The 47,297-nt window shown below is 45.7% G+C and carries 39 protein-coding genes and 1 rRNA gene; 19 read left to right on the top strand and 21 right to left on the bottom strand.

The window, feature by feature from the left end; genetic code table 11:
- Positions 1–192: 192 nt before the first annotated feature.
- Positions 193–609 carry a type II toxin-antitoxin system HicB family antitoxin gene (locus B9A32_RS18680; RefSeq protein WP_084071481.1) on the bottom strand — a complete coding sequence of 139 codons (417 nt, stop codon included), beginning with the start codon at positions 607–609 and terminating at the stop codon, positions 193–195.
- A gap of 9 nt (positions 610–618) precedes the next feature.
- Complete coding sequence (locus B9A32_RS18675) at positions 619–807, bottom strand: type II toxin-antitoxin system HicA family toxin (protein WP_084071480.1); 189 nt, start codon at positions 805–807, stop codon at positions 619–621.
- A gap of 344 nt (positions 808–1,151) precedes the next feature.
- Here B9A32_RS18675 and B9A32_RS18665 point away from each other — a divergent pair, with 344 nt between their 5' ends.
- The 4 genes from B9A32_RS18665 (at position 1,152) to B9A32_RS18650 (ending at position 3,059) form a co-directional block, all read left to right on the top strand.
- Entirely contained in the window at positions 1,152–1,895 is a 744-nt protein-coding gene (locus B9A32_RS18665; RefSeq protein ID WP_084071478.1) for a glycosyl hydrolase 108 family protein, read from the top strand.
- A gap of 117 nt (positions 1,896–2,012) precedes the next feature.
- Complete coding sequence (locus tag B9A32_RS21965) at positions 2,013–2,240, top strand: hypothetical protein (protein WP_139795890.1); 228 nt, start codon at positions 2,013–2,015, stop codon at positions 2,238–2,240.
- Positions 2,241–2,481: 241 nt separating this feature from the next.
- Positions 2,482–2,736: an AbrB/MazE/SpoVT family DNA-binding domain-containing protein gene (locus tag B9A32_RS18655; RefSeq protein WP_084071476.1), complete on the top strand. Its 255-nt coding sequence runs from the start codon at positions 2,482–2,484 to the stop codon at positions 2,734–2,736.
- The gene (locus B9A32_RS18650; protein ID WP_170923903.1) at positions 2,730–3,059 is read left to right on the top strand and encodes a type II toxin-antitoxin system PemK/MazF family toxin; all 330 of its coding nucleotides are present in this window, start codon (positions 2,730–2,732) and stop codon (positions 3,057–3,059) included. The genes B9A32_RS18655 and B9A32_RS18650 overlap by 7 nt, the downstream gene beginning before the upstream one ends.
- A gap of 185 nt (positions 3,060–3,244) precedes the next feature.
- On the opposite strand, the gene B9A32_RS18645 is transcribed toward B9A32_RS18650, so the two are convergent.
- The 8 genes from B9A32_RS18645 to B9A32_RS18610 form a co-directional block, all read right to left on the bottom strand.
- On the bottom strand, positions 3,245–4,012 hold the full coding sequence (locus tag B9A32_RS18645) for a 3-hydroxyacyl-CoA dehydrogenase (RefSeq protein WP_084071474.1): 768 nt from the start codon (positions 4,010–4,012) through the stop codon (positions 3,245–3,247).
- A gap of 344 nt (positions 4,013–4,356) precedes the next feature.
- A complete protein-coding gene (locus B9A32_RS18640; protein ID WP_084071473.1) occupies positions 4,357–5,544 on the bottom strand; it encodes a CaiB/BaiF CoA transferase family protein in 1,188 nt (395 codons plus the stop codon).
- Between the two features lie 163 nt (positions 5,545–5,707).
- Positions 5,708–6,847 carry an acyl-CoA dehydrogenase family protein gene (locus tag B9A32_RS18635; RefSeq protein WP_084071472.1) on the bottom strand — a complete coding sequence of 380 codons (1,140 nt, stop codon included), beginning with the start codon at positions 6,845–6,847 and terminating at the stop codon, positions 5,708–5,710.
- A gap of 68 nt (positions 6,848–6,915) precedes the next feature.
- On the bottom strand, positions 6,916–7,326 hold the full coding sequence (locus tag B9A32_RS18630) for a Zn-ribbon domain-containing OB-fold protein (protein ID WP_084071471.1): 411 nt from the start codon (positions 7,324–7,326) through the stop codon (positions 6,916–6,918).
- Positions 7,326–8,507, bottom strand: a complete 1,182-nt coding sequence (locus tag B9A32_RS18625) for a thiolase domain-containing protein (RefSeq protein ID WP_084071470.1) — start codon at positions 8,505–8,507, stop codon at positions 7,326–7,328. The genes B9A32_RS18630 and B9A32_RS18625 overlap by 1 nt, the downstream gene beginning before the upstream one ends.
- 39 nt (positions 8,508–8,546) lie before the next feature.
- Positions 8,547–8,828 carry an AMP-binding enzyme gene (locus B9A32_RS18620; RefSeq protein WP_269749045.1) on the bottom strand — a complete coding sequence of 94 codons (282 nt, stop codon included), beginning with the start codon at positions 8,826–8,828 and terminating at the stop codon, positions 8,547–8,549.
- 229 nt (positions 8,829–9,057) lie between these two features.
- The gene (locus B9A32_RS18615) at positions 9,058–11,178 is read right to left on the bottom strand and encodes a sigma-54-dependent Fis family transcriptional regulator (protein ID WP_084071469.1); all 2,121 of its coding nucleotides are present in this window, start codon (positions 11,176–11,178) and stop codon (positions 9,058–9,060) included.
- Between the two features lie 199 nt (positions 11,179–11,377).
- Positions 11,378–13,729 (bottom strand): peptidase U32 family protein, encoded by a 2,352-nt coding sequence (locus tag B9A32_RS18610; RefSeq protein ID WP_084071468.1) that lies wholly within the window; start codon positions 13,727–13,729, stop codon positions 11,378–11,380.
- A 539-nt stretch (positions 13,730–14,268) separates the two neighbouring features.
- On the opposite strand from B9A32_RS18610, the gene B9A32_RS21960 reads away from it, so the two are divergent.
- The 6 genes from B9A32_RS21960 (at position 14,269) to B9A32_RS21185 (ending at position 22,797) form a co-directional block, all read left to right on the top strand.
- A complete protein-coding gene (locus B9A32_RS21960; protein WP_212638014.1) occupies positions 14,269–14,475 on the top strand; it encodes a hypothetical protein in 207 nt (68 codons plus the stop codon).
- Positions 14,476–14,597: 122 nt separating this feature from the next.
- Positions 14,598–15,695 (top strand): TRAP transporter substrate-binding protein, encoded by a 1,098-nt coding sequence (locus tag B9A32_RS18605; protein ID WP_084071467.1) that lies wholly within the window; start codon positions 14,598–14,600, stop codon positions 15,693–15,695.
- Positions 15,692–18,214 carry a hybrid sensor histidine kinase/response regulator gene (locus tag B9A32_RS18600; RefSeq protein WP_084071466.1) on the top strand — a complete coding sequence of 841 codons (2,523 nt, stop codon included), beginning with the start codon at positions 15,692–15,694 and terminating at the stop codon, positions 18,212–18,214. Before B9A32_RS18605 ends, B9A32_RS18600 begins: the two co-directional genes overlap by 4 nt.
- 357 nt (positions 18,215–18,571) lie before the next feature.
- Positions 18,572–21,058, top strand: a complete 2,487-nt coding sequence (locus B9A32_RS18595) for a cation:proton antiporter domain-containing protein (protein ID WP_084071465.1) — start codon at positions 18,572–18,574, stop codon at positions 21,056–21,058.
- Between the two features lie 118 nt (positions 21,059–21,176).
- The gene (locus B9A32_RS18590; protein WP_084071464.1) at positions 21,177–22,679 is read left to right on the top strand and encodes a sodium-dependent transporter; all 1,503 of its coding nucleotides are present in this window, start codon (positions 21,177–21,179) and stop codon (positions 22,677–22,679) included.
- A gap of 16 nt (positions 22,680–22,695) precedes the next feature.
- Positions 22,696–22,797: a methionine/alanine import family NSS transporter small subunit gene (locus B9A32_RS21185; RefSeq protein WP_139795889.1), complete on the top strand. Its 102-nt coding sequence runs from the start codon at positions 22,696–22,698 to the stop codon at positions 22,795–22,797.
- Between the two features lie 70 nt (positions 22,798–22,867).
- Here the strand turns inward: B9A32_RS21185 and B9A32_RS18585 are convergent, their stop codons facing one another.
- From B9A32_RS18585 to B9A32_RS21955, 4 genes are all read right to left on the bottom strand, one after another.
- Positions 22,868–23,824, bottom strand: coding sequence for a helix-turn-helix transcriptional regulator (locus tag B9A32_RS18585; RefSeq protein ID WP_084071463.1), 957 nt, complete (start codon positions 23,822–23,824; stop codon positions 22,868–22,870).
- 274 nt (positions 23,825–24,098) lie between these two features.
- Positions 24,099–25,448 (bottom strand): NADP-specific glutamate dehydrogenase, encoded by a 1,350-nt coding sequence (gdhA, locus tag B9A32_RS18580; RefSeq protein WP_084071462.1) that lies wholly within the window; start codon positions 25,446–25,448, stop codon positions 24,099–24,101.
- A gap of 338 nt (positions 25,449–25,786) precedes the next feature.
- Positions 25,787–28,774, bottom strand: coding sequence for a PEP/pyruvate-binding domain-containing protein (locus B9A32_RS18575; RefSeq protein ID WP_232367233.1), 2,988 nt, complete (start codon positions 28,772–28,774; stop codon positions 25,787–25,789).
- 240 nt (positions 28,775–29,014) lie between these two features.
- Positions 29,015–29,197: a hypothetical protein gene (locus B9A32_RS21955; RefSeq protein ID WP_212638013.1), complete on the bottom strand. Its 183-nt coding sequence runs from the start codon at positions 29,195–29,197 to the stop codon at positions 29,015–29,017.
- Between the two features lie 299 nt (positions 29,198–29,496).
- Between B9A32_RS21955 and B9A32_RS18570 the strand changes: the two genes are divergently transcribed.
- From B9A32_RS18570 to B9A32_RS18560, 3 genes are all read left to right on the top strand, one after another.
- Entirely contained in the window at positions 29,497–32,628 is a 3,132-nt protein-coding gene (locus B9A32_RS18570; RefSeq protein ID WP_084071460.1) for an NAD-glutamate dehydrogenase domain-containing protein, read from the top strand.
- Between the two features lie 328 nt (positions 32,629–32,956).
- A complete protein-coding gene (locus B9A32_RS18565; protein ID WP_084071459.1) occupies positions 32,957–33,424 on the top strand; it encodes a tautomerase family protein in 468 nt (155 codons plus the stop codon).
- 191 nt (positions 33,425–33,615) lie between these two features.
- On the top strand, positions 33,616–34,053 hold the full coding sequence (locus B9A32_RS18560; RefSeq protein ID WP_232367232.1) for a cupin domain-containing protein: 438 nt from the start codon (positions 33,616–33,618) through the stop codon (positions 34,051–34,053).
- 14 nt (positions 34,054–34,067) lie between these two features.
- Here B9A32_RS18560 and B9A32_RS18555 read toward each other — a convergent pair whose 3' ends face one another.
- Positions 34,068–34,802, bottom strand: coding sequence for a metallophosphoesterase family protein (locus B9A32_RS18555; protein WP_084071458.1), 735 nt, complete (start codon positions 34,800–34,802; stop codon positions 34,068–34,070).
- Positions 34,803–35,139: 337 nt separating this feature from the next.
- On the opposite strand from B9A32_RS18555, the gene B9A32_RS18550 reads away from it, so the two are divergent.
- A complete protein-coding gene (locus B9A32_RS18550) occupies positions 35,140–36,057 on the top strand; it encodes a hypothetical protein (protein ID WP_139795888.1) in 918 nt (305 codons plus the stop codon).
- Between the two features lie 19 nt (positions 36,058–36,076).
- Positions 36,077–36,979: a sensor domain-containing diguanylate cyclase gene (locus tag B9A32_RS18545; protein WP_084071456.1), complete on the top strand. Its 903-nt coding sequence runs from the start codon at positions 36,077–36,079 to the stop codon at positions 36,977–36,979.
- A 216-nt stretch (positions 36,980–37,195) separates the two neighbouring features.
- On the opposite strand, the gene B9A32_RS18540 is transcribed toward B9A32_RS18545, so the two are convergent.
- The 5 genes from B9A32_RS18540 to B9A32_RS18525 all read right to left on the bottom strand — a co-directional run bounded on the left by B9A32_RS18540 (position 37,196) and on the right by B9A32_RS18525 (position 42,112).
- Positions 37,196–39,889, bottom strand: coding sequence for an ABC transporter permease (locus B9A32_RS18540; RefSeq protein ID WP_084071455.1), 2,694 nt, complete (start codon positions 39,887–39,889; stop codon positions 37,196–37,198).
- Positions 39,886–40,566 carry an ABC transporter ATP-binding protein gene (locus B9A32_RS18535; RefSeq protein WP_084071482.1) on the bottom strand — a complete coding sequence of 227 codons (681 nt, stop codon included), beginning with the start codon at positions 40,564–40,566 and terminating at the stop codon, positions 39,886–39,888. Before B9A32_RS18535 ends, B9A32_RS18540 begins: the two co-directional genes overlap by 4 nt.
- Before the next feature lie 10 nt (positions 40,567–40,576).
- Positions 40,577–41,248: an arylesterase gene (locus B9A32_RS18530; protein WP_084071454.1), complete on the bottom strand. Its 672-nt coding sequence runs from the start codon at positions 41,246–41,248 to the stop codon at positions 40,577–40,579.
- Positions 41,239–41,376 (bottom strand): hypothetical protein, encoded by a 138-nt coding sequence (locus B9A32_RS21950; protein WP_212638012.1) that lies wholly within the window; start codon positions 41,374–41,376, stop codon positions 41,239–41,241. The genes B9A32_RS18530 and B9A32_RS21950 overlap by 10 nt, the downstream gene beginning before the upstream one ends.
- Before the next feature lie 73 nt (positions 41,377–41,449).
- Positions 41,450–42,112 (bottom strand): DUF2959 domain-containing protein, encoded by a 663-nt coding sequence (locus B9A32_RS18525; protein ID WP_084071453.1) that lies wholly within the window; start codon positions 42,110–42,112, stop codon positions 41,450–41,452.
- A 638-nt stretch (positions 42,113–42,750) separates the two neighbouring features.
- Here B9A32_RS18525 and B9A32_RS18520 point away from each other — a divergent pair.
- Together B9A32_RS18520 and B9A32_RS18515 are read left to right on the top strand one after the other, a co-directional pair.
- Entirely contained in the window at positions 42,751–43,149 is a 399-nt protein-coding gene (locus B9A32_RS18520; RefSeq protein ID WP_084071452.1) for an acyl-CoA thioesterase, read from the top strand.
- A 23-nt stretch (positions 43,150–43,172) separates the two neighbouring features.
- Positions 43,173–43,460, top strand: coding sequence for a DUF503 domain-containing protein (locus B9A32_RS18515; RefSeq protein WP_084071451.1), 288 nt, complete (start codon positions 43,173–43,175; stop codon positions 43,458–43,460).
- A 120-nt stretch (positions 43,461–43,580) separates the two neighbouring features.
- Here the strand turns inward: B9A32_RS18515 and B9A32_RS18510 are convergent, their stop codons facing one another.
- A complete protein-coding gene (locus B9A32_RS18510) occupies positions 43,581–45,671 on the bottom strand; it encodes an acetate--CoA ligase family protein (RefSeq protein ID WP_084071450.1) in 2,091 nt (696 codons plus the stop codon).
- 170 nt (positions 45,672–45,841) lie between these two features.
- On the opposite strand from B9A32_RS18510, the gene B9A32_RS18505 reads away from it, so the two are divergent.
- Together B9A32_RS18505 and B9A32_RS18500 are read left to right on the top strand one after the other, a co-directional pair.
- Complete coding sequence (locus tag B9A32_RS18505) at positions 45,842–46,951, top strand: class I SAM-dependent methyltransferase (protein WP_084071449.1); 1,110 nt, start codon at positions 45,842–45,844, stop codon at positions 46,949–46,951.
- A 283-nt stretch (positions 46,952–47,234) separates the two neighbouring features.
- A 16S ribosomal RNA gene (locus B9A32_RS18500) occupies positions 47,235–47,297 on the top strand; the annotation flags it as partial.

The raw sequence follows: 47,297 nt of genomic DNA, 5'->3' as shown, positions 1-47,297 counted from the left end.
CTCCTGAAAAAAGGGTTGTGAGGTGGTTCTGTATGAACACTCCACATAGTATACATGACTTCAGCTTTTTCTGCCGCGTAGCGGCTTGGTTCAACAAATCGCTCAAGCCGACCGCCAGAACGTGAGCGGTTCTTTGCAAACATTTTTCGGCGGCGGCTTAGTTTTGCGTTATCCGATCCCTGCGATTAGGTTTTAAATGGAGGCTTGAGAGTGGTTCGATTGAATTGCATTTTGTGCCACATGAACAAGAAATGATGATCTGGACATTCCTCGTTTTTTTGCTGCAGCATCAATTTGTTGAAGAGTCATTTCAGGCACAGTAATATTAACTCTAACTGTTCGTGGCTTTACATCGGGAACGGTTACAACAAGAAAGGCAACAGCATCGGCGTAGTCGTTATTTGCCATTATATTTTCAAGTTTCGAGGGCGCTGGTAATTTGTCTCCGTCTTCAATCATGCCCTGTATATGGAGGGCTAATACCTCCTGGGCAAGATCTTTGGATTCGTCAATGTTTTGTCCTGCGGTTACGCAACCTGGAAAATCGGGAAAAGAAACACCGAAATCCGTATTGGTTTCTTTATGGACAATAGCAATATAATTAGCCATGGTATCACCTCAATTAAATATGATTCCCGACTGGCGTTCGATACTTTTTAAAGTGCCCTTCGGTAGGTCTTTTTTCGGGTGTGGAACTGTTACACGCCCTTTAATTTCTGGATGGCGGAACTGTGTATGAGACCCAACCTTGGCAACCTCGTACCAGCCATTTTGTTTAAGAATTTTTATGATTTTTCGGCTATCCATAATGTGTATAAATACACACTTTCTGAAATTTAGTCAATAACAATGAAATTTCGGAACCTTTAGAATTGTGTCGACCTGTAAGGTCGATCTCAATCCTTTGTTCAAGAAGCCCGGTACCGAAGCCAAATCCAATTTTTTGCCATAAGGGTTTTGCTTTGGATAGTTCAGGAAGGAGATTCCACCGAAGTGGGGCAACCTCCGGTGGGAAGGGGGATGGTAAGTTCTCAATAAGTCCGGGCATTCAGAGAATTCTTTTGAATGGCACCCGGCGTTTAAAGGCTCAACAATTTAACCAATAACTAAACCTACCAAAGAGGTTATTGTGCGACAAAAGGGGGCAAAAAATGAAGAAAAACTTCAAAAAGTCACTCGCCCATGTTTTGGTCCACGAAGGCGGATGGGCGGATCATCCCAAGGACCCAGGCGGTGCAACCATGAAAGGGGTCACCCTGGCCACCTATCAACGTTACTTTGGCAAAGATAAGAATAAGGACGATCTGCGAAACATCACAGACGAGGAGCTGGAACACATTTACCATTCCGGTTACTGGAGCAAGTGTTGTTGTGATGAGGTTCCCCCAGGTGTTGATTACGCTCTCTTTGACTCTGCCGTGAATTCCGGACCGGGGCGAGGTGCTAAATGGTTGCAGGCAGCAGTCGGTGCCAAGCAGGATGGTGGTATCGGTCCTAAAACCCTTGCCAGGGTCAAAGAACACGATCCCCTCCAGGTCATCGACCTCATGTGCGACCGCCGCCTGAGCTTTCTGCGTAATCTTTCCACCTGGTCCACATTTGGAAAGGGGTGGGAACGCCGTGTTCATGGTGTTCGCGCCACAGCCATCGCCATGGCCGGAGGAAGCAGTCAGGTCATTGGGGCCATTGCGCCATCGGTTGATTACACAATTGTCAAAAAAGGTTCCCGTGGGTCTTGGGTACGCAAACTTCAAGAGGCTCTGAAAATCCAGGTGGATGGAAAGTTCGGCAGTGACACCGAGGCCGTGTTGAAAGCCTGGCAACAGGCAAACGGGCTGGAACCTGACGGAATAGCCGGCCGCAACACCTACCGGGCGCTGGGCCTGCTGGCCTGACCCATGGGTTTCAGGAAAGTTCATTGGGTCAACGCTGCCAGCACGCAAGCTTCTGATGAAATTATTTTTGCAACCAGTCTGGAAGATTTTCAGGTATACCCCGATGTACAGGATAGCTTGTCTAAAATACGCACAGACCTGGATGCATTCACCGAAGTGGAAGCATATTTCCTGATGCTGGATGCGTATCGCATGAGCCGGGATGACTTGCAGAAATTGAAGAACAAAACCGCCTGCAACGCGTCAGACAGACACAAGACAAACAGAAATCTGTCGTTTCATGGAAGTTCATGGCAATCGCCCCCTGGATGGAGAAGCCGACAAAGGCCTATCTTGACCAGTTAGAAGTCGCCCAGTCTACCTTTGCAAGCCCTTAAAGTGAATGCCCTTATTATGGATGCCGTTCTCCTGGTCATCGGTATGGTTCTCTATTTTTTAAAATGAATTGGTGTGGCTCATTTTTGATGACTATAAATGGCTCAATTTTTCGTGACCATTGACAAGAATAAAACCACAATTTTGATTTGACAAGAAAACCCTTGCGTGATTATATTGTAATTACAATGATCAAAACAAGGGGATTATTATGACAACATTAATTAGAATTGGAAACTCGCAAGGAGTACGAATTCCGAAAGCGATCATCGAACAAGCGCAACTTGACGAAAAAGAACTGGAATTTAAGGTGCTTGATGAAGGCCTGTTAATAAAGCCCGTCAGAAAACATAGACAGGGTTGGCAAAAACAATTTGAAAAATTTCTTAAAACCGAAAAAGAAGAGGAACTGGATCAAGAGTGGCTGGATGCTTATCTGGTTGAAGATGAGGATTGGGAATGGTGAATCAGTCAATCAGCAGATTCGACATATGGTTGGTTCAATTGAATCCGACAAAAGGTCACGAAATAAAGAAAAAAAGACCCTGTATTGTAATTTCACCGAATGAAATGTCTTCATTAAAAACAGCTATTGTTGCTCCAATGACTTCAAGAGGCTTCAATTTCCCCACAAGAATTCAGTGTACGTTCCAAGGTAAAAAAGGATTGATATTGTTGGATCAGATAAGAGCTGTAGATAAATCAAGATTAGTAAAAAAGTTGGGAGTTATTTCAAAGACGGCCCAAATTAAAGTTTGTGATTGTTTACAAGAGCTTTTTGCATACTGATGAAGCTAATCGGGTAGCCGGGGGTTTTAATCCCCCAGCCCCCACCCCGAATTTTTGACCACTGTTCTTTGACAGATATTATAGTTGAATGCTCCTTGCTCAGACAGCCATTCCGCTTATTGGAATAAATGGGGTTGTGACGAGATTCCCCCAGGCGTTGGGTAATCTATTGTCCCCCCTTGCAATTACTTAATGGCCAGTCGAATACATGAATCCAACCGGATGGTTTCACCGTTTAGAATGGGATTTTCAATAATATGTTTCACCATAAGGGCAAATTCCGATGGCCTGGCCAGGCGCTTGGGAAAAGGAATGTTGGCAATGATTGACTTTTTTGCCTCTTGGGGAAGTCCTGCCAGCATGGGTGTTTCAAATAATCCCGGTGCAATGGTCATAACCCGGATTCCATAAGAAGCAAACTCCCGGGCAATGGGAAGCGTCATTCCCACAATGCCGCCTTTGGAAGCACTGTAAGCTGCCTGTCCGATCTGTCCTTCAAAGGCGGCAATGGATGCGGTATTAATAATCACCCCTTTTTCACCGTCTTCATTGGGGGCATTGTCCATCATTTTTTCCGCTGTAAGACGAAGCACATTCATTGTGCCCACAAGATTTACCTGGAGAACTTTATTAAACAGCTCCAGGGGCATGGGGCCTTTTCTGGAAAGTACTTTGCCAGGGGTGCCGATGCCGGCGCAGTTAATGGCGAAATGGATGTTTCCAAAAGCTTGAATGGTCTTTTCAATGGCCATTTTAACACTGTTTTCATCGGAAACATCGGTCTTGCAGAAAATAACCGAATCCCCCGATTCCCCGATTGCTTTTTGCCCCATTGTTTCATCAAAATCAAAAATGGCAACCTTTGCCCCTTTGGCTGATAAGTCACGAACACACGCTTCTCCAAGACCGGAAGCTCCTCCGGTGACAACTGCTGTACATCCTTTAATATCCATTTATATATTTCCTTTTACCCATGAATTATGGGTAATGTTTTTATATGAAATACTCCGCAAATCAGGGATGTATTTCAATCTTCGTTGTGGCCAGACCGAGTTCAGAACAAGGTCTGCCCATGGCAGTTATATACAATGCAGCCTCCAAGGCAAGCTAAGGCAGAGCGCCCCCCCGACGGGCAATAGGAACCGGACAATTGAGCTGTCTACAGTTCCGGTCCGGGCCCATTGCCCGTCGGGGGGGCGGCGGTATAATACCATTTTCAATATTCGTTGTGGGCAGGTCAAATCCCAATATGATCTGACCATGGCCAGTTATAACGATCTTCTCTTTAACTCATTTTTTAGTTAAAAATTCCTGAATCCTTAAAGTTTTCAATGGCCTCTTTTGTATAGCCCAATTCCAGAAGGACGTTTTTGTTGTCCGTACCTGCGGGCTGCCCGGCTTTGGCATAGTGTATGGGGGTTCCGGAAAACAGCATGGGGGTTCCTAACTGACGAACGGTTCCCCCCTCCGGCAGTGCCACATCAACCACCACCCCTCTTTTTAAGATATCTGGAGAATTCAAGGTTTCGCTAAGTGTCAACACCGGTTCCACACAGGCATCCACCTGTTTAAACACATCTTCCCATTCTTTCCTGGTTTTTGTTTTTATCTTTTTTTTAATTCGTAATTTCACCTGTTCAATATCATCGGGTATCACCCCGCCTTTAATAAATTCGGGATATCCGATGGCGTTGCAAAAGGCTTTAAAAAACTGCGGTTCAAGTCCTCCAAAACTTAAGTATTCATTATCCTTTGTTTCGTAAAAATCATACAGACTGCCACCGTTTAAAACGTCTTCTTCCCTTACAGGATGAAGGCCGTCATCCACCAGGGCCGCAGCTGCTGCCATACCGTTGAACGGCACAACCCCATCCCTCATGGATATATCAATGTATTGCCCCTTGCCTGTATAATTTCGATGGAGCACTGCGGCAAGTATGGCGATGATTGTATTGTTTGAACCTGCTGCCATGTCGGCAATTTGCATGCCGGTGAGCACAGGCCCATGGCTCTTTGTCCCGGAGTAGGACATCAGCCCCGAGCGGGCAAGATAATTAATGTCATGCCCGGCTTTTTGGGCATAGGGGCCATCCTGGCCGTAACCGGTGAGGGAACAATAAATAAGCCCGGGATTGATTGTTTTAAGATCTTCATATCCCAGCCCCAATCGTTGCATCACACCCGGTCTGAACTGTTCCAAAAGAATATCGTACTCGGCAATGAGCTTCTTTATAATCGTCACAGCCTTTTTTTTCTTAAGATTAAGAGTAATGGATCGTTTTCCCCGTCCCAGCCAGGCGGCATTTGCCGAAATATCGGTGCCGTTAAGAAATGGGGGCATCATTGTCGCGATATCCGGCCGTGATCCAGATACGATTCTCAAGGTATCTGCCCCAAGGTCGGTGAGGACCAGACTTGCGTATGGTCCCGGTAAAAGTGTGGAAAAATCGAGAATTTTCAAATGTGTCAAGGGTCCTGATTTCATTGGAATTCTCTTCTTATTAACGTAAATATTCGGTCAGAGCCCATCTACCTGTTTGGGTTAGCTCACCTGACATTAGCATGCTACGCAGCCCCAAACAGGCGAATCTGGGGCATTGTCCAAATATTTACTTATTAATGAATGATCTGATTTTTGATATGGATAGTTAACTTTTCCCTGCAAGATGTCTGCTTAAGATAAGTCTCTGTACCTCGGAGGTGCCTTCAACGATTTGAAGCAGTTTAACGCTTTTGTAAATTCGCGACACCGGTGATTCTTCCATATAACCATACCCCCCATGGATCTGAACAGCATCACTTGCTACTTTTTCCGCCATCTCAGTTGCATAAAGTTTGGCACAGGTGGCCTCAAAAGTATGTTTTTCTCCATGATCCTTGAGCCAGGCCGCTTTAAGATATTCATTCCGGGCAAGCTCTATGGCCAATGCCATATTTGCCAATTTAAACTGGATGCTCTGGAATTCAAAAATCGGTTTTCCAAATTGTTTTCTGCCCATGGCATAACGCAGGGATTCATCAAGACATGCCTGGGCGGCCCCCACGGCCACGGCGGCAATGCTTATTCTGCCGGTCTCCAATACTGCCAGATGCTGTGAAAAACCGTGTTTGGGATCGCCCAGAAGATTTTCTTTGGGGATGGTGCACTCTTTTAGAATGACCTCATGGGTTGCCGAGCCCCGCCATGCCATTTTCTCATATTTTGTTCCCAGCTTAAAACCCGGGGTGTCCTTTGGAACAATAAATGTGGCGATGTCACCGTCTTCCATCTTGGCTGCCACCAGGAGAACCGATGCGTTTTTCAGGCCGATGTTTGTAATGAACTGCTTTGTTCCGTTAAGCACCCAGTTATCCCCTTTGCGCACAGCCTCGGTAATCAAAGCACCGGCATCGGAACCGGCATCAGGCTCGGTTAAACCAAAGGCACCGATTGCATGACCTTGGGCAATGGGTACCAGGTATTTTTGCTTTTGTTCTTCTGTACCGAATTCAAGCAACTCCTGGCCCACAACGCTTGTGGTGACATCAAGCAAAGCGCCCAGGGTAATATCTGTCCTGGAGATCTCTTCAATACAAAGATGCATACTGACCCAGTCACTGCCCATGCCACCGTATTCTTCGGGAAATGGAATTCCCATTAATCCAAGGTCTGCCATTTTTGTCATGATATCATAGGGATATTTGCCGTTTCTTTCCAGCTCCTCCGCCCGGGGTGCAATCTCTTTTTTGGCAAAATGCTGCACCTCTTTTTGAATCATCTTATGTTCTTTGGTAAGATTGAAATACATCTTTTTTCTCCATGTGAAATAGCCAAAATTATTATGTGCCACAGGGTCAATTTTCGTTCATTCAGCAATTAATCCCCAAGATAAAAAGCCGGTCGGGCCGCCTCACCATTGGAATATTTGTCCCCGGGAAATACGCGATTTCCCATTTTAACGGATTTACCAATAATATCCGCTCCTACCTCGTCAGGGTTTATGGCGCACAGTTCACCCATGATCCAGGGCCCTTCCTCCAATTCTACGAGCACAATCACATAGGGGACTTCATTTTCCCTGTTTTCTGCTGCCACATAAATAATTGTATATGTTTGAATGGTCCCGGTGCCGCCAAGTTCGGTTATTTCAAGATCAAAGGAAGCACATTCCCGGCAGGCCATCTGGGGGGGACAGGTTATTTTACGGCATTGTCTGCACGTCAGTCCCAGAAGGGTATTGTTTTTCAATGCATTGTTATATTTTTCAAACGGTAAGGGATATTCCATTATTTTTCTTCCTTTTTTAAAATAAGATTGCAGATGATGCCGTCTCCGCCCAGTGTATCAACCAGCCCCACTTTTGCCCCTTCCACCTGCCTTTTCTGGCTTGTAAGCTCCCCCCGGAGCTGCTTTACGATTTCCACTGTCTGGGATGCCCCTGTGGCCCCGATGGGATGTCCCTTGGACTTGAGTCCCCCTGAAATATTAATGGGAATTTTTCCTCCAATGCGGGTTTCTTCGTTTTCCCACAATTGACCGCCTTTTCCAAATTCGGCAAATCCCAGACTTTCGGCGGCAATGATGCTTGCAATGCTGAAACAGTCGTGGAGTTCACATACATCAATGTCTTGGGGTCCCACCCCGGCCATGTCATAGGCCTGTTTTACGGAAATATCCCGGGCTTTTAATCTTGGAATATCCTTATACTGGCTGCTTAACATACCCGAAGATGCCTGCCCCACCCCGGCAATATAAATGGGGGTATCGCAAAGTTCTTTGGCCTTTTCCTCCGATGCAATGACAAGGGCTGCCGCACCATCGGAAAATGGACAACAATCAAGCAGGGTCAGGGGAGATGCCACCATAAAGGCCTTTTCCACCTTATCCACGGTGATCTCTTTTTTGAATTGAGCATGGGGATTATTCACCCCATAACTGTGGGACTGCACAGAAACCAGCGACATCTGACGTCGAAGCCTTTCAAAGGGGACATTGTATTTTGATGCATATAGATTTGCCAGAAGTCCGAAAAAACCGGGAAAAGTAAGCCCTGCAGGAAATTCATACCGGGCATCGGTTCCCATGGCAAAGGTCCGGGTGGCAAGGGCCGTTCCCATGGCTGTGGCTTTTTCTGTTCCCCCCACAAGGACAATATCGTAAAAACCGGATGCCACCCACATATACGCATCACGGATGGCCACGGTGGCAGAAGAGCAGGCAGCCTCAAACCGGGTGGCTGGAATGTTACGACATCCCAGGGAATCTGCGATATATGATTGAATCATAATCTGTCCCTCGGAAAAATCACTGAGCCCGTTACCGCAATATAGCGCCTGAATATCCTTTGACTGCACATTTGCTTCGGCCATGGCTTCTGTTGCGGCATCACAAAAAAGCTCCAGCCCTGTTTTGGGGGAATTAAATCCGAAATCGGTGTGTCCTGTGCCTATAATGGCTACTTTTCTCATGTTTTTTTCTCCATATTAACACCATAAAAACACTGCTGTTTATTGCTGGCTATAAAAATTTCCATATTCCTTTCGAATGTCTTTTTTGGAAAATTTTCCCACACTGGTTTTAGGAATAGAGTCAACAAAAAGAATTCGGTCCGGAAGCTGCCATTTGGCAAATTTAGGCATTATAAAATCCAACATATCGTTTTCTGAGACGTTCTCTGTCCCATTGTTAAGGACCACCAGGGCCAGGGGACGTTCTTCCCATTTGGGATGAGGAATCCCCGCCACAGAGGCTTCCACAACATTTGGATGGGCCATGATGGCATTTTCCAAATCTTAGGCCCAATAGTAGCAAGGCCAGCATTGACAATCTTAAGTCTGGACTTTGATCTTGAAATAATTGCAATGCCTGTGCCACATGTTAACAAGCTTTAAAATCAATAAATTAAATGATTTTAAGAAAAAAATGTGTCCTCTTTCGTGAAAAAAATGTAATCTATACAGGACGAACGTCATCTATAGAGGACATGTAGAGGACAATAAAAAAAAATTGGGGGGAGATTTAAAGACCGACCCTGGACATTTTAGTGTAAAGCCATGACCTGCTGATACCCAGTAGTTTTGCGGCCTTGGCCTTGTTCCCACCCGCTTCCATCAAAGCGGCTTGAATAGTAAGTTTATCATGATCTTCACGGCTCTTTTGTAAGCGTTGTCCGGCGGCAGGGAGGCTGCCGGCCATGCTGGGAGAGACCTGTTTCTCTTCCATATTCTTTTCTTTTAAATTGGGCGGCAGATCCTCTATTTCTATGATATTGCCTTTGACAAAATTGGCAACACGCTCCACCACATTTTCAAGCTCACGGACATTCCCCGGCCAAGTATGATGTTGCAGAAGATTCATGGCATCGTCTGAAATATCCTGGATGGCAGACCCAAGGATATGGTTATATTTTTCAATGAAAAAGTGAACCAGCAGGATGATGTCCTGGGGCCGTTGCCGCAGCGGGGGAATATGGAAATGAATCACATTAAGGCGATAATAAAGATCTCCCCGGAAACGTTTTTCCTGAACCATCTGGTAGAGATCCTGATTTGTGGCGGCAATCACACGAAAGTTTGCCTGAATTGTTTTGTTGGAGCCGATGGGCTCAAAGGATTTATCCTGGAGAACACGCAACAGCTTGCTTTGCAAATTGGCACTCATGTCTCCAATCTCATCCAAAAACAGGGTACCGCCATCGGCCAGGGCCAGTTTTCCTTGCTTTCCTTGTTTCTGGGCACCGGTAAAAGCGCCTGGAGCATAACCAAAAAATTCAGACTCCAGCAGTTCAGCAGGGATGGCTGCACAATTTACCTTTACCAGGCGTTTATCCCTGCCGGTGCCGGCTTCATGTATGGACTGGGCCATCAACTCTTTACCGGTTCCGCTTTCACCTGTTATGAGAATGCTTGAAGAGCTTTGGGCTGCAATTGCAGCTCTTTCTTTGATTTTTTTAAAGGTGTCATGGGAGGTAATAATTTGATCAAAGGTGATCTTCTTGTCGTTGTCATTGCCAAGGTGATTTTTATAATAAGCAATTTTTTGGTCAAGACGAATTAATTTCTGGGCCAGGTTCCTGACATCTTTGAAATTACTGAATAAAATTTTACCCACCGCCCCCAGAACCTTGCCGTCACGCACAATGGGCATTCTTGATACCACATAGGGATTCCCGTTGATGAACTGCAATTGATTAAGTTCGGCCACCCCTGTTTTAACCACGTCGCACAGACGTGAATTTTCAATAATATCGTCCACCGGTCTGGCCACAATATTTTCCCGGGATTTGTTAAAAAAATCCGCAGCAGCCTGATTGGCCATTGTGATCATGCCTTCTTTGTCAATGACAATAATACCGTCATAGGCAATTTCCATGACAGACTGGAGGGTGTTGTAAAGTTTAGTGACGCCTTCGAGCTCCGAAGCAATGCACTCAAGATCCGTCAAATCCTGAAAAATAATGATGGCTCCATTGGGCTTTTCCATGGTGATCATGGGTGTGATATTGCACAACAGGGTATGCTCCCCATAGGTTGATTTTATTCCTATGGAGACAACCCCTTTTAATAGCACTTCGTCAAGTTCCAGGCCTTTAAAAAAAAGGGACACCGGTTTTCCACAGGCCTGGGATGTTGTTATGCCAAACAATTTTTCAGCGGTTTGGTTGATTCTGGTAATTTGTCCTGCAGCATCCATGGCAACAAGACCGTTGTGCATGCTGTTTAAAATAATCTGCATCTGATGATTCAGCAAGGTTTCATTTTCAAACATGGCCATTATCCAGCTGGCTTTGGTAAAAATTCCCACCACTTTGTTTTGATCATTAAGAACAATGGCCGTCCCCACCTTGCTGTTTTTTACAATTTCAGTCACCTCATTATAAGGCATGTTCTCTTGCAGCGTAACAACATCTTTTTTAATGGAAATGTTTTCCACAGGTGTTTCCGGTGATTCGCCGGCAGCCACGGCATCATAAAGATTGGCTTTTGTCATCAATCCAAGCAATTGTCCATCCACTCCGATGACGGGCAATACGTCCAGTTTTGATTTGCGCATGAGCAAGGCTGCACGTTGAAGTGTATCAGCCATTTTTAAAGTTTCAAATTTCTGGGTCATGATACTTGAAACCGTTAATGTATGCATGAAAAACTCCTCGTTTGACAAGACAAATCAATATCCCCGGAGTCTCTTACTTGATCATCGACAGTAAATATTCAGCTTGTGTAAATGTTTGGACAATGCCTCATATTCACCTGTTTGGGACTGCGTAGCATACTATTGTTAGATGAGCAGGCTAAAACTGGTGAAGATGGGGCGCTGAGCGAATATTTACCATCGAGAGTTAGATTCCCTTTATGTATTGAACATTTGTTGAGGGATGAATCATTTGCTTGAGTTTATTTGCTGAATCTGGTTTTCCAGATAGAAACTCATTAAAAAGAGTTATTATCCTGATTTTATCCGCTCCTATTATAGTGTCTGTTTCTATATTTCTCAAATCAATAAAAAAACTGGAAAAAAAGTTGGAAAAATCATGGACAATATCTGTATTTAAATAATTTATATTATTATAAATACAATGATAATTTCCTTTTGTTTTTTTAATCAAAAGAGGGACATCTTTTAAATTTGTAATTGAGGCGGATTTATTGCAACTTTGAATGCATTGTTCATCCATTTTATTTTTTTCACACCCGATAACCTGATGAAGCAGGCATTGAGCACTGGTTAGAAGTAAAATCGGATGATAGATACTATAATACAATTTGAAATTACCGGGAGGAATAATTTTTTTAATCTGACGTTTACTGATTTCATTTGAAATAAAAGCGCCGGAACAATTGAATTTCTCTTTTAAACACAGCAGTCCAAAGGAGTTAACCATATTGAGAAAAGGCCCTGCTATCCAGGGAATTTTATTTTTATAAGCTTCATAGGCGATGCCGGCATTATCGGTGACGATACATCCGGGTTGAACCTGTTGAAGAAACTTGACTGCATGGTCATAATTGGCTCCCATTAAAACAGAGGGGAACCAGGGGACTACCCTTTTATTCTTTAAAAAAAGATTTGTTAAGTCAACACATTCATTTTCAAATCCACTGGGAAGCTGAAAAAAAATATCGGCATCGCTGTTATCGCAAAGGTATAAATCTTTTCGGGAAGAAATTAAGACGCCAAGGGAAGGCCGGGGAATTAATACAGGTTGTCGTTTTAAAAAGGGAAGTTCAACAGGGGCAATGGCTTTTTTTGAACCGTTTAAGGTGAATGAAATTCTTTTTTTTATTAAATTAAGCGATTTAAAAGAGATAAAAAGTCCTTTTTCAAGATTTTTCAAATCCATTTTCTTAATATAATATTCTGAATTATTTAAGGTGCTCAATCTTTTTAATAGAACATTGTAATTCAGATTTGTTTTGTTTTTATGGTTATTATTCCTGCCATCTGCTGCTTTTTTTCCATCTTGCACCATTGGGTCTGGGCCACCGGTTGGTTTTCGATTTTGTTGATCCGGATTTTCTGATGGACCTGTTTTTGTCAGATTTGTTTCTGAAATCACAACAAATGAAGTGTATGGTGTTTTTACACATATTGTTAAAGGCGCACCACATGACCCTGAAAGAGTTAATTTTAAAGGAATTTTCTCGACACGTAATTTTTTTATTTTATTTCTGACATTGGTTGAAATGATTGCCTTATCTTCATAATATTGATTTTTTTTTGCCAGTAATTTTTTATTTGCAGAATCCTCCGTAATTCCGGAAAATTGCTTGATGGAATTGTCCCGGGGATTATCAATAAACATATTCTTATCAATATCGCCTGTTAGATATGCATCTGAAAAGCCCCTGTTAAACACCTTATAGAGATCTGTATCGTCATTATTCACTCTATTTTGGTCATAAAAGCCTTGGAGTTGTTTTCTCCAGCAATTCACCACGGTGTATACATAATCGGATTTTTTTATCCTGCCTTCGATTTTTATTGAAGCCACCCCTGCATCTGATATCTTCTGCAAATCAAAATAAGCAGAATTGTCTTTAAGATTAAGGGGGAAATTTTTACCTTCAGAAGTGGTTAAATACCTATCTCTACAGGGTTGACTGCATCGCCCACGATTTCCTGACCTTCCTCCATGAACAGAACTTAAATAACAAATACCCGAAAAAGAGATACAATATGAGCCGTGGACAAAGACTTCTGTTAAAATATTATGTTGTTGTCCAACCAGGGTTAATGATTTTATCTGATCAATATTGAGCTCTCTTGAGAGGTTCACCCGGCTGGCCGTCAATTTGCTTAAAAATTTTATCTGTCCCTTATTGTGGGTGTTCAGCTGGGTGGAGGCATGTATTTCAAGATTCTTAAAATACCTGGATAATAGATAAAACAATCCTAAATCCTGAATAATCACACCGTCTATTTTTGTATTAACAAGTTTGTTCAATAACTTTATAAGTGCTGGAAATTCACTTCCCACTATAATAATATTAAGGGTTAAAAACACTTTACAATTATTTCCATGGGCAAGGTTTAAAATTCCATTCAAATCCTCAAAATTTATATTTGCGGCCCGAGTCCTTGCGTTAAAATTAATCAGACCACAGTAAACCGCATCTGCCCCTGCTGCAATTGCAGCTTTTATGGAATCAAGATCTCCACCCGGGGCCAGTAATTCAATTTCTCTTTTCATAAAATTATTGCAACTCAACTTTTGGACGTAACCAAATCAGGGAATTTTTTATAACTGCCACGGGCAGACCGTATCATCCCATTTTTAATATTTGTTGCCCGTTTTAAACAAAAAAAGGGATTGGTTTTAATTTCAGCCAACCGCATTGACCGAAATTATAGCCAAGCCCTAAATAAAAGAGTATACCATGGAGGCAACAGAATCAAATTGATTTAAGGTGCCGGTTCGACTATTTTGTTCAACACCGGATAAATCTGGAGTTTAATCACTGTTTTGATAACTGTTTTATCTGATCCCCATGGGTTAATGCATAAAAAATTGTCTTCTTGAAAAAATATCCGTTAGCAACTATAATTTATTTGTTTTTTATTAACAATAAAACTTCCGGGCAACCTCAGCAGAGCCGCCCCCCCGATGGGCAATAGGAACCGGACAATTGAGCTGTCTACAGTTCCGGTCCGGGCCCATTGTCCATCGGGGGGGCGGCGGTATAATACCATGCTCTATATTTGTTGTGCCCACAGGAGATGCCCGTTTATATGAAATACTCCGCAAATCTGAGTAGCATTTCTATCTTTGTTGTGGGCAGAACGGTATCCCCGTGCCGGTTATACACTCAACTTTCGGTGTTCGCATTTCGTGGTGGTGTCAGGCTTTCGTTATTGACATTATCGAGGCTTTTTTCGTTGGCAAAGGCCTTGGTCGATAACATCAATAACAAAAGCCTGACCCCGTCGGCACACTGACCCCGTCGGTACATTTAAAAAAGCCGGCTTTGAAATGAAGCCCGAAAGTTGAGTTATATATAAAATTTCGGCTTTCTATCATGGCTTTCATCTGTTTTTAAAAAAGGAGATTCCCCTTTATAATGCGTTTTTCCATAAAACTGTCCAATGTATTATTTTGCTGGATCATCTTTACTGCTCTTGTTTTTCCAGGGCAACATGCAGCGGCAAAAGGCCCAAGAACCCTTGAAGTTCATTCTGTTTTTCCCAAAGGGCTTATTTTTTTAAATGAAAGTCTGCACCATCTGAGTACAGTTGTGGAGACCCTTTCCCAGGGGAAATTAAAACTTTATTTCCGTGGAGTCAATGAGGTGGTTTCCGGTGATGAACTTTTTCATGCCGTTAAAACCGGTAAAATTGATGCAGCCTGGTCATGGACGGGTTATAATTGCGATAAAATACCGGTGTGTGAACTGATTGCATCCATGCCCTTTGGTTTGAAGGCCGAATACAGCATGCTGTGGATGTGGAACGGGGGGGGATTGGAAATTCTCCAAAAAGGCTTTGATAATCACAATATCATTGTGATGCCCACCCACATTGTAATTTCCGAAGCCGCAGGATGGTACCAAAAAGAGATTAATACCATTGCGGATTTTAAGGGATTAAGGATACGCATTGCCGGAATTGGGGGAGAGGTATTATCCCATTTTGGGGCCATTCCCTCCATGATCCCTGTGGAAAAAATATTTAATGCCATTGCCAGCGGCCAGCTGGACGCCTTGGAATTCACCATACCCGATGTGGATCAAAGTTTTGGATTTGAAAAATTTGCCAGATACTACTATTTTCCGGGATGGCATCAGCCATCAAGCTGGAATGCCTTGATGATTAACAAAAAGATCTGGAACACCCTTTCTGAACACGAAAGAAACATTTTAACCTATGCTGCCCGGATTAACAGCAGCTGGTCCCTTGCCATGTCATATCAGCGCCAGATGTCAGCACTTGAGATGTTTAAATCCCAGGGGGTTGAGATTCGACGGTTTTCCGATGACATCCTCAACCAATTGCTCCAGGTTTCCCGAAAAAGTTTAAAAAAGAAATCTGCCGCCAATGCGTTGTTAAAACAAGCCCACCAGAGCCAGGTAAATTTCATGAAAACCGTGAAATGCTGGAACAATTTGCAGCAGGCACCTTCCCAGTTTGTGATGCCGGGTGACTGTGGTAATAAAAAATGAAATCCAAACGCCAAAATGATCCAGAAAAATTGTTTCGTGAAGAGCATTTCATCCTGCTGACAGGGGGGATTTTCCTTGCCCTTATCTGGATTTTTTCATTTTTATTCATATCAAGCTCATACAAGAATGAAATTAAAAGCACCCAAAAGCAGATTCAAAATTTATCCAGGGTCTTGGGTGGCTCACTGGACAGCTCTTTTGCCAATACAGAAAAGGTCATTAAAAGGCTCAGCAACAATTTTGCCAGAAACTGGAATCGCTACCTGTTTGAACGTTATCAGGCGGTAAATCGTCTTTCTGCAGCAGTAGAAGGTCTTCCCCAGCTGGAAAAAATTGTGGTGCTTGATAATATGGGCACTGTAATATTTACCAATTACACCTCAAGGCCTTTATCCAAAAAATATTCCCGGTTACCCTCCTTTCCACTGTCCGTTGGTCCGGATAAAAAGCAATTATTGTGTTTTGACATTTTACCCGGGCAAAAGCCAGACATGGATCAAGAAGGATGGATACGATATCCAATTGCCCTTCCGGGTGGAATGGTGGTGGGAAGCGTTGCAGCCCGGTTATCAGCACAACATTATAACACCGTTCTGGCCGGTGCCGGAAATACCCCCGGCATTGAAATTTTTTTACACACAGTGACAGGTCATCTGTTTGCCGGTGTGCGGAGAACATCCACCCCTGTTGTACCTGTTGATTCCAACGCGCTGACCATGGGGGAAGACTCTTTTGGGACCTTTCTAGCTTATTTGAAAAACAATGGAGACCGGGAAAAAATTTTCCACCAACGTGAAATATCCCCCACCTGTTTAAAGCTCACCGTGTGGATGCCGGTGGGCAGTGCCCTTAAGTGCTGGAAGGAAAATTTATTCCACCATGGAAGCATTTTTGTTCTTCTTAATTTATTGCTTTTCCTGGCATTTGGACGGCTATGGAGGGCCACGAAACAGCAACGCATGGACAAGCAGCGCCTTTTTTTAAGTGAAAAACGTTTTAGAGGTCTGTTTCACAACAGCATTGAGGGCATTGCCATCTACAAAGCCGTGGACAAGGGCAACGACTTTGTGTTCATAGATATTAATCCTGCGGGTGAAAAAATTTCATCTGTGTCTGTCCCGGAGGTTATGGGCCGGCGGATCACCGCTGTTTTTCCGGGGGTCCGGGAGATGGGACTGCTGGAGGCGCTGCAACGGGTGTATCGCACAGGCAATCATGAACTGCTGCCTGCCATGCATTATGAGGATGACACCAGATCCCAATGGATGAAAAATACCGTTTACAGTCTTTCACAAACTGAAGTTGTGGTCACTTTCACGGATGAAACAGAACTTCACCGTGTTGAAGCCCAACGCCACCGGCTGGAAAGTCAACTGCGACAATCCCAGCGCATGGAGGCGGTGGGGACCCTGGCCGGAGGGATTGCCCATGATTTTAACAATATCCTTTCCTCTGTCCTTGGTTATACTGAGCTTGCTCTTTATGACGTATCCCAAGGGGACGGCCCCATGGAGAACTATCTCACAGAGATACAAACCGCAGGCAATCGTGCCAGGGATCTGGTGCGACAGATTTTAACCTTTGCAAGGCAGACAGATGAAGATATAGGACCATTACGTCCGGCACGTGTTGTCAAAGAGGTGCTGAAATTGTTGCGGTCATCCGTTCCCACCACCATTGAAATTCGTCACACCGTTGACGATACAGCAATGATTCTGGCTGATTCCACCCAGATATACCAGGTGATCATGAATCTTTGCACCAATGCCACCCATGCCATGGATATCCGGGGAGGTGTTTTAACGGTGGAAGTAAGTCAACACCGGAAAGATGATATTGAAGAACTTAACGGTGTGCCCATTGACACGGACAACATTGTGAGGCTGATGGTGGGGGACACCGGTGTGGGAATGTCCCCGGATGTGCAGACCGCTGTTTTTGAACCCTATTTTACCACCAAAAAACCCGGAGAAGGTACGGGTCTGGGCCTTGCCGTTGTTCATGGTATTGTTAAGAAACACGGCGGGCATATTCATGTGGAAAGCAAGGAGAACGTCGGCTCCCGGTTTTATCTCTTTTTTCCTGAAAAAATTGAGGCTGTTCCGGAAAATCCAAGCCCGGCTTTTTCCATTCCGGGGGGGACGGAACGCATCCTGCTGGTGGATGATGAACCTGCTATTTTATCCGTGAACCGGGAATTGCTGATGAAAAGGGGCTACAGTGTCAAAACATCTCCCTGCCCGGACCAGGCCCTGGGCTTTTTTAAATCCGCCCCCCACTCCTTTGATCTTGTTATCACTGACATGACCATGCCCGGCATGACAGGGGATATTCTGGCCCGGAAAATGATTGAAATCCGGCAGGATATTCCCATTATACTGTGCACCGGATACAGTAATAAAATAACCCGGGAACGTGCACAGAAACTGGGTATTAAAGGCTTTGTCCATAAACCTGTGGGGAATTTGCGCCTGGCCCGGATTATTCGCACTGTTCTTGATGGCGACAGTCCTATATAATTATCATCTCAACTTTCGGTGTTCGCATTTCGTGGTGGGGTCAGGCTTTCGTTATTGACATTATCGAGGCTTTTTCCGTTGGCAAAGGCCTTGGTCGATAACATCAATAACAAAAGCCTGACCCCGTCGGCACACGGACCCCATCGGTACATTTGAAAATGCCGGCTTTGAAATGAAGCCTGAAAGTTGAGTTATCATTTTCACACAACTCCACAAATGGCTGAAAATAATGGAGGCAGTTAAATTATGTCTGCATGAGCGGCAGCAATTGTGCATGAAAGATCTGAAACTTGCTGAAATTTATTTGAAGAAAACCGTTTATAGTTATTATACGTTGTCACTGGTGTAGGATAATATATGGATATTCTGGTATTCACCGCCGGGTTCACATTGATAGCCCTGGCATCAAAACAAATGGGTACAACTTTTCAAAAAACCGGTCTTCCTTTGATCAGCATGTTTCTGCTCACCGGGGTTGTGGCCGGTCCATATGTATTGGGTATGATCTCAAAAGAGGCGGTTGCAAATCTTGGATTTGTGGATGAGATATCTTTGGGTTTCATTGCCTTTGCTGCAGGTGCGGAACTCTATTTAAAAGAGCTGAAAAGCAAATTGCAAACCATTGCATGGATTACGGTGGGGCTTGTAATCTTTACATTTACCCTTAGCTCCATCACCTTTTATCTGATTTCAGCCCATATCCCTTTTATGACCACAATGCCGCCGGTGGCAAAGGCCGCTGTGGCTATCCTGGCAGGGGCTATCCTTGTGGCCCGTTCTCCATCGTCTGCCATTGCCATTGTGAATGAACTTCGCGCCAAAGGTCCATTCACCCAGACGGCCCTTGGCGTCACTGTTATCATGGATGTGGTGGTCATTGTGCTTTTTTCTGCCAATTCTTCCATTGCAGATGCTCTGCTCACAGGTGTTCGGGTTAATCTTGGTTTTGTCCTTCTTCTTGTGTTTGAAATTGGTGGTTCACTGATTTTTGGCTTTGGGGTGTCCAAAATACTTTTAAGAATAATACGCCTGCCGGTTCCGCCCCTTTTAAAAACAATTTTTATTCTGGCAACGGGTTACTTTGTCTTTGCCTTATCCGCAGGCATCCGGCACTATACCCATAATCGATTTGTTGTGGAATTTCTTTTTGAACCGCTGTTAATCTGTATGGTGGCCGGTTTCTTAGTGTCCAATACCTCTCGGTTCAGGGACGAGTTTCTAAAAATTTTAAATGACATCGGCCCTGTTATTTATACCGCTTTTTTTACCCTCACCGGGGCCTCTCTATCCCTGGATGTGCTGGCAGCCACATGGCAGGTGGCCGTTGTCCTTTTTCTGGTGCGGATAACAGCTGTGTTTTTTGGTTCTTTTGTCGGGGGCAGCCTTGCCGGAAATCCGGCCAGGGTCAATTCGATGAGCTGGATGGCTTATATTACCCAGGCAGGTGTGGGGCTGGGGCTTGCAAAGGATGTTGTGGTGGCGTTTCCTGCCTTTGGCACTCCCTTTGCCACCATCATCATCTCGGTGATTATTTTAAATCAGCTTGTGGGGCCTCCTCTATTCAAGCTTGCCATTAAACTGATGAAAGAAGATCATCCAAAGTCTGAAGGCAATCCCTTTGGCGGGGCAAAAAAAACAATCATATTTGGCGTGGACGGCCAGGCATCGGCCCTGGCCCTCTCCCTCATGTCCCAGGAGTGGGAAGTGACTCTGGCCATGAATGGACAGGCTGTTCCGGCGGAAAATTTTCAGGAGATGGAAGTTGTGCATTTTTCACGGATCTCCCGGGATGAACTGGAACGGATTCAATGCCACAAGGCCGGGGCCATCGTCACCATGCTTTCCGATGAACAGAATTATAAAATATGTGAAATCGCCTATGAAAACTTTGGCAGTCAGACCTTGATTGCAAGGATAAATGATCGCTTTAATACCGCCAGGTTCCAGACATTAGGGGTTCTTATCGTGGACCCGTCCACGGCAATTGTGGGGCTTCTGGATCACTTTGTCCGATCCCCGGCTGCAGCATCCCTTCTCATGGGGATGCACAAAGAAAGAAATGTCGTGGATCTGAGAATTCAAAATCCGGATTTGTCCGGCCTTGCTTTAAGGGATTTTCGTCTTCCCTTTGATCTGATTATCATGTCCGTCCGGAGAAGGGGAGTCCTGTTTGTGCCCCACGGGTTTACACGGCTGGAGGCAGGGGATCTGGTAACTGTTCTGGGTTCAAAAAAATCCATAGCAGAGCTGGCATTAAGATTTGGTGTCAACCGGAAAGAAGCCATGCTTCAGATGGTTAAAAAAGCCACTGCAAGGGAACTTCAAGATGAAATTCCGGTCCATAATGAGGTCAGAAAACTGATTAATGTGACAAGCCCGCCAGACCGGTTTGATGTTCTTGTGGCCAAAAGCCAGGTCATTGATTTGAAAAAACAGATGGACAAACATGCCTTTTTTAAACTGGCAGCCAAAGCCATGTCTGCTCCCCTGGAAGTGCCTGATGGTGAACTTTTCCACTTGCTCTGCAAACGGGAGGATGAGATGACCACGGTTCTTTCCCCCGGGCTTGCTGTGCCCCATGTGATCATAGAGGGGCAAGACAAATTTTCTGTTCTCCTGGTGCGGTGCAAAAAGGGTATTGAATTTTCATCTTCCCAGCCCCTTGTCTATGCTGCCTTTGTCCTCATTGGATCAAGGGACCAAAGAAATTTTCATCTCCAGGCACTTTCGGCCATTGCCAGGATAGTAATGGAGCCCGGGTTTGAAAAAAAATGGATGCGTGCAAAAGATAAACACGCTTTAAAACAGATGATTCTCAGTGCAGACAGACAAAGAAATGTGTAAAAAAAAGACCTCCTGGATGCTTCCTCAAAGAAAGTGGGATTAAGTTTTGACTTCCACAAAAGAATCCTATACAAAGGACTGTTTTGCTAAGATATATATGAAAACAGGAGGTGTATAGATGCAAAAACGAGAACAATGGGGAACACGGGCAGGTTTTGTGCTGGCAGCCATCGGCTCTGCCATCGGCCTTGGTAATATCTGGCGGTTTCCCTATGTGGCCTATGAAAACGGAGGGGGGGCTTTTTTCGTCCCCTATCTTTTTGCAATGATTACCGCAGGCATTCCATTTCTGATTCTGGAATTTGGAGCGGGGCATAAATATCGGGGATCTGCTCCCCAGATTTTTGCCAAATTGTCTAAGAAGTGGGAGTGGGTGGGATGGTGGCAGGTGCTTGTCTCTTTTATTATCTCCATCTACTATGTGGCCGTGGTGGGATGGTCCATTTCCTATTTTTTTCTTGCCTTTAATCAAGGCTGGGGTGCTGAAACAGGTGATTTCTTTTTTAAAGAATTTTTGGCTCTCTCCGACGGCCCCCTTGATGTGGGGGGGATTCGGTGGTCCATATTTGCATCTGTTGTTGCAGCCTGGAGCATCTGTTGGGTTGTGCTCTTCAAAGGTGTTAAAAAAGGGATTGAAATCGCCAGTAAGATATTCATGCCCCTTTTGTTTGTAATGGTCATTATCATTACGGTGAGGGCTGTTACCCTGCCGGGTTCCCTTGAGGGACTCAACTGGATGTTTAAACCCGATTTTAAAGCCCTTCTTGATATTGATGTCTGGATAGCCGCCTATGGTCAGCTCTTTTATTCTTTGAGCATTGGGTTTGCCATTATGCTTACCTATTCAAGTTATCTTCCCAAGGATTCAGATATTAACAATAACGCTTTTATAACAGCCTTTGCAAACTGCGGGTTCAGCATTATTTCCGGTATATTGGTCTTTTCCGTTCTTGGGAATATGGCGTTGAACCAGGGCGTTGGGGTTGATAAGGTGGTTAAATCCGGTGTGGGGCTTGCATTTGTAACCATTCCCAAGGCCATCAATTATCTGCCGAATCCGGCGTTTTTCGGAACACTTTTTTTCATGGCCCTGATCTTTGCAGGCCTGAGTTCCCATATTTCCATCTGTGAGACCTGCGTGGCATCCCTCATGGGTAAATTTGATCTGAACAGAAAAAAAGCTGTGACAATTTATTGCATGGTCGGTCTTTTTACAGGAACAATTTTTGCCACCAACAGCGGTCTTTATATCCTTGATATTGTGGATCACTTTATCAACAATTTTGGTGTTCTTGCGGCGGGTCTTGTGGAGATAATCTTCTTGTCCTGGATCTGCAACCTTGAGGTTTTCCGGGAGCACATCAATAAAACCTCGGATTTTGCCGTGGGTAATTGGTGGGTATTTTGTCTGAAGTTTATTACGCCCCTGGTTCTGGGTTACATGAGTATTGCCAACCTGATTGGAGATATCCGTAACGGGTATGAGGGCTATCCTGGAGATGCCCTGTTTTATTTTGGATGGTTCCTTGTGGTTATGGTAGCCGTGATCGGGTTTGTTCTTCAGACAACCAGTTTAACAGGTGCCGGCACACCGGGTCGATCTGCCCATTCAAACCGTTAATCAAAGGAAAATTAATATGGAAACATCCGCTGTTATAATGATGCTGTTCGGGCTGGTTATTACCTGGGGCGGGGCAGCTGTCTGCATATCCATTGCCTTGAAAAGAAAGAATTTTTAATTTTACGACAGAGGAGGTGTAACGCCTCCTCTGTTTTTCTATATTTGTTGTATCCGGCAGAACATGCCCGTTATTTCAGTGTGGAAAGATAGCTGGCAAGGTTAATCTTTTGATTTATAATCCCCAGTTTTTTACGGATATAGTTCCGGTAGGTTTCAACACTTCTGTGGGAGATATTAAGAATTCTGGCAATCTCCTTGGAACTGAGGCCGGAGCGTATCATATTACAGATTTCGTTTTCCCGGGGGGTGAGTTTGGGCATATTGCGGGCCATTTTGCTTCCAAAGGCAGAGGTTAACTGCTTCAGTGTATCCTCAAGCAGGTTAAGATAACCAATGTCAATCTGGGAACCGCTGTTTTTCAATTTATCCACAAGGGGAAGGAGAAATTGATCCACATTCTCCATGACCCTTTCTTCCAGATTCTTTTTTTCCGTGATAACCTGATTCATGATCTCCCGGAGGGCGATGTTTTTTTCCTTAAGGAGCTGATTCTGGTTTTTCAGCTGCTGTTCACTTTCAAACAGCGCTTTTTCAGCCTGTTTTTGCTCGCTTGTGCGTCCCAAACGTTCGGCAATGGCATTGATAAGCGAGCGTTCTTCCTTTAAAAAAGGCCCTTCATGGCTGTCCGGGGTTTTTTCCAGATAACACACACTGATGACACCAATGACATCCCGGTAGGCAATAATATCTGCGGACTGCTTCCAGCAGGTGTCCTGATAATTATCTGTCTGGTAGGTTTTTCCATGGATAATACATCGGGCACAGGTGATGTCCGGGTATTGCCAGGAGCAGGGAATAAGCCTTATGACTTCCTGATAAATCTCTTCCAGAGAGATGTCATCCTTTTCAACAATTTTTGAAATGCCGTACAGGCAATTGATCTCCTTGATTCTTTCGTTCAGTTCATGGGCCTGGCGCATGAATTGGCTTTCGGGGCAGTCGTCCATGTCCAGAATTCCAGGAACGTGTTGAACAGGTCCGGATACACCATCCAGGGGGGGCTGATGTTTCTTTGTTTTTTTCATTATTCTTATTCCAAAGACTTCCCATTGCCGGGTAATATTCGTTTTATATCACCTTTTTTTGATGATACCCGAAGGTTGCACTGCAAACGAACTCAGATTTAATGTCAGTTTGGAAAGGTAGCATAACCAATTTGAATCTGCCATACAAAAACACCCCCGATGTTCCCGTTCCGGTTGGGGCAGGGCAGGGCAAGTGATCGGGGGCGGCATAATATTGTTTTTAAATTTGTTGCGGGCAGACCAGGCTCACGGTGTATCGGTCTGCCCTTGGTAATTATACCAGACCCTGGTCCATCATGGCATTGACGACTTTTACAAAACCGGCAATGTTGGCACCGGCAACATAGTTTCCGGGCTGGCCATATTTTTCCGAAGCATCGGTACAGGATTGATGGATACTTTTCATGATTCCCTTGAGACGGGCATCCACTTCTTCCCTGGGCCAGTTAAGGCGCATGCCGTTCTGGGACATTTCCAGGCCGGAAACAGCAACACCACCGGCATTGGCAGCTTTACCCGGTCCATAGAGAATTTTGTTGTCCAGAAAGATATCAACGGCATCGGGCATGGAGGGCATATTGGCACCCTCTGCCACCAGAGTTACTCCGTTGCGGATGAGATTTTCGGCATCCTTGGCATTTATTTCGTTCTGGGTGGCACTGGGAAATGCACAGTCGGCCTTGTGATCCCACAGGGGATTCATATCCATGGAGGCATCCCTTGGGGTATAAACGGCTTCCGGGTATTTTTCGATGTACTCTTTAATGCGTCCACGTCGAACATTTTTAAGGTGCATTACAAAGTTCAGTTTATCCCTGTCAATGCCCTGTTCGTCATAGATATATCCTTCAGAATCTGACAGCGTAACAGCTTTTCCACCCAGGTCCAGAATTTTTTCCACTGTGTACTGGGCCACGTTTCCTGAACCTGACACCAGACAGGTTTTTCCTTCCAGGGTCTGTTCCCGGGTGTTGAGCATCTCTGCTGCAAAGTAAACACAACCGTATCCGGTTGCTTCGGGTCGGATAAGGCTGCCGCCCCAGGCAAGGCTTTTTCCGGTGAGAACACCGGTAAACTCATTGCTCAGTTTCTTATACATGCCAAACATAAAACCGATTTCCCTGGCACCCACTCCGATATCTCCTGCCGGAACATCGGTGTTGGGGCCGATGTGACGAAAGAGTTCAGACATGAAACTTTGACAAAAACGCATCACTTCATTATCGGATTTTCCTTTGGGATCAAAGTCAGATCCACCCTTTCCACCGCCCATGGGCAATGTGGTCAAGGCATTTTTAAAGACCTGCTCAAAGGCCAGAAACTTTAAGATACTTAAGTTCACAGAAGGGTGAAAACGAAGTCCGCCCTTGTAAGGGCCGATGGCACTGTTCATCTCAATTCTGAACCCACGGTTTACATGGACTTGACCGGCATCATCCATCCATGGAACCCGGAACATTAATACCCGTTCCGGTTCCACCATTCGTTCCATGATTTTAAGCTGACGGTATTCAGGGTTACGGTCAAGAACAGGTCCAATGGTTTCCATAACCTCAATAACTGCCTGGTGAAATTCTTTCTCGTTGGGGTCTTTTTCCATAATCGTGGTTAAAACTTCTGACATTTGGTGTCTCCTAATAATGTTGAATAACTGTCATGGGCAGGCTTGTTAGATTCTGCATGGCCTGTCCACAACAAAAAAATGAAAGTCAATGTTTGATTTTGACAAATACTTTCATATAACTGCCACGGGCAGACCTTGTTTTACGTCTGGGCCAGCCCATGAAAAATTTTTATAAACCGCCACGGGCGGACCTTATTCTGACCTCGGTCTGCCCACAACAAAAATAGAAATTTTCCACAAATTTGCGGAGTATTTCATAAAAATCCTATTGGTTTACCGGGATTTTTCTCAAGTGAAACATGGCCGGGGTATCATCAAAGGATGGTTTGTTGGATGTGTCATTTGCTGATCATGACGCATGTGGATTTTTTTCCGTTCATTTTAATAAGTATGGGTTCTGATAATCTTATATGCCGCAGGTATTTGGTTTCACACACAGCCTCACAGGCATCAAGCCAATCCCAGTTTATGAAATCCTTATTGGATTTTTGGGAGCCCCTGGTCAGTTCATTCACCGTGATATAGGGAATGCCAAGGGATGTGATGTTATGAAAAAAATGAGATCCTTGTGAAGGGTCTGCATTAAGCTGTTCGTTTCTCAGTTCAATGACAGCTCCGATACCGGAAATGGCATGCCATTTCACTGGAATGCCCAGCCATGGGTCAGAGCCGCCCCAGCGTCCCGGGCCAATGAGAAGATAACGGCGATCCGCCTCCACCAGTCCTGCATTGATTCGGGAAATCTCCTCGGCGATGTCAGGGGTTTTGGACACAGAAAACGCCTGGGGGGTGACATAAACGATGTCTGTGATATTTTCCAGAATGCCATTGCCAAGGGCCGTGGACGAGTAGCAAAACGCCGCATCCATATCTTCTTGGGTGATGCTGATTGTCTGGTGTGTATTGTGATCGGCCATGGGGCGTATTTGCAGAAAATAAAAGTCACTGGGACGTTGGTCCGGATAAAGATTGACGGAAAATTCAATTTCAACAGGTCCGCCAAACACTTTGCCGCCAAGTTCAAGAAGGTCGCACAACAGTGGAGAAAGCGGCGGGGTGTTGTATTTCAGGATATGGGCAAAGGTCAGCATCTTAGGGCCTTCAACCCCCCAGGTGTCACGGATGCGGTTTTCTTCGGGAACATAGGTGCTGGACATGGCCTGAACCGGATAATCATCCAGGGCCAGATCCAGACTGCGTTTTTCAAGATTTGAATAACGTCCAAAATGGAGTTTGTCGCTGTAATCGTTTGTTTTTAGAGCATAAAAAGTTGTCTGTGCATTTTTTAAAATATCATCAACCAATGAAAATTGCGGCAGTATCTGCGGGTTGCCGGGTGAAAATCGCAGGCTCTTTTCTCCATCCACCACTGTTTTGCCAAGGCCCAGGGCGATGTGGGCAATGCCGTCTTCCGCCTTCATGTTGGCAAAGGGATAGTAATTAACAGATTGGGCCACCCCGGACACGCTGGGGTAAAAATAGTCTCCATGGTGTTGCCCTGCAAGGGCCTGGACAATCACCGCCATGGAATCATGAAACGGATGGCTGGAGGTGCTCCGGTGGAATGCCTTGGCATCATCGTAGTAGGTGGAGGCAAACACAAGTTTGACGGCGTTGGCCAGGTGGAGGATGCGCATGGACAGATCCGGATGATTATTGGGGATCTTATAGGTCTTATAAAGACCTGCATAGGGCTGAAAGTGGGCATCTTCCAATTGGCTGGATGAGCGCACCGCCAGGGGGACTTTTACCTGGGATAAAAATGCCTTTAGCTGTCTGATTAGCCATGGGGGCAATTCTGCACGGAGAAAAACTTCCACCACTTCTTCCACTGGATGTTTTTGGTTCTCAAAATTTTCCAGCTTGTTCTGGGTGATGAAAGCCTCAAAAACATCTGTACACAAAACCAGGGTTTTGGGGATCTGGATCGTGAATTTCGGATGTTTTTTATGGAGCTCATTTTCCCGGGCCAGAAGCCCTGACATGAACGCCAGACCCCGGCCTTTCCCCCCCAGGGAGCCCTGGCCGATTTTTACAAACTCCTTGATATCGGAATCAAAATAATTTTCGTTAAAGGTGGACACCATGCCCTTGTGTTGGAATTTTCTCAATTCATGGATGTTGCTCATGACAAATTCCCTGAGTTCATCCGGGCTGCTGAAATCCTCACTTGTGCAGGCCCTGAACTTCAAGGCAAGATCAATTTCCGAACGGGCCATGAGCCAGGAGGAAAAATGATCCCGGTCTGCATGGTAAATGAGGGATTCATCCGGAATGGTGGGCAATTTTGCTTCCAGCTGCATCAAGTTGGTTGCAATGTCTATGTTTCGGCCGTTGGGCATGCAGAAAACAAAATTGCCAAATCCCAGATGATTGAGGAAAAACATCCGGGTGGCATGGAGCAGATTGGGGTGATTCTTGTCCAGAAACAGGGCTGGAATTGTATCTGCTTTTTTACAGTTTTCCTTTTCTGAGCTCATAAGGAGCAGGGGAATCCCCCGGGTTTCGCTGCGGATGGTGGAAAACAGCTTGATACCGGCTTCTGCATCAAGTTTGCCCTTTCTGGGAAAACGGGTATCTGAGATGACGCACAGCAGAAACTTTTTATATCGCTTGTATAACGCCATGGCCTGTTCATAGTTTTTTGCCAGGAGTAATTTGGGCCTTGCACGCATGGTTAAAAGTTTCATGCTGTCGTTTAAATCCGTTGCCAGGAGGGCCTGGGTCTGGGTAACGATTTCTTTGTAAATAATGGGCAGCATAAAGGAGTAATATTCCGGGCAATCCTCCACCAGTATCACCACCCTTACATTGGCACGCCGGGTATCGTTGTCCACATTGATGTGGTCTTCAGCGTTTTTGATCAAAGTGATGAGAAGGTCGGAGTTGCCTGACCAGATAAAAATGGTGTCAATACCGCTGTTGTAATGGGAATCATGGCCTGCAGGAAGTGCTCTGATGCTTGGAGAAAGGAGAATAACCCTTAAGTCCGGCTGAATAAGTTTGATTTCCCGTCCCAGGGAAAAAACATCGGTTTCCTTAAGGTGAGGTACGATGAGAACCATATCAAACCGTTTTTGCTTCAAAAGATCAAGGGCTTCCTCTGCTGAAGAAGCGCCGGTGATCACCGGGGGATATCGCAGATTCAGTCCGCTGTACTCGTTGATGATTTTGGATGTAAGACTGCCGTCTTCCTCCATGTTGAACATATTGTAAGGGCTTGAAATTAAAAGGATTTCCTTTACTTCGTAGGCCATAATATCCCGATATGTGTCGGGATGGGCATGAAATTTATTGCCAAAATTTTTGTTTTTTTCGTTCATCATCAATGGTGCCTCAGCCGGAAAGTTAGATCCCCCTTTAGATGTCTCATCCACAGAAGATCAAGTCATGCTTCCCATGTGTACCGGGGTAATAATACATGAAAAATTCACGCATTAAAGCTTGATATGACTATCTGATATTAAACTTTTAAGCAACACGATAAAATCATATGTATAATGCGGTATTTTTTTACGTAATGTTCATATGTGTTAGTGACTGTAACAAGGTTAACTTGCTGGAATTTAAACGATTATAGATATGTTGGGAAATGTGGGCGTGGGACAGAAAACGCTTGAAAAACAAGGGGCGTGGGACACACCCAATATTCCATCAGGGCACCAAACTGCCACGGGCAGACCGTATTCCGGCCTCGGCCTGCCCACAACAAAGCTTGAAATACACCCCTGATTTGCGGAGTATTTCATATAAAAAAAATCCGTTATGTGTCGAATTAACACGATAAAATTGCATTTATAATGCGGTATTGTTTTACGTGTTATGGAGTGGGGACGGTATGTGTAAGAAACATAACTGTTTGTAATGTAAGCCTATAAAAGGATTTGTGCTATCCTAAATGATATGTCTGTTAAAACAACCTGAAAATGATTGAGAAAAACTGGGGATTCCTTTCCCGGCCCCGGCCGGGTAGTATAAAAGCCATAAAACGCTTACATAAATGTCTGAAAACAGTTATTTCCCCCGCTTAGTTCCTTAAGGAGGTTACATGGCTAACTATTTAGAACCATACGCATTGGTGGCAAAGGATGTGGATATTATTAATACGGCCCAATGTGTCAACCTCGATCCCAAAGTATTGTGCGAGGCCGTCATGGGCTTGTCTTCCCAGGGACTGCTCACATCTAAATGTATTAACATGGCTGCCGATATTCTGCTGGAGGACCTGGGGCTTCCCAATTACTTTTTCCAGAATATCGGAACAGAATCCCTGAAACATCTGCTGGAATCCATTGCCGCCAGCATCACGGTGGAGGATGGTAAAGTGAAACTTTACGGCCGGGTTGCCCATGTGGATTTCGGCCTGGATCAGGGCAGTCATTTCCAGCGGGTCCGCATTGCCACCCGGGAGACCCGGGACGGCATGGAAAAACTTCTGGAAGATCTTATTTCCGGCCACCGCAGAGAATACTATTACAGCCCGGAAAATAATTATTACACTTACATTGTTCGTCCGGAAACTGTGCAGGATTTTTCCGGGGATGACTTTGTTGTCTCCAGATTTTTGTTTTCCCTGTCCGGGGACTACACCTCCACCCCGCAGTCCACCCGCAAACGTTATGAATTGTTTTTAAATGATTGTCAAAAATCTGTTACCCCCCTGATTGAGGTCTTTCATCTTCCAGAAACAGATGAAACCCGTTTGATGTTTAACAGTGATTTTGCCTGTCCCCAGCTGCCCGCCCTGCGCAAATTAATGAAATCCCACGGTTTTGAGCTGATGCGGGCCTACTGGGAGCCATACTGGACCCAATCCTCTGTTCCTTCTTCCATCTGTTCGCTTTATATCCGGGGAGAACTGCCCCAATCAAAAGAGGGCCCACTGCGGGCCGACCTTGGAGCATTTCTCTGCTTTGGTCTCAACAGCATGGAAAATTTGTACATCACAGAAACCCTTACCTTTAAGGAGATGCTTTTTGCCAGCAATGCTGTGGATTTTACCCATCTGTTCATTTTTAAGGAGCGGGAAAATGCAACGGACAGAGAGATCATGGAAAGCCTCACCGGTATGGATCACAAAGATGCCTTTGCATCACGCATACAAAGTTATAATAAATCCACCTACGGTTCAGAGCTGATACTGGAAACGGCAAAAGCCCATCCGGATTTGATAAAATGCCTTTACAGCCTGTTTGAGCAGCGGTTTGATCCTGCTCTTAACACAAGGCTGAACAATGATGCCCTCATTGAAAAGTACCATGCATTTAATAAATTGATCGCCAGCCGATTCATGGATTTCAGCCTTGGATATGATATTTTTAATTTTATGTTCAAGATGGTGGACTGCACCCTGAAAACCAATTTTTACAAGCCGGAAAAACGATCCTTTGCCTTTCGTTTTGATAACCGGATCCTTGATCCCATTGTTTTCAGTCAATTTGTATACGGCATTTTTTATGTTAACGGACATTATGCCTGCGGCACCCATCTCAGGGCCGGTGATATTGCCCGGGGGGGCCTTCGATTGATCCGTGTGTCAGCTTCCAATTATGACACAGAACTTGATAATGCCGTGCTTTTGAACTATGCACTTGGCCCCAAGACCCAGCGTCTCAAGCATAAAGATATCTGCGAAAGCGGTTCAAAGGGGGTGGTGGTACCCCATTCTCTGTATGCAGACTACAGCGAGGATGCCCTTTCCGATTACAGTGAAGGGATCATGGATTTGATGTTGGAAGACCCTTTTATCATTGATTATCTGGGAAAGCCTGAAATGGTCTTTTTTGACCCAGATGAAGGAACCGCGCCCCTGATGGATGCGGTGTCATTCAGGGCCAGGGACAGGGGGTATAAATACTGGAGAACCATCACCACCGGTAAGACCTTTGGCATTCCCCACGGCACCTACGGCATGCTGGATAATAAGGACCTTTTTGGGCTATACAACCGTGATGACAAAGGGGTTGAGCTCCGGATCAACGGTAAATCCGTGGCAACCACCCTGGACATGGATATCATTTTTGATGCCATTGGAGATCGCATTGAAACAAGTGGCATGACCACCTCCGGCATCATGAGTTCATTCAGGGCATTGATTCGTCACTCAGGGGCTGAGGAACAGGATTTGAACCTCATGATGACCGGCGGACCTGACGGGGATCTGGGGGCCAATGTCATCCAATGCTACAAAGGCAATATCTGTCTGGTTATTGACGGAGGCTCTGTATTGTTTGATCCCCAGGGGCTGGACAAGCGTGAATTGATAAAAATAGCCTTTATGCGTCACACCTCCCCCCGGGCCAATTCCCTTGCCTATCCTCTCCATAAACTCAGCGCCCAGGGGTTCAGGGTTCCCCTTTCCGCCAGAAACATCACCCTGCCCGATGGCACCTTTGTGGAAGAAGGCAAGCTGTTCCACAGAAATTTTCTGCATGACCCGGTGAGCCGTAAGGCCGTCAGCCGGGCAAATATCAGAGCTTTTATCCCCTGCGGCGGTTTTAAAGATACTGTCAACCACGGCAATGTGAAACAATTTGTTTCTTTGTTTAAGGATCTTGAGTTTGTTGTGGAAGGGGCAAACGTATTTTTTGACGATGCTTCCAGGCGATATATCGCCGCCCACACCGCCATTCGTCAAATCAAAGATTCAACAGCCAATAAGGGAGGGGTTTTTTCAAGCTCCATTGCCGAAGTGCTTACAGCATTTCTCTTTGGCGACGAATACGAAGAAAAACTTCTCAACGACACCGCCACCCGATGGGCATTGATCAGGGATATCATGCTTCTGGTGGACGAGTACGGCACAGAAGAGACCGTGATGCTCATCAGGCTCCATGAGGCAGACCGCTCTGTGCCCTTGTTTGTTTTGTCCGAACAGACCAGCGAACAGATTTTTGCCTTTCAGGCCATTCTTTATGAACGTATTTCTGAACTTACAAGTAATGACAGGCTGGTGTGGGGGGTGTTGGAACATTATATCCCCAACATTCTGATTAAACGTCTGGGTAAGAAAAAGATTCTGGAAATTTTGAATACAGAAGAATTAAGGTCCTATAGAGATGCCATCCTTACCAAAAAAACGGCATCTTTGGCCTTTTATAAATTCGGTATCCAGTGGGAGGCTTTTCTTGCTGACATTGATGCTCGGTTTGAGGTGGCTTTAAACAGCGTTGTTGACTGATTTTTCAATTAAGATTAATAAAGGTGGGGGAAAGTCAATGATCCCCGGGTTAAAGAATCAGGGAGTTCATTGCCACAAATTTTATGACTCAACTTTCGGTGTTCGCATTTCGTGGTGGGGTCAGGCTTTCGTTATTGACATTATCGAGGCTTTTTTCGTTGGTAAAGGCCTTGGTCGATAACATCAATAACAAAAGCCTGACCCCGTCGGTACATTTAAAAATGCCGGCTTTGAAATGAAGCCCGAAAGTTGAGTTCTATGAATAGATGGCCCCGGAGCAACGGGGCGTTGTCAATACACAGAAACCGATTAAGGATTAAATTATTTTATGCCACACATTGTCGTAAAGCTGTATGCCGGAAGATCTGAGCAGCAGAAAAAAGAGTTGACCGAAAAGATTGTAAAAAATATTGTTGATGTTACACAATGCAAAGAGGCTGCGGTGTCCGTGGCCATTGAAGAGTTTGAACCCCATGATTGGACAGAAAAAGTTTATAAACCGGATATCCTTGACAAGGCTGAAACATTGTACAGAAAGCCGGGATATGATCCTTTTTCCCAGACATCGGAGGATAAAGAACAGGATAAAAAACCCAGTCTGATGGATTATGTCAGATCCTCGGCAGAGCTGGCAGCCAAGGAAGATACCAGCGGTGATTTTAATCCCATGTCATGGCTGGACCTTGAGCTGGAAGATAATCCCCACTCTTTTGATCCTTTTTTTGATACGCCGTGGCATGAATTGTCCGATCAGGAAAAAGGGGAGAGAATGATGGCCATAAGGCGTGTGTTGTAAATCAACTGCTCCTTCTGAAGGGCCTGAATATAAGATGGCACACTATTCAAGATATATGATTGTGCTTGTTGCAAGCGCCTGTCATAATATTTTTTATTGTGCATTGTTAAATTTTTTTCACAATGTGGCAGACATTATGATCAAATGCTTCCTGAAATCAAGGGGGGCCGTAATTCAAAGGGATGTATGAAATGATGAAAAAAATATCTTATACAATTATGCTGCTGGTTCTTGCATTCACCACTGCTTCATGGGCCCATGACAGTTCTGGGGGGGTAACTGTGGATGTGCTGGCAAAAACAACCACCAGCTGGAACGGTGCTGCCTTGCCCGGGTACAATCCGGGAACCCCTGAGGTGACAATTTTAAGGATTGTGATTCCTGCTAAAACTAAATTGCCCCTGCATCAGCATCTGGTGATCAATGCCGGTGTATTGATCAAGGGAGAGCTCACAGTGGTCACCCAGGATAAAAAGACATTACACCTGAATGCCGGAGACCCCATTGTGGAGGTGGTGGATACCTGGCATTACGGCAGAAACGACGGCGAAGGCCCTGCTGAAATCATTGTGTTTTACGCCGGTATAAAGGGGGTTCCCATTACAGTTAAAGCCCCTGTTGCAAAATGAATCATGTCTTTTTGTTATTCCCCTTTTAAAAGGCGGGTGGCCAGATAATGGGGAAGACCGGCATCCATGATTTTCCGGGCTGCCTTATCGTGGTCATAGGGCACCCTGTGGAATTCGATGAGCTGTGCCTTTGCGTCATAAATCAGATATGATGCCCGGGGATCTCCGTCCCTGGGTTGGCCAATGCTGCCGCAGTTGAAAATTTGCCTTTTTTGGGTGGCTGCGGGAAGCACGCTGTTGTTTTTGGGGTTTTTGATATAAACGCAGAAAAAATTCTTCCGGGTAATGGCTGACGGGGCATGGGTATGGCCGGTAAATATGATTTTAGCCCGGCTCCTGGCAAAGGTTTTTGAAATAACTTTTCTTTTTGTGATGTAGGCCCAGGTAAGGGGATTGTAGGGGGTGGCATGGCAAAAGGTCAGGTTGCCCTGCTTGATCACGGTGTCCATTTTCTTTAAAAAAATGATATTGTTGCCGGAGAGCCGTTGCCGGGTCCATGCCATGGATTTATCTGCCCGGGTGTTCATATTACTTGTATTGCCCGTTGCAGCATTGTCGTGGTTGCCCTTGATAAAGCTGATGCCGGGAAGACTCTGCACCAGGTCAATGCACCGGTTGGGATTGGCCCCATACCCCACAAGATCCCCCAGACAGACATACCGGTCAATGCCTTGACGGGCCGCATGTTCCATGAATGCCCGGAGGGCTTCCTGGTTGGAATGAATATCTGAAAAAACAGCAATTCGCATGACCAGCCATTCCTTTAATTGAAAAAATTTTGGGGCAGAGCCAAGTCTTGGTGTTGAAAAGTAGGATCACCAGGGGCGCTGGGTATTTTTTTTATAAATAACGGGCATGTCCTAACGCTACAGCGACATTATTCATAATAATACAGTGGAAATCAATTATCAAAGAAAATGTGGATTTTCTTGTCTCGTCAAGCCTTCATCATAAATTGGTGAACCAACTGGGCATGTCAGGTATTAAACCGTTTGACAATTTCCATGGAAATCTGTTTTGATGTCTTTTTTAGTTTGGTGATCAAATTTCCAATATTTAATGACACGAGCAGGGAGAGTGATGCACATGGGAAAAAATCCAATGAAAAAAAAGGTAAACAAATGGATTAAAAAAGGAAAAGATCCCAGGAGCGCCCATTGGCAGGCAGCCCTTGAGGCCACATTGAAACTGTTTGGCCCGGATCTGGAACCCGGACGACTTATTCCCATGGGGCCCCTGGAAGATGAAGACCTTGTTGTTTTTGAAAAAGCCCTGGCAGTGGTGGATTTGAGTCCCAACGTGTCTGCGGCATTTATCCCCCCCCTTCTTGCCGGAAAATTGACTCCCCCTGACACGGTGGAAGAGCTTCATCGCATATCAAAGGACGCTCCGTCGTATCAGATTCTTATTTCCAGACCGGGAAAAGAAATTCGAATTTTATCTGCTGAAATCTCCGAACATGCCACCCGTCCCGGTGTGGATCTTTTTCAATCCGGTGCATTTCTGGGTAATTATGATTTTGAGAATCAGTCCGTTTGTCTGGAACATCTTAATAAAATCATCCGGGCCCATGTCTGGAAGGCAGAGGGCTGGACCCGGGAAGACCATGTGGCATATACCTTGAACTGGTTTGAAAAAGTCACATGTCTGAACAGTGCCACAGTGGCAGTGGAAAAAGATTTTTCCTTTTTTCACAGTCCCACCCTGATAAAAAGCAATCAAATAGATGCCATGTTCACCTTGATGACAGAGGATCTCCTTAAAAGGGGTAAAGATGAGACGGATCCCTTTGGACAAGCTGTTTTATCCATGGAAAATTTAAAACAAGAAGGCCGGGAAGCACCCTTAGCGGCTCAGATCATTGAAGATGGAATGCTTCAGCAGCTCAATCTCATGCGAACCCTGGATCTTGTGAAATTCAGTGATTTCACCAATGCCCAGAGTGAAAAGTTTAAACGGGGATTTTCCGAAACCGTGCGTTATCTGGAAGGTCAACTGGCCTGAAAAATAGGGGGATAAAAATATGACTCTGGAACAGGAATCCTACAAAAGAATTATCGAAAATCTCCATGATGGATTGTATTTTGTTGATAAAAATCGAGTGATTACCTATTGGAATAAAGCGGCTGAAGAGATTTCCGGTTTTTCCGCAGATGAGGTTGTGGGCAAATCCTGTGCAGACAATATTTTGACCCACGTGGACAGTGAGGGCAACAGTATCTGCAAAGGCCGATGCCCCCTTGCTGCCACCATTGCCGATGGACAACCCCGGGAAACAGAGGTGTATATGCACCATAAGGCAGGGCATCGCATCCCTGTGTCCGTCCGTGTGAACACCTTGACCGACAATGACGGCAATATTATCGGCGGTGTTGAGCTGTTCACGGACATCAGCAGTCAGGCTGCAAGTGCCTTGCGGGTGAAAGAGCTTGAAAAAATGGCATTGCTTGATAATCTCACACAGCTGCCCAACCGAAACTACATTGAATCCGAGCTTGAAAAAAGATTTGAAGAGAAAAAAAGGTTTGATGTTCCTTTTGGGCTTTTATTCATGGATATTGATCATTTTAAGGTTTTTAATGACACCCATGGCCATGATGTGGGGGATGAGGTGTTGAAATTTGTTGCTGAAACATTCACTGCCAATGCACGCCCTTTTGATCTTTTTGGGCGCTGGGGCGGAGAAGAGTTCCTTGGTATTATTCGAAATGTTGATGGAGAAAATCTTGGCATGATCGGTGACAGAATTCGCCAACTGGTGGGCAACTCTTATATTATGCATCAAGATAAAAAGCTCCATGTCACCATCTCCATCGGTGCCACCCTGGTGGAAGAAAACGATACCATTGATAAAATCATCAAAAGAGCTGACACGCTTTTATATAAAAGTAAAGAGTCTGGACGAAATTGCCTCACCATGGGGTGATGGGCCAAGATTAGAATACGGTCTGCCCATGGCAGTTTTATATACAATGCAGCCTCCATCTCAGCAGAGCCGCCCCCCGACGGGCAATAGGAACCGGACAATTGAGCTGTCTACAGTTCCGGTCCGGGGCCATTGCCCGTCGGGGGGCGACGGTATAATACCATTTGGCTCCGTGTCTACAACCCTATATTTGTTGTGTCCGACAGGACATGCCCGTTATAAAGATTTTAACAATGCCACCGGTTTTTGATGAATCACCCGGCCGGTGGCCACCAGGGCCGTTGCCATGGAAATCAAAGAAATGGCACCCAGGGAAAACAGGCTGTAACCAAAGTGAAAGACCCAGAGCCTTCCAAAAAAGAACCAGGAGATCCCATAGGAAACCCCAAGGCTTAATACAATGCCAAAAAGGGCTGCCGTGGTTCCCAGAAGTCCGAACTCAAACAGGATAATCCGCCGCACATCGGAAAAACCCGCCCCCAACACCTTTAACAGGTTGATCTCCCACACCCGGGTCTGGGTTTCGTGGCGCACAATGGAAAACAGCACCACCAGACCGGCCAGTATGGCAAGCCAGGCCATGAAATTTATGGAAATGGTCAACCGCTGGGTGATGTCCAGCAGCTGGGCCACGGTGTGCTTTACATCCAGCACGGAAATGTTGGGAAATTTTTGGATGATGGCATTTTGCAGGGGCATTTTTTCGGACTCGGGCATCTGGGGAATGGAGGCCAGAAAAGTTCGGGGGGCATCATTGAGTACGCCTTTTTGAAAGAGAATGAAAAAATTGGGCTGAAAGCTGTTCCATCTCACCTTACGAAGGTTTTTCACCCGGCCTTTTAAAGGAATTCCCTGGACATCAAATTCCATGACATCCCCGATTTTAAGGTGAAACCGCTGGGCAAACCCCTCCTCCAGGGAAACCTCAAAGGGCTGATCACTTTCAAAATTCCAGGGGGTGTTACTTAATGCTTTGCCTTTCACCATGCTTTCCGATGCATCCAGTGCTTTTCGCCAGGAAAAAGTAAAAGTTCTTCTCCTGAATTCTCCCTGTGAACGGGCGTCTTTTTTCTCTTTTCGTTTAAATTTATCCAGTAGACCTGTTTTTTTCTCTTCTATTCTTTCATAAAAGCCCACCCCGTTCACTGAATTGATTCTTCCCTGCACCAGGGGAGAGGCATTGGTGAGTTTAAATTTTCTGTTGTCCAGGAAGGTCTTGAGCAAGGAAAGCTGTTCCGGCTGGATATCAAACAAAAAAAATCCCGGCACGGCAAGTCCTTGTGGACGGCTTATTTCGTCCTGGATACCGTTTTTTACCTGGGGGATGACATTTATGAGAAAGGCCCCCATGGCAATGGTGACAAAACAGGACACCGAGGCGTGTTTGTGGCGGAAAATATTTCTCAGGGCGATTTTGGCAATGACCCGGTGGGTGCGGGAAAAGAATTTCACCAGGATCAATAAGCCCCGGCCAATGAGGGCCATGATGCCAAAAACAGAAAAAAAGCCTGCCAGAAAAAGGGTGCCCCTTTCAAGGGAACGGGTCTGGGCCATGGCAAGCCCCCAGAATACAAGTCCTCCGGGAATAAAGCTTATGAGCTGAATTTTCTGCTTTCCATGGAATCGGGGCATCCATTTCCAGATGCTTCGGGGGGGCGCAGCAGCGGGGATGGAAAAGAAGGTGTGAAGCCCCTGGAGCAGCACCACAGGTTTAAGATCATGGATGCGCACAAATACGGGCAGACAAAAAATAAGACTGCCAAGGGTGCCCATGAAAACCGCAAGGCCCAGGGTGCCGGGGGGGATGACGGTCTTGAAACCCGGGGGGATCAACCCCTTCATCACTTCAGGAAAAAGCGGCAGCACAACAACGGATAAAAGCACAGACAAAAGCGTGGCCCCAAGTCCCAGCATGATCACCTGGCATAAAACCAGACCATAGGTTTGCATGCGGCCGGCCCCAAGCCCCATGAGAATGGCCATCTCCTTTAACCGGTCATTGAGATATCCCCGGAACAGATAGGCCGTGCCAATACCGGCAAGGAACAGTGCCACAATGGCCACAAGGCCCAGGTAACCTGTGAAATAGCCAAATATTCTCCCCAGATTTTGATTTACATCTTTACTGTTATACACATCAATTTGGGGCTCTCCGTTAACCAGGGCGGAAAATTCATTACGCAGGGTCTGGGTTATCTGGACGATGTCTGTTCCCGGGGGAAGTTTATAATAGCTGATATGACGGGTGCGGCTGCCAAACCCCATGAGGCCTGTTTCTTTTAATCTGGAAGTGCCGATGTGGATCACCGGAGCCAGTTCCACCGGGCTGACAGCCCCGGCAGGGGTGGCGGTGACAATGGCATCTGCCTTGAATTGACGGGAGCCGATGCCAATGAGGTCTCCTTTTTTAATGTTGAGCACCAGGGCCAGATCCCGGCTGATCCAGGCGCCGGGGTGGGGATTGCTATTGTTAAGCGGGGGAGGGTTGCGAAAAAGGGAGTTGTTTTTATTGTCCGGTGATTTGTGTAAAAAATCAGGGCTGTTATCAAAGGTAATGCGTCCGTACAAAGGAAAGGCATCGTCAATGGCCACAATGCGGGCCAGCCGGGAAATATTTTTGCCCGAGATCATGCTGAAAAACGTAATCTGCCGGGCGGTGTGCCGTTGGGGTCCAAGGACCCTGTCAATGATATTTTCTTCGATTTTATCCAGGGGCCTGGAGGAATAAACGGCCAGATCCGCTGTGAGGATCTCTTTAAGATTGTCCTGGAGGTGGGCTTTAATGGAGTGGTTAAATGCATTAAGTGCAATGAATCCCACTAATCCAATGGAGAGGTTCAGCACAAAAAACAGGGAAAATCTCCGGTTTCTCATCAACTCTTTAAATGCCAGACCCACCCAGAAGTTCATTGTAATTTTCCCTTTTTCAATTCAAGACATCGTTGGCAGCGATGGGCAAGATCCATGTTATGGGTCACAACAATGAGGGTCATGCCCGATGAGGTCACCAGGTCAAAGAGCAGGTCTGCCACCTGTTCGCCGGTGTTGTTGTCAAGGTTTCCTGTGGGCTCGTCTGCAAGCAAAAGAGCAGGCTTCACCACCAATGCCCGGGCAATGGCCACCCTTTGACACTCTCCGCCACTGAGTTGGGCCGGTAAGTGGTCCCTTCGCCGGGTCAGGCCCACCTGTTCCAGTACCCGGCGGGTGCGTGTGTGGATCTTTTTGGGATGATATTTAAGGATTTCCAGGGGGAGCATGATGTTTTCCATGGCCGTGAGATGGGGCATGAGATGAAACTGCTGGAAAATAACCCCAATCTGTTTTGCCCGGAAACGGGCCAGCTGATCCTGGTTCATCCGGTTGAGATTTTGTTCTTTTAGCAAAATGGTACCGCTGTCCGGCGTATCAAGACCTGCCAGCAGGGCCATTAAAGTGCTTTTCCCGCTGCCGGACTGTCCTGTAATGGCAATGGTTTCGCCGGAAAAAATTGTAAAACCGGTGTTGGAAATTACCTTGAGAGGGGCGGTGCCTGCCTGGGGATAGGATTTTTCCAGCCGGGATACACTTAAAATCGGTATGTTTGTCATGGCAGCCTTGTTAATTTTGATTTTTTGGGGGGGCATCAATGAGATTCAGTGCAGTAACAACATAGGGAATTACATTGGCTGCAACAATGGCATGTCCTTTTTTGTTGGGATGGATGCCGTCCACCTGGTTGTATTTACTGAGTCCTGCCACGTCTTTAAGCAGAAACGGCATGAATACAATGGGGTATTTTTCTGCAAGGACCGGGAACACCTTCCTGAACCTTTGGGTGTAGTCAGATCCGTAATTGGGGGGGATTTCCATACCGGCAAGAATAATGGTCATGCCCGAGGAGATGGCCAGCTTAATGGTCTCTTCCAGGTGGGTCGCCATGGCGGTTGTGGAGAGCCCCCGGAGGCCGTCATTGGCACCCAGGGCCAGGAACAGGATATCAGGCTTGACCCTTTGGTACCATTTCAGACGGGACAGGGCACTGGCGGTGGTGGAGCCGCTGATACCGGCATTAATAAGTTTTACATCATTGTAGCCCCTGGCTGAGAGAAGGGGTGCAAGCAGGGATGGAAAGGCCTCCCGGGAATCCACTCCGTACCCTGCGGTGAGGGAATCTCCCAGGAACACAATGGTGGTTTCGGCCTTCAGGAGTGACGGTGAGATTGTCATGGCAAAAAGGAGTAATAATAATGCCCCGACATACCGTTGCAGAGAAAGTGATTTTAATGGCATAGCTCTTTTCTCCGGGTGTGGTTCATGTGCGTTTTTGTTTTTCTAACCGCCACGGGCGGACCGTGTTCTGATCTGGCTCTGCCCACAACAAAGTTAGAAATACTCCCCTGGTTAACGGAGTATTTCATATAAAAAAAAACTTGCTGGCACAACGAAATATTGAAAATGCTATCATGCCGCCCCTGGGGCTGTCCGTGGCTGTTATTGTAACTGGGCCAGAAAATCGTTGGAAGATGCAATGGCACGGTTCATCTCCCCTATCAGTGAAGTGATCTGCTTCTGTAGCTGGGAAAATTCTCCCTTAAGCGAACCAATGGCCTGGGCATTGAGATTGTGTTTCAAAAATAAGACATTGTCATGGAAGGTGGTGAGCACCGGTGCCATGGACTGTTCTGCCCTGTGCATCACTGTGAGCATTTTTCCATATCTGGATCGGGTTTCTGTGATTTTTTGCCGGCTTAGACGTTTTAATTCTGCACTGTTGTACTGCTCAAGTTCTGATTCCCATTCCACAAACAATGCTTCTGCCACATCTTCAACCCTGTCAATTCTTTCGGAAACCGTTTTGGCAGCTTCTTCACTGTCTTTGTAGGCCGCACTTGTCTCTTCGTAGGCCAATTTAAGATCCGTGTTTTCCAGGTAAACCACAGACTCAAACTGCTCCAGAGCGGATTTGAATTCTTCCTGGGCAGTGGCCTGGGCATCCCTTGCTTTTTCCACTCTTTCCACCAGAATGTCGCGTTTATGTATCCCTGCTTTTTCCATGGCGCCGTAATAGGCTTGTGAACACCCGCTGACACATAAGGCAGAGAAAATAAAAACAAAGAACAATGCTCTCCAGGACAATGATGTTGAATTTTTCATGTAAAAAGCTCCTTAAGGTGAGGTCCAGACAGAAAAAGTTTTTTCCCGTGTTGACCCGTTGGTTTGTCAAAGGTAATATAATTCGGATTTTTAAAAAATTCAGGTGATGACGGCTGGTGGCCGAATATCTATGGACTGAGCGTTCAAAATCATGTTTTTATGTACCGTTGCAGTGGCAGTATGTCAAGAGAATGGCATCTTAGGCCATGTCTCCCGACGCAGTATTTATGCCCTGCGGCTGCTATAACTGCCACGGGCAGACTGTATTCTGCCCACAACGAATATTGAAAATGGTATTATACCGCCGCCCCCCGATGAGTAATGTGCCCGGACCGTATTTTGATCCGGCTCTGCCCACAACAAAGTTTGAAATACACCCCTATTTGCGGAGTATTTCATATAACTCAACTTTCGGGCTTCATTTCAAAGCCGGCATTTTTAAATGTACCGATGGGGTCAGTGTGCCGACGGGGGCAGGCTTTTGTTATTGATGTTATCGACCAAGGCCTTTGCCAACGAAAAAAGCCTCGATAATGTCAATAACGAAAGCCTAACCCACCACGAAATGCGAACACCGAAAGTTGAGTCATATAAAAAAAAATGGCTATTGGAAACGCCATAAAATAAGGATGGTTTAAATGTTTTACACAGAGATTCATCCCACGTCAGATGATGTTAACAGGGCAGGGCATGTGGGATTTTCCACTTTGCCCAGATGGTTTGAACAGGGATTTGAGGGGATTTATCAAATAATTAATCCCCAGATGGATATTAAACAAGGTTCGGTGATCGTTGCCCGGCTTGAGGTGGACTACCGGGCAGAAGTGGATGGGGAGGGCCGGGTGACCATTGAAACGGGTTTGGGACACATGGGAAGCTCGTCTTTTATCCTGACCCAGAAAATGATCCAGCACGACAAAACAGCTGCCGTTTCCCGTGTAACCATGGTCTATTTTGACTACACCGTTAAGAAACCCATTCCCCTGCCTGAGGATATGCGGAAACGTTTTAAAACCCATATGGTTGAATATTTTTAATTGTTTATGATGGAAGGAAAGACATGGTTATTGGTGCAGGTAGAATTGTGCTGCGGCTTCATGGTGTGTATTCCCTGAAGGAAAAACGGAAGATTGTGAAAGCGGTTATTGGTCGTATTCAAAACAGTTTTAATGCCTCTGTGGCTGAAATCGGGGCCAATGATATCCATGACCGGGCGGAAATTGGATTTTCGCTCACAGGTTCGGATCAACGTGTCATCAATGCCATGGTGGATAAAATTTTTAACAAAGTTGAGGCCATGGGCCTTGCTGAACTTGTGGATACCTCCTTTGAATTGATGGTTTTTTAATATCTGCTTTAACTCACAATGCAGGGACAAAATCTATTTTTGTGCGGTGTCGGCTTTGCCATATATCAGGCATAAATAGACTTTGCCACCTGGATTTTTAAGTTCTGTAATTGGGTTCCTTTATTGTTCCTGGATAATGGAGGCATCCACTGCAATGGGATTGCCCTTGGAGATGATCAAGGGGTTTACATCTATTTCATTAATTTGCGGATAGGCCAGGGCCAGATCCCCCAGTGCACATAGAATCTTTGCCAGGACATCCCGGTCCACACCCTTGGCCCCCCGGAATCCATCCAGCAGTTTCTGGTGCTTGAGCCGTCCCATCAGAGCCAGGGCATCGCTGTGGCTCAACGGGGCCACACCAAAGACAGCATCATCCAGAATTTCCGCCATGACACCCCCCAGACCCACCATGACGCACACACCAAACTGAGGATCTTTGACCACCCCTGCGATCAGTTCCAGATCTCCTTTGATCTGTTGCTGAATAAGTATTTCTCCCTTGCCGTCCATGGCCTGGGTCAGATCTTTAAATGCGGTTTTTACCTGGTCCCGGGATTCAATATTGAGCTTGACCAGACCGGCTTCTGTTTTATGAACTTCCCCTGGCAAAAGTCCCTTCATGACCACGGGAAATTTCAGGGTCTGGGTGGCCATCTGGCATGCAGATGCTTCGTCTGCCACTATAATTTCTTTTGTCACCGGAATATTACAGGCATCCAGAATGGTTTTGGAAAGATGTTCATCCAGGGCTGTTTTTCCCTTTTTCAGGCTGACCTTAATTGTGTCATGGGCCATTGTGTCATTTCTATTGTCCGGTTCACTTTTTACAGAAATGGTTCTGTTTCCATGGGCAAACACGGCCCCCATGCATTCAACGGCACGGTGGAGCTCCCGGAAAACAGGAATTCCCTTGGAGTGGCTCTCCAGTTGAACAATACGCGCTTCATCCTGTCTGCCAATGAGCCAGCAAAATACAGGTTTGCCCATTTTTTTTGCCTTTTGGCTCATTTTGTCCAGATCAAGGGAGAGCCTGAATCCACCGGCAAAGGCATGGATGAAAATGGCATCCACACCGGGATCATCACAGGCAGCATCAATGGCAAGGCCATAGGCTTTTTCTGCACCGTGTTGCTCCACTGCAGGCCACAGATCAATGGGGTTGGAAGGGGGCATCCATTGGGGAAAGATGGTTTTTAACCGTTCTTTGCTTTGACGGGACAGGACAGCAGGCTCTATGGGGCCGTTTTCCATGAAATCCGAGGAGATGATTCCGGCACCCCCGCTGTAGGTGAGTATGGCCACACGGCCCTTGGGGGTGGGTTTTATGTCGGGATAGGCTGCAAGAGATCTGCACAGATCCATCATTTGATGAAAATCAGTGGCTTCCATCACCCCTGCCTGGGCCATGGCATCCCGGATGACAGCACCGTTGCCGGCCATGCTGGCGGTGTGGCCCATGGCGGCCTTTGCCCCCATGGCGCTTTTTCCTCCCTTGAGAAGGACAATGGGTTTTGTGGCGCGGCGGCATATTTCCATGAACCGTCGGCCATGGGTGATGGATTCAAGGTACAGACCGATAACCTTTGTGTGGGGATCTGTGAGCATATATTCTAATATCTCACATTCATCCACATCCATTTTGTTGCCAATGGAACACACCTTACTGACTCCCATGGTGCCATGGGACATGCAGTCAATGAGAAAACCTCCTGAAAGCATGCCGCTCTGGACAATCAGTGAGACATCCCCCGGAATCAGTTCTTCCCATAATTCAGGGCTGACAAAGGAGAAAACGTTTTTATTCACCGCATCCACAAGCCCCATACAGTTGGGACCCCACAGTCGAACCCCTTCCTTACGGGCAAAATTGGTGAGATCCTTTTGAACTTGTTGTCCCTCTTTGCCGCTTTCTGCAAATCCGCTGGATTCAATGATTACACCTTTGATACCCCTTTTTGCACATGATTCAATGATCTGGGGAACCATTTTTCCCGGAATGAAAATGATGGCCAGATCCACAGGATCCGGTACATCGGCAATGGTTTTGTGGCAGGGAATGCCCAGGATTTCTTCGTAACGGGGGTTAACCGGATGGATTTTCCCTTTAAATCCCTTTAAAAGGTTTTGCAAAATGGCGTGGCCCCCCTTAAGGGGATTGGGGGTGGCTCCGATGAGGGCAATGCCCTTGGGGTTGAAGAAAAAATCCATGGATGCGCTCCTTTGTGTTTTTATGAGATAGATTGATAATCTGCCATGCAAAAAACAATATATAAACTTATTAAACAGTGTTTGACAACTTTTTTTGAATTTGTTTGTATGGCAGGGCAGGTCGTTAACTTTGCGGCCCATTTGAAAAATGAATTTATTGTGAGGTGAAGATGGCTGAATACGATGCTGTCAGAAAAGAGGCTTTTGGCAAAAAAATGGTTGATATTCTAAATAGTGGTGCCCTGAATCTGGCCATGGCTGTGGGATATCGTCAAAAGTTGTTTGATACCATGGAAAACATCGGAGTGCCTTCATCCGTTGATGCCATTGCATTGAAGAGCGGGTTACAGCCTCGATATATAAAAGAGTGGCTGGGGGTGATGGTCACCGGTGGTGTTGTGGAAATAAGTTCCGATACTTCCAGTGTTTTTTTGTATCATCTTCCACCGGAACATGCCGTTTTTTTGACAAGAAATGCCGGTAATAATAATCTGGGCGTGTACACCCAGGAGATTCCGCTGTTAACCCAGTGTGCCATGGAGGCGGTTGTGGATGGATTTAACACCGGACAGGGAGTTCCCTTTTCATGCTATCCCCGTTTTCAGGCCTTTATGGCAGAATTGTCCAATGCCAAACATCGTCAGATATTGGTGGAGCAATTTTTACCCCAAGTGGATGAAGGCCGATTGATACAACGTCTGGAAAGGGGCATTGATGTGTGTGATCTGGGCTGTGGCGAGGGCGTGGCATTGAATCTCATGGCCCGGGCCTTTCCAAAATCCAGGTTCTGGGGCGTTGATAATCATGCCCAGGCCCTTGGGATTGCTGGAAAAGAAGCGAAAAAAACGGGGTTAAATAATGTGACCTATCATCTGGCCGATGCGGCATATCTGGCGGATGAACCGCGGTTTGCAAAGAAATTTGACTATATCTGCGCCTTTGATGCCATCCATGACCAGTCAAAACCCCTGGAGGCTTTAAAAAGTATCCATGCCATGCTGGCTGTGGATGGGATTTTTTCCATGGTGGACATTGCGGCCCAGTCCCACCATGCCGGAAATATGGATCATCCCATGGGGCCTTTTCTTTACACGGTGAGCCTCATGCATTGCATGCCCGTGGGATTGAATGACAACGGGGCAGGTCTTGGCATGATGTGGGGGCGGCAGCAGGCAGAAGAACTCCTCAAAGAAGCAGGTTTTGACAGGGTTGTTGTCCAGGAAATGGACCACGATGCTTTTAATCTTCACTACATGTGCCGTGTGAAAGGTTTTTGTTGAGTTTTTAGTTCTGGGGCAGAGTTTTTATGTTTAATTATTTTAATTGGTTGTGTTTTTTTTGAAAAATAAATAAAAAAAGTGTTTGACAAGAAGTGAGTTTGCATGTAGTTTCGCTGGGTCTTGTTGAGACGGCAACGCCGCTTGCAAACAGCGCGGCATGTTTCGGCAAGATTTTTTTGTGTCAAAAATGAATTTGATCTTTGAAAACTGGTTAGTGAATGAATTGAGTAAAAAGATGTTTTAAGTGCAGGCAAGCACATAAAAAAACATTTTAAAAGAATTATAACTGGAGAGTTTGATTCTGGCTCAGAATGAACGCTGGCGGCGTGCTTAACACATGCAAGTC

Source organism: Desulfocicer vacuolatum DSM 3385 (genome assembly GCF_900176365.1).
In the GTDB taxonomy this organism is placed as follows: Bacteria; Desulfobacterota; Desulfobacteria; order Desulfobacterales; family Desulfobacteraceae; genus Desulfocicer; species Desulfocicer vacuolatum.
Note: the sequence above shows the minus strand (reverse complement) of the source record. Positions and strands in the feature narration are given on the sequence as shown.

What these genes read in the sequence shown, in the direction of transcription:
- B9A32_RS18605 (WP_084071467.1), top strand. Translation starts at nt 14,598, where the DNA reads ATGCGTTTTTCCATAAAACTGTCCAATGTATTATTTTGCTGGATCATC.
- B9A32_RS18590 (WP_084071464.1), top strand. Translation starts at nt 21,177, where the DNA reads ATGCAAAAACGAGAACAATGGGGAACACGGGCAGGTTTTGTGCTGGCA.
- B9A32_RS18600 (WP_084071466.1), top strand. Translation starts at nt 15,692, where the DNA reads ATGAAATCCAAACGCCAAAATGATCCAGAAAAATTGTTTCGTGAAGAG.
- B9A32_RS18610 (WP_084071468.1), bottom strand. Translation starts at nt 13,729, where the DNA reads ATGAAAAGAGAAATTGAATTACTGGCCCCGGGTGGAGATCTTGATTCC.
- B9A32_RS18565 (WP_084071459.1), top strand. Translation starts at nt 32,957, where the DNA reads ATGCCACACATTGTCGTAAAGCTGTATGCCGGAAGATCTGAGCAGCAG.
- B9A32_RS18520 (WP_084071452.1), top strand. Translation starts at nt 42,751, where the DNA reads ATGTTTTACACAGAGATTCATCCCACGTCAGATGATGTTAACAGGGCA.
- B9A32_RS18505 (WP_084071449.1), top strand. Translation starts at nt 45,842, where the DNA reads ATGGCTGAATACGATGCTGTCAGAAAAGAGGCTTTTGGCAAAAAAATG.
- B9A32_RS21950 (WP_212638012.1), bottom strand. Translation starts at nt 41,376, where the DNA reads ATGAAATACTCCGTTAACCAGGGGAGTATTTCTAACTTTGTTGTGGGC.
- B9A32_RS18530 (WP_084071454.1), bottom strand. Translation starts at nt 41,248, where the DNA reads ATGCCATTAAAATCACTTTCTCTGCAACGGTATGTCGGGGCATTATTA.
- B9A32_RS18680 (WP_084071481.1), bottom strand. Translation starts at nt 609, where the DNA reads ATGGCTAATTATATTGCTATTGTCCATAAAGAAACCAATACGGATTTC.
- B9A32_RS18640 (WP_084071473.1), bottom strand. Translation starts at nt 5,544, where the DNA reads ATGAAATCAGGACCCTTGACACATTTGAAAATTCTCGATTTTTCCACA.
- B9A32_RS18650 (WP_170923903.1), top strand. Translation starts at nt 2,730, where the DNA reads ATGGTGAATCAGTCAATCAGCAGATTCGACATATGGTTGGTTCAATTG.
- B9A32_RS18625 (WP_084071470.1), bottom strand. Translation starts at nt 8,507, where the DNA reads ATGAGAAAAGTAGCCATTATAGGCACAGGACACACCGATTTCGGATTT.
- B9A32_RS18655 (WP_084071476.1), top strand. Translation starts at nt 2,482, where the DNA reads ATGACAACATTAATTAGAATTGGAAACTCGCAAGGAGTACGAATTCCG.
- B9A32_RS18560 (WP_232367232.1), top strand. Translation starts at nt 33,616, where the DNA reads ATGATGAAAAAAATATCTTATACAATTATGCTGCTGGTTCTTGCATTC.
- gdhA (WP_084071462.1), bottom strand. Translation starts at nt 25,448, where the DNA reads ATGTCAGAAGTTTTAACCACGATTATGGAAAAAGACCCCAACGAGAAA.
- B9A32_RS18575 (WP_232367233.1), bottom strand. Translation starts at nt 28,774, where the DNA reads ATGATGAACGAAAAAAACAAAAATTTTGGCAATAAATTTCATGCCCAT.
- B9A32_RS18525 (WP_084071453.1), bottom strand. Translation starts at nt 42,112, where the DNA reads ATGAAAAATTCAACATCATTGTCCTGGAGAGCATTGTTCTTTGTTTTT.
- B9A32_RS21960 (WP_212638014.1), top strand. Translation starts at nt 14,269, where the DNA reads ATGAAATACTCCGCAAATCTGAGTAGCATTTCTATCTTTGTTGTGGGC.
- B9A32_RS21185 (WP_139795889.1), top strand. Translation starts at nt 22,696, where the DNA reads ATGGAAACATCCGCTGTTATAATGATGCTGTTCGGGCTGGTTATTACC.
- B9A32_RS18570 (WP_084071460.1), top strand. Translation starts at nt 29,497, where the DNA reads ATGGCTAACTATTTAGAACCATACGCATTGGTGGCAAAGGATGTGGAT.
- B9A32_RS18540 (WP_084071455.1), bottom strand. Translation starts at nt 39,889, where the DNA reads ATGAACTTCTGGGTGGGTCTGGCATTTAAAGAGTTGATGAGAAACCGG.
- B9A32_RS18535 (WP_084071482.1), bottom strand. Translation starts at nt 40,566, where the DNA reads ATGACAAACATACCGATTTTAAGTGTATCCCGGCTGGAAAAATCCTAT.
- B9A32_RS18555 (WP_084071458.1), bottom strand. Translation starts at nt 34,802, where the DNA reads ATGCGAATTGCTGTTTTTTCAGATATTCATTCCAACCAGGAAGCCCTC.
- B9A32_RS18550 (WP_139795888.1), top strand. Translation starts at nt 35,140, where the DNA reads ATGGGAAAAAATCCAATGAAAAAAAAGGTAAACAAATGGATTAAAAAA.
- B9A32_RS18595 (WP_084071465.1), top strand. Translation starts at nt 18,572, where the DNA reads ATGGATATTCTGGTATTCACCGCCGGGTTCACATTGATAGCCCTGGCA.
- B9A32_RS18515 (WP_084071451.1), top strand. Translation starts at nt 43,173, where the DNA reads ATGGTTATTGGTGCAGGTAGAATTGTGCTGCGGCTTCATGGTGTGTAT.
- B9A32_RS18645 (WP_084071474.1), bottom strand. Translation starts at nt 4,012, where the DNA reads ATGGATATTAAAGGATGTACAGCAGTTGTCACCGGAGGAGCTTCCGGT.
- B9A32_RS18675 (WP_084071480.1), bottom strand. Translation starts at nt 807, where the DNA reads ATGGATAGCCGAAAAATCATAAAAATTCTTAAACAAAATGGCTGGTAC.
- B9A32_RS18510 (WP_084071450.1), bottom strand. Translation starts at nt 45,671, where the DNA reads ATGGATTTTTTCTTCAACCCCAAGGGCATTGCCCTCATCGGAGCCACC.
- B9A32_RS21955 (WP_212638013.1), bottom strand. Translation starts at nt 29,197, where the DNA reads ATGAAATACTCCGCAAATCAGGGGTGTATTTCAAGCTTTGTTGTGGGC.
- B9A32_RS18545 (WP_084071456.1), top strand. Translation starts at nt 36,077, where the DNA reads ATGACTCTGGAACAGGAATCCTACAAAAGAATTATCGAAAATCTCCAT.
- B9A32_RS18635 (WP_084071472.1), bottom strand. Translation starts at nt 6,847, where the DNA reads ATGTATTTCAATCTTACCAAAGAACATAAGATGATTCAAAAAGAGGTG.
- B9A32_RS18585 (WP_084071463.1), bottom strand. Translation starts at nt 23,824, where the DNA reads ATGAAAAAAACAAAGAAACATCAGCCCCCCCTGGATGGTGTATCCGGA.
- B9A32_RS18630 (WP_084071471.1), bottom strand. Translation starts at nt 7,326, where the DNA reads ATGGAATATCCCTTACCGTTTGAAAAATATAACAATGCATTGAAAAAC.
- B9A32_RS18665 (WP_084071478.1), top strand. Translation starts at nt 1,152, where the DNA reads ATGAAGAAAAACTTCAAAAAGTCACTCGCCCATGTTTTGGTCCACGAA.
- B9A32_RS18615 (WP_084071469.1), bottom strand. Translation starts at nt 11,178, where the DNA reads ATGCATACATTAACGGTTTCAAGTATCATGACCCAGAAATTTGAAACT.